General features: G+C 40.3%; 55 protein-coding genes (2 of these 55 cut by a window edge). 41 read left to right on the top strand and 14 right to left on the bottom strand.

Annotated features, from left to right (window positions below; genetic code table 11):
- The 7 genes from J5X91_RS06310 to J5X91_RS06340 all read left to right on the top strand — a co-directional run.
- A protein-coding gene (locus J5X91_RS06310) for a M20 family metallopeptidase (protein ID WP_208834263.1) crosses the window boundary here: on the top strand, window positions 1–668 show its 3' portion. Its footprint begins 634 nt before the window's first position; 668 of the gene's 1302 nt are visible here — the last part of the coding sequence; the start codon falls outside the window, past its left edge; its stop codon occupies window positions 666–668.
- 194 nt (window positions 669–862) lie between these two features.
- On the top strand, window positions 863–1864 hold the full coding sequence (locus tag J5X91_RS06315) for a fatty acid desaturase (protein WP_011329065.1): 1002 nt from the start codon (window positions 863–865) through the stop codon (window positions 1862–1864).
- 32 nt (window positions 1865–1896) lie between these two features.
- Window positions 1897–2691, top strand: coding sequence for a LuxR C-terminal-related transcriptional regulator (locus J5X91_RS06320; protein WP_011329064.1), 795 nt, complete (start codon window positions 1897–1899; stop codon window positions 2689–2691).
- A gap of 180 nt (window positions 2692–2871) precedes the next feature.
- Window positions 2872–4134: a tyrosine--tRNA ligase gene (gene tyrS / locus J5X91_RS06325; RefSeq protein WP_208834264.1), complete on the top strand. Its 1263-nt coding sequence runs from the start codon at window positions 2872–2874 to the stop codon at window positions 4132–4134.
- A gap of 107 nt (window positions 4135–4241) precedes the next feature.
- The gene (locus J5X91_RS06330; RefSeq protein ID WP_226898010.1) at window positions 4242–4442 is read left to right on the top strand and encodes a hypothetical protein; all 201 of its coding nucleotides are present in this window, start codon (window positions 4242–4244) and stop codon (window positions 4440–4442) included.
- A 132-nt stretch (window positions 4443–4574) separates the two neighbouring features.
- Window positions 4575–4988 (top strand): GFA family protein, encoded by a 414-nt coding sequence (locus tag J5X91_RS06335; RefSeq protein ID WP_011329061.1) that lies wholly within the window; start codon window positions 4575–4577, stop codon window positions 4986–4988.
- Between the two features lie 7 nt (window positions 4989–4995).
- A complete protein-coding gene (locus tag J5X91_RS06340; RefSeq protein ID WP_086993227.1) occupies window positions 4996–5433 on the top strand; it encodes a Rid family detoxifying hydrolase in 438 nt (145 codons plus the stop codon).
- 80 nt (window positions 5434–5513) lie between these two features.
- Here J5X91_RS06340 and J5X91_RS06345 read toward each other — a convergent pair whose 3' ends face one another.
- On the bottom strand, window positions 5514–6707 hold the full coding sequence (locus tag J5X91_RS06345) for an MFS transporter (RefSeq protein ID WP_011329059.1): 1194 nt from the start codon (window positions 6705–6707) through the stop codon (window positions 5514–5516).
- Between the two features lie 114 nt (window positions 6708–6821).
- On the opposite strand from J5X91_RS06345, the gene J5X91_RS06350 reads away from it, so the two are divergent.
- Entirely contained in the window at window positions 6822–7616 is a 795-nt protein-coding gene (locus tag J5X91_RS06350; RefSeq protein ID WP_011329058.1) for a helix-turn-helix transcriptional regulator, read from the top strand.
- Here the strand turns inward: J5X91_RS06350 and J5X91_RS06355 are convergent.
- Window positions 7604–9670, bottom strand: a complete 2067-nt coding sequence (locus J5X91_RS06355) for a TonB-dependent receptor (RefSeq protein WP_208834265.1) — start codon at window positions 9668–9670, stop codon at window positions 7604–7606. The two genes, J5X91_RS06350 and J5X91_RS06355, sit on opposite strands and share 13 nt — an antisense overlap.
- A gap of 73 nt (window positions 9671–9743) precedes the next feature.
- A complete protein-coding gene (locus J5X91_RS06360) occupies window positions 9744–10403 on the bottom strand; it encodes a YoaK family protein (RefSeq protein ID WP_011329056.1) in 660 nt (219 codons plus the stop codon).
- Window positions 10404–10584: 181 nt separating this feature from the next.
- Here J5X91_RS06360 and J5X91_RS06365 point away from each other — a divergent pair, with 181 nt between their 5' ends.
- The 3 genes from J5X91_RS06365 to J5X91_RS06375 all read left to right on the top strand — a co-directional run bounded on the left by J5X91_RS06365 (window position 10585) and on the right by J5X91_RS06375 (window position 12458).
- On the top strand, window positions 10585–10833 hold the full coding sequence (locus J5X91_RS06365; RefSeq protein WP_011329055.1) for a TIGR03643 family protein: 249 nt from the start codon (window positions 10585–10587) through the stop codon (window positions 10831–10833).
- Between the two features lie 79 nt (window positions 10834–10912).
- A complete protein-coding gene (locus J5X91_RS06370; protein WP_011329054.1) occupies window positions 10913–11362 on the top strand; it encodes a hypothetical protein in 450 nt (149 codons plus the stop codon).
- 19 nt (window positions 11363–11381) lie between these two features.
- A complete protein-coding gene (locus tag J5X91_RS06375) occupies window positions 11382–12458 on the top strand; it encodes an endonuclease/exonuclease/phosphatase family protein (protein ID WP_011329053.1) in 1077 nt (358 codons plus the stop codon).
- A 203-nt stretch (window positions 12459–12661) separates the two neighbouring features.
- Here J5X91_RS06375 and J5X91_RS06380 read toward each other — a convergent pair whose 3' ends face one another.
- On the bottom strand, window positions 12662–14041 hold the full coding sequence (locus tag J5X91_RS06380) for an NAD-dependent succinate-semialdehyde dehydrogenase (RefSeq protein ID WP_208834266.1): 1380 nt from the start codon (window positions 14039–14041) through the stop codon (window positions 12662–12664).
- A 272-nt stretch (window positions 14042–14313) separates the two neighbouring features.
- Between J5X91_RS06380 and J5X91_RS06385 the strand changes: the two genes are divergently transcribed.
- Complete coding sequence (locus tag J5X91_RS06385) at window positions 14314–14880, top strand: Crp/Fnr family transcriptional regulator (RefSeq protein WP_182678290.1); 567 nt, start codon at window positions 14314–14316, stop codon at window positions 14878–14880.
- Between the two features lie 48 nt (window positions 14881–14928).
- A complete protein-coding gene (locus tag J5X91_RS06390; protein ID WP_011329050.1) occupies window positions 14929–15426 on the top strand; it encodes a YgjV family protein in 498 nt (165 codons plus the stop codon).
- Between the two features lie 34 nt (window positions 15427–15460).
- Here J5X91_RS06390 and J5X91_RS06395 read toward each other — a convergent pair whose 3' ends face one another.
- On the bottom strand, window positions 15461–15973 hold the full coding sequence (locus J5X91_RS06395) for an NUDIX domain-containing protein (protein ID WP_208834267.1): 513 nt from the start codon (window positions 15971–15973) through the stop codon (window positions 15461–15463).
- A 229-nt stretch (window positions 15974–16202) separates the two neighbouring features.
- Here J5X91_RS06395 and J5X91_RS06400 point away from each other — a divergent pair, with 229 nt between their 5' ends.
- Genes J5X91_RS06400 through J5X91_RS06425 form a run of 6 tightly spaced genes read left to right on the top strand, consistent with a single transcriptional unit; the run spans window position 16203 to window position 22356 of the window.
- Window positions 16203–17543 carry a sigma-54 dependent transcriptional regulator gene (locus J5X91_RS06400; RefSeq protein WP_208834268.1) on the top strand — a complete coding sequence of 447 codons (1341 nt, stop codon included), beginning with the start codon at window positions 16203–16205 and terminating at the stop codon, window positions 17541–17543.
- A 15-nt stretch (window positions 17544–17558) separates the two neighbouring features.
- Window positions 17559–17765 carry a histidine kinase gene (locus J5X91_RS06405; RefSeq protein WP_182678284.1) on the top strand — a complete coding sequence of 69 codons (207 nt, stop codon included), beginning with the start codon at window positions 17559–17561 and terminating at the stop codon, window positions 17763–17765.
- Between the two features lie 26 nt (window positions 17766–17791).
- Window positions 17792–19276: a sensor histidine kinase gene (locus J5X91_RS06410; RefSeq protein ID WP_208834269.1), complete on the top strand. Its 1485-nt coding sequence runs from the start codon at window positions 17792–17794 to the stop codon at window positions 19274–19276.
- Window positions 19277–19738: a response regulator gene (locus J5X91_RS06415; protein ID WP_011329045.1), complete on the top strand. Its 462-nt coding sequence runs from the start codon at window positions 19277–19279 to the stop codon at window positions 19736–19738. It abuts the gene before it with no gap.
- Window positions 19739–19764: 26 nt separating this feature from the next.
- Complete coding sequence (locus tag J5X91_RS06420) at window positions 19765–21720, top strand: hybrid sensor histidine kinase/response regulator (protein WP_208834270.1); 1956 nt, start codon at window positions 19765–19767, stop codon at window positions 21718–21720.
- A gap of 21 nt (window positions 21721–21741) precedes the next feature.
- Window positions 21742–22356, top strand: a complete 615-nt coding sequence (locus tag J5X91_RS06425) for a fumarylacetoacetate hydrolase family protein (RefSeq protein WP_197108730.1) — start codon at window positions 21742–21744, stop codon at window positions 22354–22356.
- Between the two features lie 92 nt (window positions 22357–22448).
- On the opposite strand, the gene J5X91_RS06430 is transcribed toward J5X91_RS06425, so the two are convergent.
- Window positions 22449–23501, bottom strand: coding sequence for an aldo/keto reductase (locus tag J5X91_RS06430; RefSeq protein WP_086993206.1), 1053 nt, complete (start codon window positions 23499–23501; stop codon window positions 22449–22451).
- A gap of 21 nt (window positions 23502–23522) precedes the next feature.
- Complete coding sequence (locus tag J5X91_RS06435; RefSeq protein ID WP_058374014.1) at window positions 23523–23951, bottom strand: thioesterase family protein; 429 nt, start codon at window positions 23949–23951, stop codon at window positions 23523–23525.
- A 139-nt stretch (window positions 23952–24090) separates the two neighbouring features.
- On the opposite strand from J5X91_RS06435, the gene J5X91_RS06440 reads away from it, so the two are divergent.
- The 3 genes from J5X91_RS06440 to J5X91_RS06450 all read left to right on the top strand — a co-directional run bounded on the left by J5X91_RS06440 (window position 24091) and on the right by J5X91_RS06450 (window position 27054).
- Window positions 24091–24267, top strand: a complete 177-nt coding sequence (locus tag J5X91_RS06440) for a hypothetical protein (protein ID WP_011329040.1) — start codon at window positions 24091–24093, stop codon at window positions 24265–24267.
- Between the two features lie 73 nt (window positions 24268–24340).
- Window positions 24341–25396: a DNA polymerase IV gene (dinB, locus tag J5X91_RS06445; RefSeq protein ID WP_208834271.1), complete on the top strand. Its 1056-nt coding sequence runs from the start codon at window positions 24341–24343 to the stop codon at window positions 25394–25396.
- 122 nt (window positions 25397–25518) lie between these two features.
- Complete coding sequence (locus J5X91_RS06450; protein WP_208834272.1) at window positions 25519–27054, top strand: leucyl aminopeptidase family protein; 1536 nt, start codon at window positions 25519–25521, stop codon at window positions 27052–27054.
- A 52-nt stretch (window positions 27055–27106) separates the two neighbouring features.
- Here J5X91_RS06450 and J5X91_RS06455 read toward each other — a convergent pair whose 3' ends face one another.
- Both J5X91_RS06455 and J5X91_RS06460 read right to left on the bottom strand, forming a co-directional pair.
- Window positions 27107–28744: a methyl-accepting chemotaxis protein gene (locus tag J5X91_RS06455; protein ID WP_208834273.1), complete on the bottom strand. Its 1638-nt coding sequence runs from the start codon at window positions 28742–28744 to the stop codon at window positions 27107–27109.
- Between the two features lie 136 nt (window positions 28745–28880).
- Window positions 28881–31106, bottom strand: a complete 2226-nt coding sequence (locus J5X91_RS06460; RefSeq protein ID WP_089368684.1) for a S9 family peptidase — start codon at window positions 31104–31106, stop codon at window positions 28881–28883.
- Between the two features lie 111 nt (window positions 31107–31217).
- Between J5X91_RS06460 and J5X91_RS06465 the strand changes: the two genes are divergently transcribed.
- Together J5X91_RS06465 and J5X91_RS06470 are read left to right on the top strand one after the other, a co-directional pair.
- Complete coding sequence (locus J5X91_RS06465; protein WP_208834280.1) at window positions 31218–31616, top strand: HIT domain-containing protein; 399 nt, start codon at window positions 31218–31220, stop codon at window positions 31614–31616.
- 27 nt (window positions 31617–31643) lie between these two features.
- Complete coding sequence (locus tag J5X91_RS06470; protein WP_086993181.1) at window positions 31644–32177, top strand: sulfur transferase domain-containing protein; 534 nt, start codon at window positions 31644–31646, stop codon at window positions 32175–32177.
- A 141-nt stretch (window positions 32178–32318) separates the two neighbouring features.
- Here J5X91_RS06470 and J5X91_RS06475 read toward each other — a convergent pair whose 3' ends face one another.
- Window positions 32319–34013 carry a Zn-dependent hydrolase gene (locus J5X91_RS06475; protein ID WP_208834274.1) on the bottom strand — a complete coding sequence of 565 codons (1695 nt, stop codon included), beginning with the start codon at window positions 34011–34013 and terminating at the stop codon, window positions 32319–32321.
- A gap of 283 nt (window positions 34014–34296) precedes the next feature.
- On the opposite strand from J5X91_RS06475, the gene J5X91_RS06480 reads away from it, so the two are divergent.
- Window positions 34297–35136: an HDOD domain-containing protein gene (locus tag J5X91_RS06480; RefSeq protein WP_011329032.1), complete on the top strand. Its 840-nt coding sequence runs from the start codon at window positions 34297–34299 to the stop codon at window positions 35134–35136.
- Window positions 35137–35212: 76 nt separating this feature from the next.
- On the opposite strand, the gene rdgC is transcribed toward J5X91_RS06480, so the two are convergent.
- Complete coding sequence (rdgC, locus tag J5X91_RS06485; protein ID WP_011329031.1) at window positions 35213–36124, bottom strand: recombination-associated protein RdgC; 912 nt, start codon at window positions 36122–36124, stop codon at window positions 35213–35215.
- Between the two features lie 469 nt (window positions 36125–36593).
- Between rdgC and J5X91_RS06490 the strand changes: the two genes are divergently transcribed.
- The 14 genes from J5X91_RS06490 (at window position 36594) to J5X91_RS06555 (ending at window position 52537) form a co-directional block, all read left to right on the top strand.
- A complete protein-coding gene (locus J5X91_RS06490; protein WP_086993178.1) occupies window positions 36594–36962 on the top strand; it encodes a response regulator in 369 nt (122 codons plus the stop codon).
- A gap of 229 nt (window positions 36963–37191) precedes the next feature.
- Window positions 37192–39609 (top strand): bifunctional aspartate kinase/homoserine dehydrogenase I, encoded by a 2418-nt coding sequence (thrA, locus tag J5X91_RS06495; protein WP_011329029.1) that lies wholly within the window; start codon window positions 37192–37194, stop codon window positions 39607–39609.
- 9 nt (window positions 39610–39618) lie between these two features.
- Window positions 39619–40554 carry a homoserine kinase gene (gene thrB, locus J5X91_RS06500; RefSeq protein ID WP_011329028.1) on the top strand — a complete coding sequence of 312 codons (936 nt, stop codon included), beginning with the start codon at window positions 39619–39621 and terminating at the stop codon, window positions 40552–40554.
- A gap of 10 nt (window positions 40555–40564) precedes the next feature.
- On the top strand, window positions 40565–41848 hold the full coding sequence (gene thrC, locus J5X91_RS06505) for a threonine synthase (RefSeq protein ID WP_208834275.1): 1284 nt from the start codon (window positions 40565–40567) through the stop codon (window positions 41846–41848).
- 271 nt (window positions 41849–42119) lie between these two features.
- The gene (gene glyA / locus J5X91_RS06510; RefSeq protein ID WP_011329026.1) at window positions 42120–43376 is read left to right on the top strand and encodes a serine hydroxymethyltransferase; all 1257 of its coding nucleotides are present in this window, start codon (window positions 42120–42122) and stop codon (window positions 43374–43376) included.
- Window positions 43377–43480: 104 nt separating this feature from the next.
- Complete coding sequence (gene nrdR, locus J5X91_RS06515) at window positions 43481–43930, top strand: transcriptional regulator NrdR (RefSeq protein ID WP_011329025.1); 450 nt, start codon at window positions 43481–43483, stop codon at window positions 43928–43930.
- A 2-nt stretch (window positions 43931–43932) separates the two neighbouring features.
- Complete coding sequence (gene ribD / locus J5X91_RS06520; RefSeq protein WP_208834276.1) at window positions 43933–45081, top strand: bifunctional diaminohydroxyphosphoribosylaminopyrimidine deaminase/5-amino-6-(5-phosphoribosylamino)uracil reductase RibD; 1149 nt, start codon at window positions 43933–43935, stop codon at window positions 45079–45081.
- Window positions 45082–45085: 4 nt separating this feature from the next.
- Window positions 45086–45739, top strand: a complete 654-nt coding sequence (locus tag J5X91_RS06525; RefSeq protein WP_086993175.1) for a riboflavin synthase — start codon at window positions 45086–45088, stop codon at window positions 45737–45739.
- A gap of 28 nt (window positions 45740–45767) precedes the next feature.
- Window positions 45768–46880 carry a bifunctional 3,4-dihydroxy-2-butanone-4-phosphate synthase/GTP cyclohydrolase II gene (gene ribBA, locus J5X91_RS06530; protein WP_011329022.1) on the top strand — a complete coding sequence of 371 codons (1113 nt, stop codon included), beginning with the start codon at window positions 45768–45770 and terminating at the stop codon, window positions 46878–46880.
- 93 nt (window positions 46881–46973) lie between these two features.
- A complete protein-coding gene (ribE, locus tag J5X91_RS06535; protein ID WP_011329021.1) occupies window positions 46974–47438 on the top strand; it encodes a 6,7-dimethyl-8-ribityllumazine synthase in 465 nt (154 codons plus the stop codon).
- A 15-nt stretch (window positions 47439–47453) separates the two neighbouring features.
- Window positions 47454–47864 carry a transcription antitermination factor NusB gene (gene nusB, locus J5X91_RS06540; RefSeq protein WP_011329020.1) on the top strand — a complete coding sequence of 137 codons (411 nt, stop codon included), beginning with the start codon at window positions 47454–47456 and terminating at the stop codon, window positions 47862–47864.
- A gap of 94 nt (window positions 47865–47958) precedes the next feature.
- Complete coding sequence (gene thiL / locus J5X91_RS06545) at window positions 47959–48933, top strand: thiamine-phosphate kinase (protein ID WP_041454538.1); 975 nt, start codon at window positions 47959–47961, stop codon at window positions 48931–48933.
- Window positions 48930–49415, top strand: a complete 486-nt coding sequence (locus J5X91_RS06550; protein ID WP_011329018.1) for a phosphatidylglycerophosphatase A — start codon at window positions 48930–48932, stop codon at window positions 49413–49415. The genes thiL and J5X91_RS06550 overlap by 4 nt, the downstream gene beginning before the upstream one ends.
- Before the next feature lie 35 nt (window positions 49416–49450).
- Window positions 49451–52537, top strand: a complete 3087-nt coding sequence (locus J5X91_RS06555; protein ID WP_011329017.1) for a ligand-binding sensor domain-containing diguanylate cyclase — start codon at window positions 49451–49453, stop codon at window positions 52535–52537.
- A 70-nt stretch (window positions 52538–52607) separates the two neighbouring features.
- Here J5X91_RS06555 and dxs read toward each other — a convergent pair whose 3' ends face one another.
- From dxs to J5X91_RS06570, 3 genes are all read right to left on the bottom strand, one after another.
- On the bottom strand, window positions 52608–54470 hold the full coding sequence (dxs, locus tag J5X91_RS06560; protein ID WP_086993171.1) for a 1-deoxy-D-xylulose-5-phosphate synthase: 1863 nt from the start codon (window positions 54468–54470) through the stop codon (window positions 52608–52610).
- A gap of 112 nt (window positions 54471–54582) precedes the next feature.
- Entirely contained in the window at window positions 54583–55470 is an 888-nt protein-coding gene (gene ispA / locus J5X91_RS06565) for a (2E,6E)-farnesyl diphosphate synthase (RefSeq protein ID WP_011329015.1), read from the bottom strand.
- 2 nt (window positions 55471–55472) lie between these two features.
- Window positions 55473–55715 carry an exodeoxyribonuclease VII small subunit gene (locus tag J5X91_RS06570; protein WP_011329014.1) on the bottom strand — a complete coding sequence of 81 codons (243 nt, stop codon included), beginning with the start codon at window positions 55713–55715 and terminating at the stop codon, window positions 55473–55475.
- 268 nt (window positions 55716–55983) lie between these two features.
- On the opposite strand from J5X91_RS06570, the gene pomA reads away from it, so the two are divergent.
- Both pomA and J5X91_RS06580 read left to right on the top strand, forming a co-directional pair.
- Window positions 55984–56751, top strand: coding sequence for a flagellar motor protein PomA (pomA, locus tag J5X91_RS06575; protein WP_041454537.1), 768 nt, complete (start codon window positions 55984–55986; stop codon window positions 56749–56751).
- A gap of 2 nt (window positions 56752–56753) precedes the next feature.
- Window positions 56754–57671: the 5' portion of a flagellar motor protein MotB gene (locus J5X91_RS06580; RefSeq protein ID WP_011329012.1), read on the top strand. The gene runs 3 nt beyond the window's last position; 918 of the gene's 921 nt are visible here — the first part of the coding sequence; the start codon lies at window positions 56754–56756; the stop codon falls past the right edge of the window.

The following is a 57671-nucleotide window of genomic DNA, read 5'->3' on the forward strand; positions in this document are numbered from 1 at the left end:
GTAGTGGCCCAATTATGGCCAGTGCCGATCGCTTCGAAATAACGGTAAAAGGTAAGCAAACACATGGTTCATCGCCTTGGGGTGGGGTCGATCCTATTTCAGTTGCTGCACAAATTGTCTCAGGGGTTAATCATATTGTTAGTCGTCAAATAGATATAACTAAAGAGCCTGCCATTATCTCGTTTGGTAAAATAGCCGGCGGCGTACGTAACAATATTATTCCCGATAGTGTAGAAATGGTAGGCACTATTCGTAATTTTGATATGGATAACCGCCAACAAATTTTTGAAAAATTAACCACTACAGCTACGCATATTGCTAAAGCGTCGGGAGCCGAAGCACAGGTAAATATTTTTAAAGGTTACCCAGTAACGGTGAATAACCCAGAGCTTACCGCGCAAATGTTGCCAACACTTAAAAATATAGTAGGTAAAGATAACCTGTTTGATGTGCCAAAAGTAACCGGCGCAGAAGACTTTGCTTTTTATGCGCAGCAAGTACCGGGTTTATTTTTGTTTTTAGGCGGCACGCCAACAGGGCAAGATGTAAAAACAGCACCAACCAACCATTCGCCGTATTTTTATGTTGACGAGTCAACGCTTAAAGTGGGCACTAAAGCAATGAGCCAGCTGGCGATTGACTATTTAGCTGCACAGCAAAAAAACTAACATAAACTTAGCTCACGCTAGGATTAAATAAATTACGGGCGCTAATAGAAGAGGCGCCCGTGTTGTTTTTGCAGTAATTAGCGTGTAAAAGCATTAGCAACTAGTATCAAAGAGCATAAGAAAGTACTCTCAAAGGTGTTTTTTTTACCAGTTCGGGTATTATCCGCCCCAACATAATTGATCGGTTGTAATTTATGACTCATTTAAGTGCAAAAGAAAATATTCAAGCCATTGTTAAAGCTATTAAGGCTGAAGAGGCGAAGCTACGCGCTAAGCATCCATTATTAACGCATCAAAATACCTTGGGATTGGTTATTTTACTGTTATCTCTTGGGGCATTAGTTGGAGTTGGCTTTTTATATTATTTAGCCATTATTCCTGCGTGGTTATGTATTATTTTAGCTGCTATGGCTGCATCTATTTCGCATGAGTTAGAGCATGATTTAATTCATAAACAGTATTTTAGTAATCAGCCATTTATGCATAATTTTATGATGCTAACCGTGTGGTTAATGCGCCCTAATACTATCAGCCCTTGGTATCGTCGTAAGTTACATTTACACCATCATAAAACTTCAGGCACACAACAAGACCTAGAAGAGCGCTTAGTGGGTAACGGTATTAAAAATCCTTTGTTACGCGCGTTGGTTATTGTGGATGGCTTATTAGGCTTATTAATTAACGCCAAACGTTTTTCTAAAGAAATTAAAGGCTTTCACTTTTTTAAGATATTTAATGCCGGTTTTCCTATTACCACCGCTTACTTTATTGTTTTATACAGCGTAATTATATTTCATGGCGTTAATTTATTTACTGGGCTTGCACAAAGCTCGCCGGCTTGGTTATTAAGCACTATGTCGCTATTTGAGTTTTTAATGGTGGTGTTAATTGTGCCTAATATTGTGCGCTCGAGCTCGCTAAATTTTGTTACCTCGTGCATGCATTACTATGGCGGTGTAACCAATATGCTGGAGCAAACCCATGTGTTAACCAGTCGGGTATTTATGCCGTTTCACTTGTTTTGTTTTAACTTTGGTAAAACCCATAGTATTCATCACTTTGTGCCAAATCAGCCATTTTATTTACGCCAAATGCTAAGTAAAAAAGTGCTAAATGTAATGCGCGAACATGGCGTGCGTTTTAATGATTTTGCCAGTATTAAACAGGCAAATTTTTATAATGCTAACGCCAATTAAACTTTTAATTTAACTAAAACACCGTGGCAGTAATGATTGCAAAACCCACTGAAAATGAGCTAATTGCGCAATGTGTTGAAGCAATCAATTCAACTGGTTTTGCACAAAAAATAGTTAATTACATTGCTCATTTAGTGCAATTTGACTGCGCGGTGATTTTAGGCTGTAGAGCCCATAAACACCCCATTTATTTATACGACTCGATAGATACTCGACGCGAGTTATTGTTTCAGCGCTATTTAACCAATTCGTTTATTAACGATCCCTTTTATATTGAACTGTCAAAAAGTGGCCATGAAGGTGTGTATCGGTTAGTCGATATCAGTGCAAATAAAGATTTAGCAGCTTATACCCAATACCAGCAACAGTTTTATAACGAAACCGGTTGGGTAGATGAACTAAGTATAAGTGTGCGCACAGATGAGAGCCGCTGGATTGTTATTTATTTAGGCTTTTTAGAAAGCAAACAGCGCTTTAGCGCCGCACAAAAAAGCACCTTAATAGCTCATTTTAGCCTTATAAAAGCATTATGCCGCCAACATTGGGGCAATAACTTATTATTGCTTGGGCCTTTAACTACCACAGCTACAGGGCAATTAATTGAGCGTGGCTTAGCTACCTTTGCCAACGAGCAACTTACCACCCGCGAGCGACAAATAGCTATGCTATTAGTGCAAGGCTGCGACTCTAACGATATTGCTAAGCAATTAAATATCACCTTAGGTACAGTTAAAAACCACCGTAAACGTATTTACGCACAATTAAAAGTGTCTTCGTTGAGTGAGTTTTTTCAGCTGTTTTTAAACCACTTAATCACTAGCGAGTAAGATTAGTTAGCATAAATATTTGCCTTGCCTTAATACTACTTTCGCACCGTTAAACAGCGCTTCTACTTAAATTGATTAATATAAAGTACTTTCTATCCCTTTAGGGATATATGGTTGTGTAGCAGCTTTAATTAGTATTTTTACCCTAACTAATTAACACATGTGTGTGGGATAAATACAATGACAACACAATTACTGGAAGATATTACACATCGCGGCCTGGTTTCTCAGGTTAGTGATTTAGCGCAGCTTGAGCAGTTATTAGCAACCTCGCAAGTTGTGTATTGTGGTTTTGATCCTACCGCGGGCAGTTTACATATTGGCCACTTAGTACCTTTGCTAATGTTAAAGCGTTTTAGTGATGCCGGCCATAAAGCGGTGGCATTAATTGGTGGCGCAACCGGGTTAATTGGCGATCCAAGCTTTAAAGCCACCGAGCGCAGCTTAAACAGTAAAGAAACCGTACAAGGTTGGGTAGCAGATTTAAGCTCACAAGTAGAGAGCGTAATGAACCCGCATTTAAGCGAGCCAATTCAATTAAAAAATAATGCCGACTGGTTTAGCTGTATTGAAGTGTTGGATTTTTTTCGCGATGTAGGTAAGCACTTTTCAATTAATAATATGATCAACCGCGAGTCGGTAAAGCAACGTTTGCAACGCCCTGATCAAGGTTTATCGTTTACTGAATTTAGTTACACTTTATTGCAGTCGTACGACTTTGCTAAATTAAATAGCGAACTGGGTTGTAGTGTGCAAATTGGCGGCAACGATCAGTGGGGGAATATAGTAAGTGGGATTGATTTAACCCGCCGCTTAAATAAGCAAACTGTGTATGGATTAACTTTGCCACTTATTACTAAATCAGACGGTACTAAGTTTGGTAAAACGGAAGGCGGCGCAATTTGGCTTGATCCGAAAAAAACCTCACCGTATCGCTTTTACCAATTTTGGTTAAATTGTGACGATGCCGATGTATACAACTTTTTGCGTTTTTACACCTTTTTATCGGTAAAAGAAATTAAAGCCATTGAAGCGAATGACATTACCAGCCAACAAAAGCCTCAAGCGCAAGGTATTTTAGCCGAGCAATTAACCCGCTTTGTACATGGCGAACAAGGCTTAGCAAGCGCGCAGCGCATTACGCAATTATTGTTTAACGGCCAAGTACAAACACTCACCTTGGCAGAGCTTGAGCAATTAGAGCAAGATGGGCTCGCCGTACACGCTATTAGCGACGCGAAAATTAATATTGCTGAGTTACTGGTTAAAAGTGAACTGGCCAGCTCAAAGCGTACTGCACGTGAGTTAATAAACGCGAATGCGATTAAAATTAATGGCGAGGCCATTACAGATGAGCACGCACAGTTAGATTTTCCGCTGTTTGATCGTTTTTGGGTAATGCAGCGTGGTAAAAAGCAATTTAGGCTTATTAAGTTAGCTTAAAGTGTTACAGGCGTGTTGAATTGAACATCCTATGAAATAAAAAACGCACATAGCCTGTCTACTAATTAGGTTAATAGCCTTTTTGAGGTAGTACTATGTGTAGTTCAATGAAACGTAGCCGTGAGGTAAAAAAGTTACAGCTTAACTTTGAAGACGATCTTAGTAATGAGCAACGCTTGCGCTTTGCTGCTAAAGCAAATATAGCGCAAGCGCGCCGTGATGCGCTTAATAAAAACAGTGCTGATAAGCATATTGCTAAATCACGCTTTTTTAATTTATTTCGTTGGTTTAAACAGTATTTATCATAAATTTAGAGGCACTAAATAGTTGCTTTAGGCTGTGGTTTTTTATTGCTATGCAGGTACACTTTTAATATAAAACTCGTGTAATACCGAAGCACCCTTAAGGGTGGAGCTCGTTAAAAATAATGGATATATAAAATGAACATAACTGGAAGCTGTTACTGCGGCGACATAAAATACCAAGCGAAAACACAAAGTAACACGCTATTAGTGTGCCACTGTAGTGATTGCCAACGCATGTCGAGTGGGCCATTTAGAGCGGTAATAATGAGTGAGCCTAACGGCGTTACTTTTACGCAAGGTAAGCCTAAAGAATATATAAAAACGGCACAAAGTGGTAATAAACGTGCGCAAGGGTTTTGTGGTAATTGTGGCACCTCACTTTATGCTACCAACGAAGCGACAGAAAACCGTGTATATGGCCTTAGAATAGGGGCGGTTGATCAACGCGATGAGTTTACGCCAGTAGCGCAAATTTGGTGTCAGTCTAGCGTTAGTTGGTTGAACGATTTAGTGCAAGTGCCTGCATTTGCCACCACCCCAAAAAATTAGGTTTATAATGAAAAAAATAACATTAATTACCTTATTCACCAGTGTATTGAGCAGTGGTTTTGCTAATGCAAAAAACAGTGATATTGAGCACTTAAATGCGGCCTCAGCAAGTTTACCTTTTTCGCAAATTGTAAGGGTCGATAATACCTTGTATATGTCGGGTCAAATTGGGCTTACAAGCAGTGGTAAACTAGCACAAGGTGGTTTTGCAGCAGAGACTAAGCAAACGCTCGAAAATATAAAAAGCACCCTAGAGCAGCATAATTACAGTATGAAAAACATAGTAAAGTGTACGGTTATGCTAACCGACATAAATGACTTTAAAATGTTTAATAAAATATATGCTGAATACTTTACCCCGCCATATCCTGCGCGCAGTGCGTTTGCAGTAAAAGCGTTAGCACTAAATTCAGTTGTAGAGGTTGAATGTATTGGCGCTGTTTAAGCTAAATATATAAAAAGTACTAAACTATAATTAGTTATAAAAGTGGGCAAATGATTACACCGCCCACTTTTAATTAACGCTTACGCTTTGTTGCGCATAGTAATATTACGCCCGCCTAAATAACCAAACACCGCACATAGCGCGCTCGCACCTGCGCAAAACCATAAAGTAGATGCCCAGTTACCAAAATAACTATGCAGCGCACCTGCAATAATAGGCCCAGTAGCGGCAAGTAAATAACCAATACACTGCGCCATACCAGAAAGTGCCGCAGCTTGATGTGAGTCGTGAGTACGTAAACTAATAAACGACAAGCCCAATATAAAGCATGCACCCGAGCAAAACCCCATAGTGATTGACCACACAGACGCATAGTCTGGCATATACAACAGTCCAATCGACGACAGGCTTGCCAACACTCCTAAAACAAAGGTGAGTACGCGCTGATCTTTTAGTTTTGCTAATAAGGGAATTAAGATAATACCGGGTAAAGCCGAAGCTACCTGAAATGAGCCTTGCAGCGCACCCGCTTGTTGTGCGCTGTGGCCACTGTCTATTAAAATGCTTGGTAACCAGCCAATAATTATATAAGTAAATAACGAGTTACAGCCAAGTAGCAAAGTAATTTGCCACGCAAGGGCTTGGCGCCACACTTTAACGTCACCGGTGTTTTCAACCAGATCTTTAGTCGGTTTGGTGCGTAGCTTTAATTGCGGTAACCAAATAAATAAACTTATTAAAGTAATTAACGCGTAACTGGCTAAAGCAATTTGCCAGCCCATTTGTTTATATTCGGCAAGGGGAATAATTAACGCTGAGTAACTACCGCCAAAAATACCCATAGCAAGCACATACGCCGAGGTCATTACAGCCACTTTGTGTGCAAAGTCGCGCTTAATTAAACTCGGTAACAGCACATTACCTATCGCAATGCCGACCCCAATGACGGCGGTGCCTAAATAAAGTACCGGCACAGAATCTATCATGCGCGATGCTAAGCCTAAGCCAATTAAAATAAGGGCAATAAAAAGCGACACTTCTAAGCCTTGCCTTTTAGCTAAACTAGTGGCTAATGGGCTTGCTAAAGCAAATGCAATTAACGGTAAGGTGGTAAGCATACCGGCTTGTGATGCGCTTAAATTAAAACTAAGAATTATTTGGTCCAGCACGGGGGCTAAACCAGTCACTGGCGCACGTAAGTTACTGGCAATAAGTAAAATTCCCAGTACTAATAATGCGTAAGATAAGCGAGATTGAGATTGTTGAGTTAACAAGGTAAACGTCCTAGCAGGTTGGTTATTTAGCAAGAAGCAATAGAGACTAGTATAAAGGCTAAGTCATCACTATAATTTAGTAAAAGAGACATTAAATAACTAAAAACAGACAAAATGCAGCTTCCCCAAGATTGGAATGAAATAAAAAACTTTGAAATCATGCCGCAGCCGGTTATTGCTAAAATAGAATATGCCCAGCTTAGCCGTGAAATTCCGCTGCATACTCATCCAAAAGGGCAGTTAATTTTAGCCCTGCACGGTTATGTTACCTGTGAAGTGGCAACAAAAATGTGGATGGTGCCTACTCATAGCGCCATTTGGATCCCGGCAAATGTAGAGCACAGTAATAGAGCATCTGATAATGCGCATTTATGCCACTTATTTATTGATGCAAACTTACAAGGTATGCCAAGTACAGCCTGTACATTAACCATTAGCCCATTAATAAAAGAGTTAATGCTTAGTTTGGCAAGTAATCAGCAAAACTATAGCTTAACGGGTAAAACCGCACGGCTTGCACAGGTATTATTTGATCAGCTGGTGGATATGCCAATTCAACCTTTAGACTTTGTACTATCAAAAAACAGTGTTATTAAAAACATGAGCAATCAACTTATTAGCCAGCCTTATAGCCGTAAAACATTGCCACAATGGGCACAGCAATTTGCTTTAACTGAACGTACTTTAGCGCGGTTAATAAAAAAAGAAACCGGTATGACCTTTGGTAAATGGCGCACTCAATTGCATATTATAATTGCACTGCAGGCGTTATCTAATCAGCAAAGTGTGCAGCAGGTATCGGAGCTATTAGGTTATGAGTCGGTGAGTGCGTTTATTACTATGTTTAAAAAAGTAATGAAAAAATCGCCCATGCGTTACATGAGCGATCTGGATGTTTACCAGCTATAAGTTGCTGAGATCATGGCGTTACGTGGCCGCCCTGGAAAGTAGCGGTCGCCGGTAAAGCTAGTGTAATCGGCGCGCTCGGCATAAGCGGTATCGGTTAAGTTAATAATACGCGCTGCAAGCGCTAAGTTATTTGTTATTTGCCACTGTGCTCGTAAACTTAAAATGTCATGCCCGTCATAACTGTGTAAGTTTTCAGGATCGGTATAGTAACGACCAACATGATGCCATTGCAGTGCCACATTGGCGTTATTAAACGCCTGCCAGGTTAAATCTAAATTGGCAATTTTACGCGGGGCGGTATCAACATCATTATCTTTAATATTGATATTATTGAGTATTTGCTCATTAGTATAACTATGCTTGGCATAACTGGCGGCAAAGTTAACTGACCAAGTTGAGGTGAGAGCATGCTCAAGTTCAAGCTCAATCCCGCGGTGGCGCGAGCTGCCATTATTCACGGTGAAAAAGTCGCTGTCGCGGTAAATAGTATGGTGCTTACTCATAGCATAAACCGATAAATTATAACGACTATTTTGATAAACGCCTTTTAAGCCAAACTCAGCATTATTAGCTATTTCGGCACTTAAATTAGTGGTGTTTTGCTGGCGTTGTAACTGATATAACTCGGCGGCTTGTGGCGCTCGGTAGCCACGCGAAAAGTTAGCATAAAGCAGGTTATTAACAGTGTACTGATAGCTAACCCCAAGTTTTGGCGATAAGTTACTAAAATTATTTTTTGTACTTGCAGGGCGGCTATATCGGCAACCACCAAATCCGCACTCTGTACCGTCTTCTTTCGTGCGCCCCGCTAACATGTTGTTAGTGTAGTCGTATTGCATGTGCTCATAACGAGCGCCAAGAGTCACTAACCAATCGTTTAGTTGCAGATCAACACTGGCAAAAGGTGCATATAAAGTGGCATTTACGTCGTAATCGTAATGCTTACCTTGGGGTACTGTAGCAACTAAAAATGCCGAGCCTTGAGTTGACTTGTTTTGACTTTGTAAAAAGTCGGCGCGGGTGTATTCGCCATCTAGGCCAAAGTTAAGCTTAATATTATCCTCTAGCTGATGTTGATAAAGCGACTGCAGCCCCACACCGGTTTGACTGTTGTACTCTAGTGGCGTACCAGGTAAAAAATGCTTAAAAAAGTCCATACTTTGGTTACGAAAATACACCGTTGTTGAGAGTGTATCGTCATTTATTTGCCAAGTGGCGTTACTCCATACTCGTAACGAACGTGCTTTTCTAAACGCATCCGGATCAAAGTTTTGTTGTGCTATGCTCTCGTCTTTATAGCTTTTAAGGCCAGTAATAAAGCCTGCGGTTTGTTGATCTAAATGGGTATAAGTAAGCCCAGAAGTAAGCGCTAAATCGCTATTATTATACCGGTGACGTAAGTTTACCTTTTGTTGTTTTACGCTTTCATCATCGCGATAGCCGCTGTCGTCAGTAATGCTGGCGTTAATACCTAACCCACTGCTGCCCATATCGTGGCCAGCACGTAATTTATAGCGGTTATAGCCAAACGAGCCATAATCTAGTCCGATTAAGCCGCCATCTTGCGTTGTATCTGGGGTGATCACGTTAATAACCCCATGCACCGCATTTGAGCCATACAGGGCAGAACCAGGGCCTTTAAGTACCTCTATACGCTGCGCCATTTCGCTATGTGCTTCAAACAACTCGTTTATATTACAAAACCCAGCTGCTCTTAGTGCAATACCATCCTCAAGTGTGAGTAAACCACCACAGGCACCTGCGCCGGATAAAACAGGTGAGCGCAGCGCGGGTAAATATTCTTGGCCATTACCACGTTGTATATTTGCGCCAGCGACTCTTTGCATGGCTTCTTCAATATGCGTAGGAGCAATGGCATTTAATTGTGCTTCATTGAGCACGCTAATAATTACGGGTAACTGTGTACTAAGCGCCTCAACACGCGACGCAGTGGTTGTTATGCGCTCAATTGGCTGAGCATCATTTTGCTTGGCAATGGCTATAAGTGGTAGCTGAGAGAGTAACAGCAAAGGGGGTAAGTAATGGCGTTTCATATATTCCTACACATTGATTATATGGCAATAGTGCTATGGTAAGCGTTAGGCAAACGTATTGAAATAACTTGCGTTAAACGGTATTGCGTAAACGATAAAGCCGATAAGTAATTGATAAAATAAAGCACATAACAGCCGGTACTACTAAAGTTGCTACAGAAAACAATTCAAATAGCATAAACCCAATTACACCACCGCATAAAAAACCTAGGGTGATCAGTAAAAACACCATGAATTTTCGGCCATCTACAGCATCGCCTTTTAATGCGCGGCCCATCATTAAACCAAGGTCGGTAAAAATACCGGTTAAATGTGTAGTACGTACTACTGCGCCACTGTAATTGGTTGCCAGCGCATTTTGTAAACCACAAGCGGCAGATGCCAGCACTATGCCATAAACAAAGGAGCTATAAAGTAAGTAGGCACTGGCTAGTAGTAATAACCCTTCAATAAACAATAAAGTATCGTAATGTCGGCCTAACTTTAACGAACCACCGTTGAGTAAAAACCCCGACAACGCAGAGCCAAGCATAAAGCTAATTATGATACTAAACAGTAATAATGCCGCACTGCCATCACTCATTAATTTAATGCCAAATAAAGTAACAGAGCCCGACAAATGAGAAATAGCCTGATGTTCAAATCCTAATAAACCCACGGCGTTCACAATGCCGGCAATAAATGCCAGTGTAAATGCGCCATATTCAACCCAGCGTGGCAGCTTTGTAAACATAGTTAACTTCTCTATACTTGGTTATAGATATATTTAATATCATACACTTAAACTTTCTTCTTCTAAAATAATGATAAAAAATAACCGTAATTAAATATATCTCTATTTTATATGGCTTAAGTTAAATTGATCGTGCAATTTTAGTGCTTCGTATTAGTTATTTTTTAAAGAGAAAATAACTATGTTTAACGCCCAGCAGCAATCGCGCATTATAGAAATGGCATGGGAGGATAGAACCCCGTTTGAAGCAATAGAGCAACTTTATGGCTTAAACTATTCGCAGTTGGTGGTTTTTATGCGCCAAAATATTGCCAGCGGTAGCTTTAAAGTATGGCGAAAACGCCACGCTGGGCGCAAAACCAAACATTTAAAGCTGCGTGATCCCGCCATTATGCGCAGCCATTGTAAAACGCAATATAAGCAGCGTTAAGATTAATTTATACAGAGTTTCATATAATGTTCAGGCTAACTTGTTAATCTTGCGTTATTAACTAAAGCAGAGATTAACTATGTATAAAACCATTTATAGCGCATTAATTATTTTAATATTGAGCTCATTTAACGCACAAGCAAAGCACGACAAAGATGATTATTATGATAAGCACCATAATAAACATAGTAAATACGAGCATGGCTCAAACAAGCACTACAATAAAAAACACCATAATAAAAAACACTATTCAAATAAGCATGAGTGGAAAAAACACCATAAAAAATATGATCGCCACGATAACCACTTATCTAAAAAAGAAGCTAAAAAACTTATTCGTCAAGGGTGGACACCACCGGGTTGGCATAAAAGTTACCACAGAGGTGATATTTTAGAGCGTGATATTTATAAGCGTGCCAAAGTAATAGACAGATACCGAGATAAAGGTACTGTACGCATAGAGGTAGATCGTACTATTATTCATATGGTACACGACACACGCGAAATACTGTCTATTTTGAGTCGATAAGCAACCAACAGGAATTTAAATGTTTATTACGCTGGCAATAATAACAAGTTTTTTATTATTTATAACGCTATTACCTATGGCGTATAGCCAGCATTACCTGGTGCGTGGTTGCGACTTTATTCGCTTACAAGTGTTTTATATTGCAAGCTTTATAGCATGTGTTGCTGGGTACTTTGCATTTAATAACGCCACAGACTTTTTGTATATAGTTGCAGGCGCTGTATTAATTCTGTTTTTACAGGGAAAGTGGATATACCCATATACTTGGTTGGCAAAAAAAGAAGTGCAAAGCGCCTCAAAACACATTGCGCACAGTGTAAGAATTATGTCGGCAAATGTACTTATGTCGAACCATAACAGTGAGCAATTAATTAGCTTGGTTGATCAGCATCAACCCGACCTGCTTATTACCCTTGAAAGTGACAGCTGGTGGCAAAATAAGTTATCAGTACTTAAAAAAGACTATCCATATTACATAGAGTGCCCTAAAGACAACCGTTACGGCATGCACCTATACAGTAAATTTAAAATATTTGACGCACAAATATGCCAGCTAATAGAAGACGACATACCGTCAATTCATATTTTATTTGCAAGTGCACAAGGGGTTAAAATGCAAGCGCACTTTATTCACCCAGCGCCACCAAGCCCCACCGAAGAAGACTCATCGCGGCCGCGCGACTCAGAGCTAATTATGGTAGCAAAAGCACTTAAAAACCCAACACGGCCAACCATAGTTGCAGGCGACTTAAACGACGTAGCTTGGTCGCGCAGCACTCGTTTGTTTATGCAAATTAGTGGCTTATTAGACCCCCGTAAAGGCCGTGGCTTTTACAACACGTTTCATGCTAGTTACTTTTTTATGCGCTGGCCGCTGGATCATTTATTTCACAGCGAAGGGTTTAAAGTAAAGCGTATTAAACGATTAGCTAAATATGGTTCAGATCACTTCGCGCTATTAACCGAGCTAACCTTTGAAAATGCCGACCAACAATCGCTAGAAACTAAATCGGCGCAGCACAAGCAAGAAGAGATTCAACAACTCGCTATGAGCAAAGCAGATAAACGCAAAGTGCCAGTGTTTGAAAAGAGTTAAGCTTTCAGTAATTAATTTATAAAGAGCTAAGGCGCTGCGTTTTAGCACGTGATAAAAAAGATGAGTAAAAGTGCGATATAAAATCGTAATAACAAAAAGTTGATGTTAGATCAATTGAATACAAAAACACCGCGCTGCATTAGCGCGGTGTTTTATTTTACTTTCTAGTAACGAGTGTTTAGTACTCGTACTTTATAGTAAGTTTATGAGCTGTGGATCATGATGCTTTTAACGTTCACAAATTCGCGCATGCCAAAGCCGCCGTGCTCTCGACCGTAGCCACTTTCTTTAACCCCACCAAATGGTAAGTTTGGTTGCGCTAAACCGTAGCCGTTTATGTTGATCATGCCGGTGTCGAAGTGCTTTTTAGCCAGTTCAATGGCTTTTTTCAAGTCTTTTGAGAAAATACCACCACCTAAACCATAGCGAGACGAGTTAGCAATTTTCATTGCATCGTTGTTGTCTTTCGCTTTTATAAGCGAGGCAACAGGGCCAAATAATTCGTCATCGTATGCTGGCATACCTGGCGCTAAATTATCAAGTAGCGTAGGAGGGTAGTAAAAGCCGGTTTGCTCTGGTATTTCACCACCGGTGACTATGTTTGCTCCTGCTTTAACCGATTGCATTACTTGCTCGTGAATACCATCGCGTAAATCTTTACGTGCCATTGGGCCTAAATCAGTGCCGTCGGCCATTGGATCGCCCATTTTCATGGCTTCAAACTGCTGTTTTACTTGCGCTTTAAAGTCATCATACAGAGACTCAACCACTACAAAACGTTTTGCCGAAACACACGTTTCGCCGTTGTTGATCATACGTCCTGTTACACAGGTTTTTACGGCAAGCTCTAAATCGGCGTCATCAAGTACTAAAAATGCGTCGTTACTACCAAGCTCTAGTACGGTTTTTTTAACGTATTTACCCGCTTGCTCGGCCACTTTTTTACCTGTGCTATCGCTACCGGTAAAGGTAACGCCGCTAATCGCTTTATGCGCTATGAGTGCGCTGGCTGTTTTGCCATCAATAAGTAGGTTACTAAAGCAGTGCTCAGGAAATCCGGCTTGTTTAAACAAGGTTTCAATTTTTTCGGCCATACCAAATACATTACTGGCATGCTTTAACACTGTGGTGTTACCGGCCATAATATTAGCGGCGCTGTAACGAATTACCTGGTAAAGCGGAAAGTTCCAAGGCTGAATGCCAAGTAGTACACCCGTAGGCTGATAGCTAACAATTGCGCGACCGCCGTCCATGTCACGTTCTTCATCAGCAAGAATTTTAGGGCCGTGCTCGGCACTGTAACGACAAATGCCTGCGCACAGTTCAACTTCTTGCAAACCTTGGGCGTATACTTTACCCATTTCTTCGGTCATAAGCTTGGCTATGGCATCTTTTTGCTCTTCGAATAATGAAGCTAATTTGTTTAAGTGTTTTGCACGTTCGGTCACTGACACTAAGCGCCACTGTAAATAGGTTTGATGAGATTTTTCGATTACCTGCTCAGCTTGCTGTTGCGACAGCAGCGTATAGGTATTAATGATTTGCTCAGTTGTTGGATTGATCGTATTAACTGTGTTGCTCATTGTAATCTCCTCTATGTTTGTCTGTACTGAGAAGTGCAAAGGTAATGCCAGTTAAGGTTCTATTCGAGTTTATTTATAAGTTTATGTTATTAATAAATTTAATGTTTTTTATAATATGAATTTAATATTTTTATAGTTTATTTATCTGTTATATTTTGTAAACAATGCAAGTAGCTGCAAAATTTACAAGAAAATTAAAGTAATTTACGTGTTTTTAGGCTTAGCTTGCAAGTTAGAGCCAGTAAACCCTCATCAAAAAATGGTTAATATAAATGAATGAAATTTCAATCTTGCCGCTAGGCGATAGCTATCAAGAACTTGCTGCAAATTTAAAACTGCAACTTGCAGCGCAATACCCAATTAAGCATATAGCGCGCGATACCGTATTGTTACAACAAGGGCAAAAGCAGCGTTATGGCTATTTAATTCTTGATGGGGTGTTAGGTGCAATACATGATGATGCACAGGGCGGGCAAAGGTGTAAGGAGTTTTACTTTAAAGATGAGTTTGCGCTACTTTATGGAAACTGGCTAACGAATACCGAAGCGTTTTATCAACTAAAAGTAATTAATAGGGTAAGCGTTATTAGCGTCCCATTGAATATATTTAATCAACCCGAATGGCAAATAATTAAGCAACAACTTATTGCGCAGCAGCTTATATTTAAAGAGGCCAAAGAAGCATTTTTATTGCTTAATACACCCGAGCAACGCTACCGTTATTTATTAGCCGAAAAGCCCCATTGGTTGGCGCAGCTAAGTTTAACTCAAGTGGCTATGTATATTGGTATTTCGGCAATTTCTTTATCAAGAATTCGTAAACGACTTAACTTAAGTTAAGAGTAATAACGTTAAAGCTAGTTAGACTTGCTGTTTTAAGGAGTCACTATGTTTTTAATTGCTCAGTCGTTAGTTGCTATAGCAACATTACTTGACCTTGCTTCGTTTCAGTTTAAGTCGCGTTCGTTAATTTTAACCTGCTTATTTATGTCGGTATTGCTGACTGCAGTGCACTTTTTTATGTTGGGGCACAATAGTGCAGGCTGCTTAATGTTAATTGCTGCCTTTAGGTATTTTTACTGCATTTATGCACGTAAAACGTGGGCAATGTATGCTTTTATGTTGCTGTGTTGCGTGGCTGTTTATTTTACTTGGCAAGATTGGTTTAGCGCACTGGCACTTATTGCGACATTAATTCAAACGTTTGCATCGTTTCAAAAGCACGACTTACATATGCGTTTATGTATGGTTGTAGGTACTTTATTTTGGATAAGCCATAACGTTTTTGCAGGCTCTCCGGTCGCTATTGTTATGGAAAGCTTATTTTTAAGCAGTAATTTAGTTGGCTTGTATCGTTTTTATAGCACAAAAAAAATACCTTGTTGAGCTTTACTCAGGTGTAAGTAAAGCTAATTACAGGCTATAACTGTTTAGCTATTTCTTTGAGTAAATAGGTTTCGCGAATAATCGACAGCCCCTGCTTATCGCTGGTGGCAAGTGTTCGCTCGTTATGGGCAATTGCTTCATTTATATCTACCCACTTGGCAACCATACCATTTTGTTGCTCGTAGTGTTCAAGCTGCGCTTGGCCTAACTTTTGGTCAATATTACATACATAGCAATAAGACTTTATATGAATAATGTCAAAGTCGTCTTTGTACCAAGGGCGGTACTCTTCATATAGGCCGAACTCTTTTTTTATTACTATATTTTGTGCGCCGGTTTCCTCTTGTAGCTCACGTATTAACCCTTGCTCTATACTTTCGTGCTCATCAACACCGCCACCAGGTAAACTAAAATCATCGTATCTCTTTGTATACATTAATAAAATATGCTGTTTATGCATGGCAATAGCGCGGGCGGTAATACGTGTAAATTGGCTGCCTTGTTCAATATTAATACTTGGGTGAATGAGGGTTTTTAATGGGCGCATTGGCTCTCCTGTAATAAAGTTAAATTATATCAGTTATTTATTTTAGGTTTTTATTAAATAGTATATAAAGTGAGTGTTTTTTAAGTTTAAGTACATCAAGTATGCTTACACTGTTCACTGATGAAAATGTAACTAAATAATATAAGCTCTGTAATTTAAGCTACAAATAGCGCGCCTTTCTTTTAGTGCTAAGGCCAAGTAGAATAATAAAAAAGCATAGGGATTAATCATGTTAAATATACTATTAGTGGACGATGACGTTGAGTTTAGTGACGTGGTTTGTCATATAGTCGAATTCCTCGGCCATAACATAAGTACAGCAACTAGTTTAAAAGAAGCCCATCAGTGGCTAGAAAACAATAGTTTTGATCACATACTGCTCGACTTTATGCTCCCCGACGGTAGCGGCTTGCACCTACTTGATCATTTAAAAATGATAGGCCATTCACCTAAAATAACTCTAATATCTGGGCATCCTTCGGTAAAGGGAATTTTAGCCGATATGTGCGAGCCAAATGTTGCGCATTTATTAAAGCCATTACAGCGTGAAGATCTTGAGCGGGTATTAAATGGCCCGAAAAAAACAATTAAAAAAACAAAATCATCAGCTATAACCCGCCATTTTGGTACGCTAATAGGTGAGTCTACAGCAATGCATAAGCTGTACACCATGATAGAGCGAGTATCTAAAACCCACGCCAACGTAATGCTTATGGGCGAAAGTGGGGCGGGTAAAGAAGTGGTTGCTCAGGCCATTCATAATGCCAGCGAATGTGAAGGACCGCTGGTGGCAAGTAACTGTGGTGGTTTTTCAAAAGAGTTAATTAGTAGTGAGCTGTTTGGCCATGAAAAAGGCGCATTTACCGGTGCTATTGCACGTAAAGAAGGCGTGTTTGAACAAGCAAATGACGGCACGTTATTTTTAGACGAAGTAACCGAAATGCCAATTGGTATGCAACCTAACTTACTGCGCGTGCTAGAAACAAAAAAAGTAACACGTGTTGGCGGAAACCGCGAAATACCTACAAATTGCCGAGTTATTTCAGCTACTAACCGCTCACTTACCGATTTAGCGCAAAATAATATTATTCGTGAAGATATTTACTTTAGATTGGCAGTGTTTCCTATTGATATACCGGCACTGCGCGATCGTAAAGAAGACATTCCACTATTAGCAAATGCCTTTTTAGAGCAATTAAATGATGAAAATGGCACCGCATTTAATTGGAATAACGAACAGTTAAAAGAGCTACAAAGCTATGACTGGCCTGGTAACGTGCGCGAGCTACGCCATGCAATACATCGTGCCTTTATTATGAGCGAACCACAAACCAGTGATATTACCTTACCCGATAATTTAGAGTCGCCATTTTCAAAAGTGAATAGCCAAGTTAACGACAAGCAAGTATCGGCAGGACAAACCATTGAAGAAGTAGAAAAAGAACTTATTCATGCCACGCTCGATAAGGTACAAGGTAATAAAACACTGGCTGCACAAATGCTGGGTATTAGTACTAAAACACTTTATAACCGCCTTAATGCTTATGGTGGCATTGGCGAATATAAATAAAATTTGAGGAAAACAATGAGCAATGACAGTAAAAAACCTCTGAATGAGTTAGTACACGATGCGAGAGCGCCACTTAATCGAATTTCGATGAATGCGGAGCTGATAAAGCTGGTGCTAGAAAACGATATGCCCAAAGAGAAAGCACTCGATGCGCTAAATAAAATTATTGCTAACTGTCAGCAGTGCAGCGAAAGCTTACAAACAATTACAGACTCGCAATAATTTATCTCTTTGAATTAGGATGCTAAATGAGTACGCAAAAAGAACCAAGTAAAGCTAATGTCATTTGGGCAACATTTATTGTTGTGGTGTTATCTATTATTATTGGTAATGCATTTTTGGCAGTAAATACCATACGAGGATTAAGCCAAACGCAAAATAGTTTAGACAATACCAGTATGCTCACTAGCGCTATCGAAAAGTTACATTTGTCAGTTGTGCAGGCCGAGTCGGGTCAGCGAGGTTATTTACTTACAGAAAAAAGTGATTATTTAGTTCCTTATTATGATGCACTTGAGCAGCTTGAGTCACAAACTGAGCATGTAAAATCATTAAGTTCAGAAATTAATGGCCAGGCAGAGCGTATTGCACTGTTATTGTCGTTAGTGGATCAAAAGGAAATTGAATTAAAAAAGACCGTTAACTTAGCGCAAAATAATAAAGAGCGCAGTGCGCTGTATTTAGTAAACACAGATAAAGGACGAGAGCTGTATAAAAAAATTCGCTTAGCGGTAAACGAAATTCAAGATCGAGAAATGCTGTTTAAAGTTAGCCATTTTTCTAAGTTAGCAAAAATAAAAAATGAAGCTAAAATTACCTTTGTTATTACCGCAGTCACTAGCGGTTTGCTAATTATAGGCATGTTTGTACTTACACGGTTAAATTTAAGAAATGCTGCGCAGTATCGTGCAGAGCTTGAAAAACAAAACGAAACGCTAGCTAACAAAGTGACAGAGCGAACTCAAGAGCTAACGCTTTATTCAGATGAGTTGAGCCGCAGTAACCGCGAGCTAGAAGAGTTTGCCTTTGTAGCAAGCCATGACTTGCAAGAGCCACTGCGTAAAATTCAAGCATTTAGTGATCGTCTCGAAACTATGTTTAAAGATGAGCTAGGTGAAAAAGGCATGGATTATATAGCGCGCATGAAAAATGCAGCGCAGCGCATGTCTAATTTAATTAATGATTTATTAGAGTTTTCGCGTATTACCACCCGTGGCAAAAACTTTGTTGATACCGATTTAAATAATGTATTAAATGATATTTTAAGTGATTTAGAAATTGCAATTAAAGAGTCTAATGCACAGGTTAATGTGGGCGATATGCCAATAATTCAGGCCGACCCAAGCCAGATGCAACAGTTATTTTTAAACTTAATTTCAAACGCAGTTAAATTTAGGCATCCAGAACAACAACCAGTTATTAATATTGAACACATAAAAACGAGTGAGTTTAGTGAAGGGCATAATACCGAAGTTTGTTGGCAAATAATTACCGTTAAAGACAACGGTATTGGTTTTTCGCCAGATTATGCAGATAAAATATTTGTTCCATTTCAGCGTTTACATGGTCGCTCGCAATATAAAGGCACCGGCATAGGTTTATCTGTTTGTCGGCGTATAGTAGAGCGCCATGGCGGTACTATAACAGCACAAAGTAACATGGGTGAGGGTGCAAGCTTCATAATAAAACTACCTGTGGAAAGCGAGCTTTTCACATTGCAAGGAGAGGCTTAAATGCCACTTACTAAAGTAAAACCAATCACTATTTTAATGGCCGATGATGATGAAGATGATCGTTTATTAACTCAAGATGCCCTCACCGAAAGCCGTGTACTTAACGAGTTACATTTTGTTGAAGATGGTGTGGAGCTATTAGAGTACTTGGAGCGAAAAGGTAAATTTGAGCAAAAAGATACATCACCCAGACCAGGTTTAATTTTATTAGACTTAAATATGCCACGTATGGATGGCCGCGAGGCATTGCAAGCTATTAAAGCAAACCCATGCTTAAAGGGTATACCTGTTGTTATTTTAACTACCTCAAAGCAAGAAGAAGATATGGTTAAAGGCTACGACTTAGGTGCTGCGTCGTATATAACTAAGCCAGTTACCTTTGATGGTTTAGTTGAACTAATGAAAGCACTCGGTAAGTACTGGGTTGAGTTTGTAGAGTTACCAAATACTTATAATGATTAAAAACAGCCACTAAAACGGGAGATTGCATGTCTATTAAGGCAACCAAGCTGCTACTTGTTGAAGATGATGAAGATGATTATATTCTTACTAGCGATTATCTTGAGCAGCTCAGTTCCCATACATTTGAGATTGAGTGGGTTAGCGACCCTAAACAAGCAGTTAAAGTACTTAGTGAGAATAAGCATGACATTTGTCTGCTAGATTATCGCTTAGGTGCCTCAGATGGCTTAAGTGTATTAAAACAAGCAATAAAAAACGGCTTTAGTGGCCCAATAATTATGTTAACAGGGCAATCTAATGAAGCGTTAGATTCGGCTGCACTTGATGCCGGCGCTGTAGACTATTTAGTTAAAAGTGAAATGACCACTAGCCGCTTTGCGCGCGCAATACGTTATGCTTTAGCCCGTCGCGATGTTGAAGATGAGCGACTTGAACGATTAAAAGCCGAAGCCGAAAACCGCTCAAAAGATCGCTTTTTAGCACACTTAAGCCACGAACTACGTACCCCGCTGTCGTCGGTTTTAGGTTACACCGAACTATTAATGCAAAGCGACTTTAGTAAACAAGCCGAAAACGAGCTAGGTGTAATTTATCGCAATGGTAAACACTTATTAAGCTTACTTAATGACGTCCTCGATTTATCAAAAATAGCGGCCGATAAGCTTGAACTTAATTGCAGTGATGTAAATCTTGATAGCTTAATGGCTGACGTATTTACTTTAATGCGAGTGTCGGCGCTTGATAAGGGCTTGTCATTACGCTTTGAATCGCTGCAGCCCTTGCCTTTAATCGTTAATATTGACGCAACTCGCCTTCGACAAATACTTATAAACATTATCAACAATGCAATTAAATTTACCGAGCAAGGCGAAATAACTCTTTGTGCTTGGACTGAGTTTGTTAGCGACCGTGAAATGCTATTTTTTAGTATTGAAGACTCGGGCATGGGCATTGCCCCCGAAAAACAAGCGCTTATATTTAAACCGTTTGAACAAATAGCCGATGTTGAGTCGCGTGCAGTGGGCGGTGCAGGTTTAGGACTTGCTATTTGTACTGAGTTACTTAACAGAATGCAGGGCTCAATAGCCTTAGATTCAGCAATAGGCAAAGGCTCTAAATTTTTTATTTCGCTCTATCCGGGCAATATTAAAAATGTAGAGCGTAGCTTATTAAGGCTTGACTTAACCCCTAATATGCAGCAAAAAAATGCACCATGTAAAGTTAATGGTAGGGTATTAGTGGTTGATGATTTACGTGATTTACGCGTTTTAGTTGGCCACATGATCACTTCTGCAGGAGCAAAAGTAGATTACGCTGAGCACGGTAAGCAAGCGCTTGAAAAAGTACGTAATGCCCAGCAACAAGGAATAGACTACGACGCTATTTTTATGGATATACATATGCCAATTATGGGCGGAAAAGAAGCCACCATAGAGCTTAGAAAAATTGGCTTTGAAGGCGCAATTATTGCCTTAACGGCAGCAACTATGAAAGGCATTCATAATGAGTTATCGGCATTAGGGTTTAATAATGTGATAGCAAAACCAGTCGATTCCAACTTACTGTATCAGTGCTTACAAGATACGCTTAGTAAAAATAATAAAACAGCAGATGTATTAATTCCCCCCGAAGTTACCCATAGTAATACCCGCTTTTTATTAGTAGAAGACGACGCCGATGCGGCGCAAATAACGCAACTTTTACTAGAAAGCTTAGGGGTTGAAACACAAATAGCAAGCAGTTATGAGCATTGTTTAGCCATACTTAAAGCAGACGCTAACTACGATAAAGTACTGCTAGATATGAACCTGCCCGACGGCAGTGGTTTAGATTTAGCAAACCATATAAAACAACATTATCCAAAATTAAAGCGCGTTATTGTTAGTGGTATGGAACCTGATCCAGTAAAAATTAAACAGCTTGAAATTGAGCAAGTGCTGCTTAAACCAATTAATTTAGCTTTGCTCGAAACACTTATTTAACCAACAATATAGAGTTGATTTATGCAGTTAGTAACATTGGGTTGTGAGCAAGTATTACCCTCAAAAGTGGTGTGTGTAGGGCGTAATTACACCGCACACATTGCAGAGTTAAATAATGAACTGCCAGAGCAAATGGTGTTATTTAATAAGCCTAATAGTGCAATTGGTACTAAGTTGCTAGCTAAGCATAATAAGGATGCTTTACATTACGAAACCGAGCTTTGCTTTGTGGTAAAAAATAGTCGTTTAGTTGGCGTTGGCTTAGGGCTTGATTTAACCAAACGCGAAGTGCAGGCTAAGTTAAAAAACAAAGGCTTGCCGTGGGAGCGAGCAAAAGCGTTTGACGGCTCTGTGCTATTAACGCCGTTTGTTGAGCTTAACGAAGAGATGCAACATTTTAGCTTTGAGCTCAAAATAAACGATCAACTAATACAACAAGGCAATAGCGATTTTATGTTACATAAACCAGCGCAAATTTTAGCTGAAATTAGTGACTTTATGTACTTAGAAGATGGCGACGTGATAATGACCGGCACACCTGCAGGGGTTGGTGAAGTAACGGCGGGCAGTATATTTAGTGTCACGCTGTACGCCAATGAGCAACGTATATTAGCGCATAAATGGCAGGCCGAGTAATAATGCAAAGTTAAAAGTGCACCTATGGAGTAGGTGCACTTAGCTTGCGGTTTTTACTTTTAACTTGGTCTTTTTAATTAATGCGCATTAGCTTAATAAGGCATAGGGTATTGTCTAAAAATACGATTAATAGCGCCGAGAATTTCATCGCTTAAAGTAAGGTTAAACGCGCCTATATCTTCTTTTAATTGCGCCATAGACGTGGCACCAATAATAGTAGAAGTTACGCCATCCACTTTATTACACCAAGCTAGGGCAAGTTCTGCTGGGGTTAAATTATGGGCGTGAGCAAGTTCTACGTATTGCTTTATTGCTTGTTGTGCGTTTGGCGTATCGCGGAAAATACCGTTACGTTGCATAAAGGTCCAACGCGTTCCTTCAGGGCGTGCGCCGTTTAAATATTTACCGGTTAATGAACCCGCAGCTAATGGTGACCAAGGTAAATAAGCAATATCTTCGTGTACACATTGTTCTATTAAGTAAGGCCAATCTTTGGCGTGTACTAGGCTAAATTCGTTTTGAATCGACACCATGCGCGGTAAATTATGCTCTTTAGCTAAGTTTAAAAACTGGTTAACACCCCAAGGTGTATCGTCTGAAAGGCCACAGTGTTTTATTTTTCCGGCTTTTACGCAGTCGTTTAAACCTTCTAATATATCGAGCATATCGGCAGTTTGTTGCTGCGTATCTACCTCGGTAAATTTAAGCATTCCTGGCCATTGTTTGGCAAAATGTGGCGTGGCGCGGTTGGGCCAGTGTAGTTGGTATAAATCAATGTAATCGGTTTGCAAACGTTTAAGCGAATCATCAACCGCGGCAATGACTGTTTGGCGGGTAATATTGCTACCTTCACGTATCCACTCTAAACCGTTTCCGGCAATTTTAGTGGCAAGTACTATGTCGCTACGTTTATCTTGATTGCGCGCTAACCAGTTGCCAATAATTTGCTCTGTTTTGCCGTAGGTGTCGGGAGATGGCGGCACAGCGTACATTTCGGCGGTATCAATAAAGTTAACACCTTGCTCAAGCGCATAAGCTATTTGCTGATCTGCATCGCTTTGCGTGTTTTGTAACCCCCACGTCATACTACCTAAGCAGACCCTTGAGACGTTTACACCACTGCTACCTAGTGGGTTGTATTGCATATAAGCTCCTTATTTACTGGCTTAGTTTTGGGTATATTGCTGTATAGCAGATAAAAGCGGCTCAGTGATTGGCGACTTTTTACCAGTTTGAAAGTCAAACATTACGACTTGCGAAGTGCCTGTTGTGGTTATGGCATTTTGCGCGTGGCTAAACACGTTGTAGTTCATCATAAAGCGATCTGATTTAATATCGCTGATAGTGACACCTACAGTAAGGGTATCGGGAAAAGTAACAGGGCGTTTATAGCGAATGGTGTTTTCGCTGATCACAGGGCCAATGCCTTTGCTACTAATGGTTTCAAAAAGGTTTATTTTATTTAAAAAATCGATGCGAGCTATTTCAAAATAGCGTAAATAAACAACATTATTTACGTGTTGCAGAGCATCCATATCTCCCCATGCCACTGTAATATCAGTATGAATAGGATGTTGATCTTTAAACGTTTGCATACATTTACGCCCTTTAATTTAAAGTGTTTAGATTATCAATATGGGGTTATTACCTCAAGGTAATTAACCTAGGGTATTTTATGTTTGGTTTAATTAAATAAAAGCTTTATTGTTATATAACACAGCTAGGGAGATATGTATGAAAAGTGTCGTTAATTGGCTTTTAGTCTGTTTAGTTTTTATAGCTGCATTTATTTGCTACGCGATGGGTAATGCATCGGGTGTAATTGCTTTAACAGTTGTGGGCTTTGCGTTGGAAACAGGGTTTTGGCTGTACTCTTTTAAAAAGCGTAAAAATAATAAACGCTGTTTTTAATAGGGTGCAAGCTTGCTAATTATAGGTGATTCTATAATAATGGCTGTATAAATAAACAGTTGTTATAGTGGTAATGAAAAAGTTTATTCATATAGATATGGACTGCTTTTATGCGGCGGTCGAAATGCGCGACAACCCTAAACTTGCCAATGTACCACTAGCAATTGGTGGTAATAGTCGCCGTGGCGTACTCTCTACTGCAAATTACATTGCTCGGGAATATGGCGTGCGCTCGGCTATGTCTAACTATCATGCTAAGCAGTTATGCCCCGACTTAGTTATAGTGCCTGGGCGTATGGCTGTTTATAAAGACGTGTCGACGCAAATACGTGCCGTGTTTAGTCGCTATACAGATTTAATTGAACCCCTCTCTCTTGACGAAGCCTATTTAGATGTAACCTATAGTGAGCAGTGTAAAGGCAGCGCTACACTTATTGCGCAGCAAATTCGTGCTGATATTTATAATGCCACAGGGCTTACTGCCTCGGCTGGTATTGCGCCAATTAAATTTATTGCCAAAATAGCCAGTGACGAAAACAAACCCAATGGTCAGTTTGTCGTATTGCCCGATCAGGTTGATGCCTTTTTAGCACAGCTACCGCTGGGTAAAATTCCGGGGGTAGGTAAGGTCACGCTCGAAAAGCTTAACTTAAAAGGTTTGTATACAGGCCAAGATGTACGCGAAAAAGGCGTAAATTGGATGCAGCAACATGTAGGTAATTTTGGCGTGTCGTTATATCAAAAGTGCGCTGGTGAACACATAGGCCGGGTGTCTACTGAGCGCGTACGTAAATCGCTAAGCGTTGAGCATACTTATGAGTACAATAAAAATAGTTTACAAGAATGCCTAGAACAACTTCCTTCACTGCTTGAGGAGTTAACCACTCGACTAAACAAGCAGCAGCTGCAAAATCAGGTAAATAAACTCAGTGTTAAAGTGAAATTTGCTAATTTTGTAGTGACCTCAGCCGATCAGGCGCATCAGCAATTAAATAGCGATATTTTTAGCGAACTATTAGCTAAAGCGTATCAACGCGGCTTACAGCAACCAGTGCGTTTGTTAGGTATTGGGGTAGGAATAAAGAATCAGCCGCAACACAATTTGCAGCTGAGCATACTCGATATGTAAACCCTGTAGTGACAAGTTGCCAGCGCATGTTAACTTAAGCTGGGAGCTTATCGCAGCTTGCTGGTCTTCAATATTCAAATCAACGATAATAGAGGCTTATGTTTTTAACAGGACCTTTATTTATGGCATACCCTAAAGCAGTAGTGGCTCAGCCAATGAGCGCTAGCCTTGAATGCAACGCGCATGACGCACTCATTATAATTAGTGATGACTTTTCTCAATTAGCTAACAATCCATTACGCGACGCTATTGCAGCGCAAGCAAAAGTAGATTCACGTATCGGTAAGCAAGTAACTTTATTAGTTATTAATAATAAACGTGTAGTACTGGCGCCTACTGGGCCATTAAATAGAGACTACGACGATGTACGCCGTTATTTTGATGCTGCAAAATTAGCAATAAATGAAGCTAAAGCATCGGGCAGTGTTAACCCTGCTATTTACTTGCCTAATATAAATGCCGACAGCCGTTATCAGCATGCGCTAGAAGTTGCTTACTTAGGAACTTGCCAAGCATTGTGGCAGCCATTAGAAGCGCGCGAATATCATGGCGAGGCTATTGAGCCAATTACGCAAATTGGTTTGGTTGATGCCACAGAGCAAACAATTAAAGCAGTGAATGCACTTGCAGCTGGACAATACGCAGCGCGTGATTTATGTGGCACTGAGCCTGAGCGCATGGCGCCGCCACGTTTTGCAGATTACTGTGTTGATCTATTTAAAGGCAGTAATGTTGTCGTTGATGTTATTGATGACCTTGCAGTTATAGATAAAAACTACCCTATGCTTAGCACAGTAGCTCGTGCATCGTACGCTGTTGAGCATCATCACCCGCGTGTAGTTAAATTAGAATATGTACCAGAGGGCGAGGTAACTCGTACACTGATGTTTGTAGGTAAAGGCTTAGTATACGATACCGGCGGCGCTGATTTAAAAGTGGGCGGCCATATGGCGGGCATGAGCCGCGATAAGGGCGGTGCAGCTTCTGTGGCCGGCTTTATGAAAGCAGTAGCCGACTACCAACCTAAGGGCGTTAAGGTAATTGCTTACTTAGCGGTAGTGCGTAACTCAATTGGCTCTGATTGTTTTGTACCAGATGAAATTATTACTAGCCGCGAAGGTGTGCGTGTACGCATAGGTAATACAGACGCAGAAGGGCGCTTAGCAATGGGCGACCTATTAAGTGAAATGAAAGATTTAGCTAAAAACCAAATTAACCCAACGCTATTTACTGTGGCCACTTTAACCGGCCATGCAGCTCGCGCTATGGGCCCTTATGGTGCTTACGTTGAAAATGGCCCAGCACGTAGTGCTAATATTTCGCGAAAGCTTGCTGATAACGGCGACTTATGGGCCGATGGCGCAGAAGTATCGCGCGCTCGTCGTGAAGATTATGACTTTATCAAACCGCGTACTTTAGCGGACGATGTACTTTCTAGTAATAACGCGGCGTCGGCTGTTACGGCACGAGGACATCAGTTCCCTATGGCGTTTTTAGCAATTGTTGGTGGCTTAGACAAGCATGGTAACGACTCAGCTCAGCCACTACCTTATGTACATATGGACATAGCGGGTAGCGCAGTAGAGGGCGGCGATTGGCAGCATGGCAAGCCAACGGCAGCCTCGGTAAGTAGTTTATTTGCTAGTTACTGTTTGTAATTACCATAAAGTAGTAATTAACAACGCCCTGTAAATACAGGGCTTTTAATTTTTAATCTAATTTAAAACGAGTTACTACACTTGAGAGTTGTGAGCTACTTTGTTTTAACTGCTCGCTGGCACCGGTTAATTGCTTGGTATTATCGAGTGACTCTTTAGTTGAATTAGCTAGATCGTTAATACGCAAGTTCACTTCATCTGCAGCTAAAGTTTGCTGCTCAGTAGCACGCGCTATTTGACTGTTCATTTCGGTGATCACACTAACTAAGCGTTCAATTTCATTTAATGATGTGTTTGCTGATGATGCCTGCTCAACCGTTGATGCTGAAAGAGCTTGGCTCGACTTCACCGCCTCTACCGCTGCTTTTGCACCGTTTTGCAGCTTAGTGATCATAGCTTGAATTTCGTCGGTACTTTTACCAGTACGACTTGCTAAAGTACGCACTTCGTCTGCCACAACGGCAAACCCACGGCCGTGTTCACCTGCACGGGCGGCCTCAATCGCAGCATTAAGGGCAAGTAAATTAGTTTGCTCTGAAATACTTCTAATTACTTCAAGTACCGATCCTATATTATTACTTTCGCTGGCTAAATCGGCGGTAACTCGGCTCACGGTTTCTATATTACTGGAGAGTGTTTCAATCGCCGTTATTGTATTGGCAACGACATTTTTACCTGATGATGCATTACTAGCTGCATCGTTTGCAGCTTGCTCGGCGGCTTCAGCATTGCGACTCACATCATGAATTTGATGGGTCATTTTCTCCATTGCTGCAGCTACCTGAGTGCTACTGTCGTTTTGTAATTCAATAAATGATTGGCTTGTTTTACTTGCTTCGTCAACGGTATGCGCATGTTGATTAACATCGTGCGCGCTTTGCGATACATGCGTTAACGATTCGTGCATTTTCAATATAAACGCGTTGAATGAATGAGAAAGCTCAGATATTTCGTCATTTCCGGTTTCATCTAAGCTGCGGGTTAAATCGCCTTCGCCTTGGGAAATATCTTTCATCATGTCGGCAGCTAAGCGTGTTGGAGTAATAATACTTTTACCAATAAAGTAGCTTAATATAATCAGTGCAATAATCATTACCACGGCATTTATAATTATTAAATTACGTTGCTCAGCAAATGCACCATCAATACTGTCGAGGTACACGCCCGAACCTATAACCCATTGCCATTGGTTAAAGCCCTTCACAAACGCTATTTTATCAACTGGTTTGTCTTTACCTGGTTTAGGCCATTTATAAGGTACAAACCCTGAACCTGCTTGTTGAGTCACTTTTACCATTTCTACAAATAATGCTGTGCCATCGGGGTCTTTGTTATTAGTTAAATCTGTACCATTTAAGTCTGGCTTAAATGGATGCATTATCATTTTTGGGTGGTAGTCATTTATCCAAAAATAGTTGGTATTATCGTACCTAAGGGCACTAATTGTAGCTAAAGCTTGCGACTGCGCTTGTTGTTGGGTGAGGGTATTACTTTGCTCAAGATTATAAAAGTGATCAATAACGCTATAGGCGGTTTCTACTAGGTTTTGAGTTTTAAGATATTGCTCATTTTTAAGCGCTTGATACTGATTACTTAAGCTCGAAATACTTAATATAACCAGTCCCAATACAACGATACCAACTAACAGTGCAAAACGCTGAAAAATAGTAAAACGACGAAGGTTGAGCATATGTTTATTCCTTAATGGGTACAGCACTGCTGTGCTTTTATTAAGTTTATTTATATAACTAAACTTAGCACTTATTAAGGCAAAAAAAAGGCTGATTTATAATCAGCCTTTAGTCTATTTATTCAACATTTAGTTGTTATTTAACATCAAAATGACGATTAAAGAAGTTAGTAATGGTTTGGTGTAGGTGCGTTTGCACTGTTTTACCGCGTAGGCTGTGTTTAGAACCTGGGTAGGTCATCATTTCAAACGGTTTATTGGTATCTTGTAATTGTTTAAATAGTTTAGTGGCGTGAGTAAACAATACATTGTCGTCGGCCATGCCGTGGTAAATCATTAATGGACCTTTTAAGCCGTCAATATACGGAAATACCGCACTGTTTTCATAGCCTTTAGCATTAGTGGCCGGGTGGCCTAAATAACGCTCAGTATAATGAGTGTCGTAAAGTGCCCAGTCGGTTACTGGCGCGCCAGAAACACCGGCGTTAAAGTAATCGCCAGCTTTAAACATGGTCATTAGTGCCATGTAACCGCCATAACTGTGGCCGTAAATACCAATACGTTGTGGGTCTACATAATCAAGCGTACGTAAAAATTCCACGCCTTTAATTTGATCAGCAACTTCTACTTCACCTAAATTTTTATAAATAGCATCTTCAAACTTTTTGCCACGGTTGTATGAGCCGCGGTTATCAAGTTGAAAAATCACATAGCCTTGTTGCGCCATATATTGAAAATATAGGTTTTTACTACGCCAGCTATTAGTTACTCGCTGTGCATGTGGGCCACCGTATACGTTTACAATAACAGGGTGTTTTTTAGCGTCACTTATATTGCTTGGTTTAAATAACCTATAATGCATTACTTGGCCGTCTTCGGCTTTAAGTGTGCCGTATTCAGGCGTCGCTAAATCACTTAAGTAAGGCGTAAGCGGGTGCGTGTTATCTAGCTTGTTTTCTTCAAGCCAAGTAATAAACTCGCCATTTATTTTACGCAGAGCTGCAGCGTTTGGCTGATTAACCGCCGAGCTATTATCAATAAAGGTTTTGTTGTCTTTGGCAAGTACTACATCGTGATATTGGCCTTGCTCGGTAATGCGTTTAATATCGCCTTTTTTAAATAACGAGGCACTGTATAAGTGGCTTTCGAGTGGGGTGTCTTTTCTGCCTGAAAAGTAAACGAGGCCTTTTTTCTCATCTATGCCTTTTAAGCTATCGACCGCCCATTCGCCGTTAGTAATTTGACGTACTAATTGGCCATTGGTGCGATAAAGGTATAAATGTTTAAAACCATCACGCTCAGACGCCCATACAAAATGCTTTTTGTCTTTTAAAAACTCAAGGTCAAAGTGTAAGTTTATCCAGGTATCGCTACTTTCGGTGAGCGCTACTTTTTGGCTTTTAGTTTTGCTGTTATAAAAGCGCAGCTCTAACGTTTGCTGTGAGCGGTTTTGCCATTGATACGAGAGCGTATTACTATCTTTTAACCATTTTGCTCGGGCAAGGTAAATATCTTCATCTTTGCCTAAATCAACCCAATCCACTTGCTGATTGTTTAAGGTAACTACGCCAAGCTGTATTTTAACGTTATTAGTGCCAGTAAATGGGTAACGTTGATTGAATAGTTTTACTTCGTCGGCGTAAATTTCGTTGCGTAGCGCTTCTTTTACTGGGCTTTCGTCAACGCGAGTAAAGGCAATTTTAGACTCGTCGTCGGCCCACCAATAGCCGGTCATACGGCTCATTTCTTCTTGTGCAACAAATTCGGCCATGCCATTTTTAATGATGCCGCCGCCATCGTTACTTAGTTGAATTTCTTTACCAGAATCGAGCGCTAAAGCGTACAGGTTTTGCTCGCGAATAAAAGATACAAAATTACCTTTTGGCGAAAAGCGAGCATCGGTTTCAAATGCCTCGGTATTGGTGAGTTTTTTACTTTTATTTGCTGCTAGTTCGTAGTAATACAAATCGCCGTTAAGTGGGAACAATAACGCTTTACCATCTTTAGACCACTTATATTCAAGAATACCTTGGCCAAAAATACGCTGGCGCTCGCGGCGTGCTTTCTCTTCGTCAGAGAGGTTCTCTGGGCCCGAGAATAACTTAGCCGAATCGACCAGCATACGGTTGGTGTTATCTTTTAAGTTATATTCCCATAAGTCGTAGCGGTTATAGTCGTCACTTTTGCCTTGTAAATAAGTAACGCGATTGCCATCGGGCGAAAACTTTAATTGCACAGGAGATTTACCCGATAAACTCGGGTCGTCAAAAATACGCTCTAGCGAGAGTGGTTTTGCTTGTACGCTAACAGCACTTGCTAGCAGAGGGATGGCCAGTGAAAGGTGTTTTATTTTTTTTAGCACAGGGTTGCCTTCGCTTTAATAAATATTGCTTAGAATGGTAAAGCCAAGCGTGTGCAACTGCAACTAAATGCTATAAAGTGGTAATTATTAAAGACAAAGTAGGACACTATGATGACCCACCCCGCATTTGAACTAGCCCCAGAGCTTAAGCGCGATTGTATAGAGCTTGCCGATTGGCCGCTGTGTAAAGTATTACTATTGAACGATAGCCAGTACCCCTGGTTTATTTTGGTGCCAAAAAAAGCCGGTTTAAAAGAGATAATTGATTTAAGCGAGGATGAGCAAGTTACTTATTTGCGCGAGTCGGCAAAATTGAGTCATTTATTAATGCGGGTATTTAATCCCGATAAATTAAACGTGGCGGCGCTTGGTAATATGGTGCCGCAATTACATATTCATCATATTGCGCGCTTTACTAGCGATGCCGCTTGGCCTGCGCCAGTATGGGGTAAACACCCGGCAGTGCCATATGAAGACGAGAAAATAGCAAAAATAAAAGCCCACTTTTAATTCTAAAACCTTATAGAGAGAGCCAAGATGAGACATATTAAGTTGTTTGCCAATGCATTATTTATCACTGCGCTATTAACTACAGGCGCAGCGTTTGCAACAGAGCAGTCTATTAATATTACAGCAGTTAAAACTAGCGATGTGCGTAATTTAGTTATTCACGAAAATCAAACGTTGTCTGCGGCACAACCAACGAGCGAGCAGCTTAAACAACTCGCTAATGCTGGAGTAAAGCACGTAATTAATTTACGTGGCGAAAACGAGCAAGACTGGGATGAAGCCCAGTTGGTGGCTTCGTTAGGGATGCAGTATCACGCATTGCCAATTGCTGGCGCGCAAGATGTTAGCGTTGAAAACGCACAAAAGCTGGCTAAAATAATGGCAGAACTAAACGGCGAACCTGTGCTGTTACATTGTGCTAGTAGCAATAGAGTAGGGGCTTTAATGGCTATTTCTGCTCATGCAGAGGGGCTTGATATTGAATCGGCCCTAGCAAAGGGAAAGCATTGGGGAATGAGTAGTTTAGAGCCTGTAGTGCGCAGCGTTATTACTGCTAAGTAATTATTACTAAATAATTAGCGTTTAGCTTAAATAACGACACCGAGCACTTTTAACTCAATAAAAAAGCGTTACAGTTTTGAGCTGTAACGCTTTTTTAGTTTTTATTTACTAGGCTATTTTAGGTAGTAAACAGGCTATAAACTATTTAAGGCCCAACACTGCTTTGCCTTGTTTAAAAGTAACATCAACCGGAATATTAGCTTGGCTTAGCTTTTCTAAATCCTCTGCTAGCTCTGCTTTAATATTACCGTGCGTAGCAATAAGCTGATCTACTTTTTGATAATCGCCATCACCTTGAATGGTTAAAATTAAGCGCGATAATTTAGCCATAGCATGGCTCATTTTTTCCATATTTACACGGTATAAACCGGCTTCATTTTTAGAAAAAGCACCTTCTTGAGCAAAAAAGTTAAAGCGGATCATATTCGCTTTACCATGAGCACTAGATGCACCAAAACGTACTGAGCGGAATATACCAGCCATAAAGGTGGTGTAGTAATCCTCTAGTGTACCTTCAGTAATTTCGCCTTTTTTAAGTAGTTGCTCAATCATGTATAAACCTAAAATATCGGCTTTACCTTCCTCTAGCGCACTGGCGTGTTCTTGTAATGATTGGCGCACAGTTCCCTTACCAGTAAGGGTATTTTTAATGCCTAAGCCATGAGCTACTTCATGGAACATGGTATTAGCAAAAAATGCATCAAAGGTAATATGCTTACGTTGCTCAGGCACAATAAGTTGCTCTGCAATTGGTACTAAAATTTTGTCAAACTTAGCGCGCATAGCATTTTTAAGTTGTAAACGGCGCGTGCCTTTTTCAAGCTGTACTTGCTCGTCGTTTGGTAAGTTTATTGCAATGGTTTTACTGCCCGCATTTGAGTGCCCTGCATAGTAAACAACGTCGTAGGCATTTAGGTCGGCGTCTGATCCCGGAACTTCTTGTTTGTATTTATCATCAACCGGTAAGCCTTTTTGTAGCTCAGGTAAAAAGGCAGCAAATTTAGCCAGGCGTTCGCTCCATGCTAAATCTTTAATTAATACATAAGACTCATAAGCAGCACGGTAACCAAACAATTGGTCTTCATAAGTTTCAATTGGACCAATAACCACATCTACTGGGTTATTTTTCATATCCATCCACGCAAAATCAGACGCTTGAAAGTCATCGTTTAGTAGCGCGTCTGCACGAAGGTTTAAGTAGTTAGCAAACTCTTTATCGTCTGCTAGTTTACTTGCTTCACGTAGCAAGTTAGCAGCCTCTAAAAGCTCGGTTGCGTACTCTTTAGAGTATGGCACGCTGTAAAGGTTACCTTGCTCATCACGTTTAATAATAGAGTAAAGCCCATTTTTATCTGCAAGATCAGCTTTATTTAACTCTTCTTTAGTTATATCTGCAGGGTAAAACTGTGCACCAGTTGCTTTTTCTTTATAGCTTGATAAAAACACTTTATCGCCGTTTAAACGATCCCATGGACCGTAGTTTATGTCGGCAAATTTACGCACTTTGTCATCAGCTAGTTTAGCTAAAAATGACTCTTTATTTTCACCAAACGCTTGCTGCCAAAATAAATCATCCATAATTATTGAAGCATCTATAAGCTTTGCCACCATAGCTTTTTGGTTATCACTTAAATGTGATAAATCAGTTTGTAAGCTAAAGTCAGTGTAAATGTCTAAACGTTGTTTATCGGTATTTATAAGTGTTGGACCTACAGGCTTTACTTGCTCTGTTTTAACAGTCGTTTTATTACTAGAAGAAGGAGCTTGCTCTGAACAAGCACTAAGAAAAACGATGCCGGAGAGCATAATTGCTTGGCTAATTTTATTTAAATTCATTATTTTGCCTATTTAAAAGTAAGATTTATTATTTGTATGCAGTTCGCTAAGGCGCTTACTATCTTAAAAATACTGCCTTATAGTGACTGCATTAAAGCAAAACACCGTGGTAAATAGCAAGTTTTAGGCGTTAGAGGTGTAATTAACTGATGTTAAATAGTAAATAAAAAATAAATTTATGTAGTTTTGTTAGCTTTAACTATAAGTTAAGTAATACTAAAGCATATAATAACAACAATATAAGGCTTGTTTTAGCTTATAAATAACTAATCATAGGGATGTTATGTCTACTGAAAATGCATTGTTAACAATTTTGATTGATAGAATAAATAACGACACTTTGGTGCTGCCTACTTTACCTGAAGTAGCAATTAAAGTGCGCCAAGCTGCTGATAATAATGACGTAAACTTGATGCAAATGGCCGATGTGATTGCACATGATCCAGCACTAACAGCCCGTATGATTAAAGTAGCTAACAGTGCAATTATGGGGCGCTCAGTTAAGGTATCTAACTTACATCAAGCAGTTACTCGCATAGGCTTACGACAAATTAAAAATATTGCAACGGCTATGGCAATGGAGCAATTGTTTGTATCTAACAACGAGCTAATTAAAGGTTACATGGGCAAAGCGTGGCAAAAAACGTTAATAGTAGCGAGTCACTCAATTGCATTAATGGAATTTTACTTAAAGAATAATAAGCAAAACTCTTTAAATAGAGATTCGATTACCTTGGCATCATTAATTTATAATATTGGTGTATTACCCATTTTAACCGAAGCCGAACGCCATCCTGAGGTATTTGCTAATCCTAGCTTTTTAGCCCATGCAATTCAAAAGCTCAGTGGTAAAATTGGTGGCTCTATAATGAAAGCGTGGGAGTTTCCTGATGAATTTGTTGATGTGGCGCAAAACTGGGCTGATGCCAGTCATCGCCCTGAGCAGGTAAGCTATATTGATTTTATTAGGATTGGTGCAATTTTAGAGGGCACGCTACAAGTGTCAGATAAGTCGGCCGCGCTACAGGTTTATATTAACAAAGGAATTATTCCTTCTATGCAGCTTTTCACCAGCGATGAGTATCACGCTATGGTTGACGATATAAAAGAGATGTTTTGCTAATAGCAATTAAGTAGTGAGTGTAAAAAAGCACGATTAAATCGTGCTTTTTTTGGCTTAACTTAGCAAGGGTTAGCGCTTAAGCTAAGTCGTCTATATCGCCTAAGCCTTGAGTTAGCTCTTCAAGTAGCTGTTTAATTTCTTCTGAAGCTAAAATAAAGTCAGCATCGAGTTTTACTGCCATGTCTTCTTTTGGAATATCAGCATTTTCTTCTTTTAAGGTATCGCTGTAGCTTAAACGCTTAATAGAACCGTCGTTTTGCAGCATAAACTTAACGCGTTCTTGCCAATCAAGTGCAAGCTTAGTAACACGTTTACCGGTTTCAAGGTGCGATTTAACTTCGTCGCACGATAGGTCGTGGCCTTTAAGCTTAACTTGCGCGCCACTATCATCTGCTTCTTCTAACTCTGCATCTGAGCCTATTGCAAAGCCTTCAGGCGTGCTGAAGTTAGTTAACCAGTCGGTTAAAAATACATCTAGGTCGTAATTGGCAAATGCAGGTACTACAGGCAGTGTGCCTAACGATTTACGCAAAAGTGCGAGTAACTCTTCGGCTTTGTTAAAACTGCCGCTATTAACCACAACCCAGCCGTTTTCTTGGTCAATAAATGCAAACTGTAAGCTCGACTTTTTAAATGCTTGTGGTAGCAGTGTATGTAAAATGTTTTCTTTTAATTCGTCTTTTTCTTTCTTTTTAACTGGGCGATTTTCTTCAGCTTCAATTAAATCGACTTTTTCTGCAACTAGCTCATTTATAACCGATGCAGGTAATACTTTTTCTTCGCGCTTAGCGCAAACTAAAATACTTTTTTGTGAAAAATGCGATAAAGTTTCGCCGTGTTTCCCAAACGCTTTTGTCCAGCCAAATGTAGCCAGCTCTTGGCCCGTACATGGACGAAATAAGTCTTGCTCTAATGCTTTGTCAAAATCTTCTTGTGTATACGAAACATCTTGTTTAAAGCGATAACATATAAGGTTACTAAACCACATAGGAATACAGATCCATTTGAAAAATTTGCACAATCATAGCAATAAAATCAGTATCTCGAAATGGCTGATTTTATTGTGGCATATTTAAAAAATAGCAAGTTGTTTTAAGGAGCGCAGTCATAATTGAGTATGTGTAATCTTGCTTGCTGTCGCTGCGCACTTGTTGCGCAATAAGTTGCTACACTTTTATACAGGCCGTTTAAAACTAAGCGCATATGTATTTAGCGTTTAGCTTTTTGCATTACACTATAGTTTAATGTTGGGTTTGATAATCGCAGGCTAGGCCAAATATAAATAACTCTTGGTTGAATAAATTTCAATTTTGAAAAATTAACACGCCCTAGTGTATTTTACATTAATTCAGTTATAGTGAAGCTCGATATTTTTGAAGTTTTTCGGCTTTAAGTTTGGCTGAACGAGAGGTTGTTTTTATGCTGGCTTTAATGCATCGCCTTAGTAACTGGTTTTCATGATGAACTTTTCTATTTTAGTTTGTGACGATTCAGCAGTAGCCCGCAAACAAGTGATACGTTGCTTAAATGACTGTATAACCGCCGATATACGCCAAGCGATAAATGGAGTAGATGCGTTAGCGTTATTGAAAGAACAACATTTTGATTTAGTTTGCCTCGATTTAACTATGCCGATACTCGATGGTGTGCAGGTGTTGGAGCATATTAAAGCAGAAAAAATGGAGTGTTTTGTATTAGTCATTTCGGCAGATATTCAACAGCAAATGCAGCAGCGCGTAGCACAATTAGGTGTTATAGGGTTTATCGAAAAGCCAGTTGGCAAAATAATACTTAATAATATTTTGCATAAATTTGGCATTTACTAGAAGTTAAGATGAAAAAAAAGACTGTTTTATCTTCTTAATGAGGGTTGACAGTATAGCCTGTGTTAAGGCAGTCTTAAGCTATGAAAACATTTAGTCTTGCAGCGACCATTATTATTACAACCATCATCCTAACTGGATAGTGGCATAGGTCGGTGCAACAAATTTAAAGGCCTGTGTTCACTTAGAACCCAGGCCTTTTTTCGTTTTATGGAATGAGGAAACATAAAAAATGCGCGTTTTAAAATTTGGCGGATCATCGCTTGCCGACTTTGCTTGTTTAGAGATGGTTGCCGTGCTGGCAAAAGCACAATTAAAAGATGAAATGTTATTAGTGCTTTCAGCCCCCGGTGGCATGACAGATTCATTAGTTGCATTAGCCTCAGCGGCTGAGCAGGGTGAAGACTTTAGTCACTTGTGGCAAGCACTGGTAAATCGATGTGACGAGTTAAAAAAAGCAGTAGAGCAAGGCTATGGTGAAATTGAAAACTGGCCAAATTTTACCGAGCTTAAAAATAAACTTGATGGTGTATCACTGATTAAATGCTGCCCTGAGCAAGTACGTGCTTTTATTATTAGCTTTGGTGAGCGCGTTAGTGTGTCGTTAATGCAATGCTTACTCGGTGATTTAAATGCGCAGTACCTTGAAGCGACCAATTGCATAGTATCAACCGGTGGTTACATAGATGCAGAGGCAGACTTAGTTGCCAGTAAAGTGCGCTTTCAAGCCGTATTAAAAGAACAACCAGCAACGATTTATATTATGCCCGGTTTTACTGCCAGTAATGAGCAAGGCGAACTAACCACTTTGGGCCGAAATGGCTCAGATTATTCTGCGGCAATTGCGGCAGCTTGTTTAGAAGCCGATGTTTGCCAAATTTGGACTGATGTAGATGGTGTTTACAGTGCTGATCCGCGTTATATAAAAACCGCCACTAAAGTTGATTTTTTATCTTATAAAGAAGCGATGGAGCTTTCTTACTTTGGTGCAAAAGTATTACACCCTAAAACAATTTTACCCTGCGCTAAAGCGGGTGTACCGTGCGAAATTAAAAACACGCGTAACCCCAATGCACAAGGCTCACTTATTAGTAACGAGAGCGTTTCATCTGAGCCAGTAAAAGCACTATCAAGTTTACAAGATTTAGCAATGCTTACCGTGTCGGGCCCGGGCATGAAAGGTAAAGTAGGGATGGCATCTAAAGTATTTAATGCCCTTGCCCTTGATAATGTGTCGATTGTTTTAATTACCCAGTCATCGTGTGAGTTCAGTATTAGTTTTTGTGTTCATGAGGTCGATTTAGCGCTGGCACTTGAAGCGCTGCAAACCGCATTTAAATTAGAGTCTCAAGCAGGTTTAATTGAACCAATACAAGTAAAGCGTAACTTAGCTATTGTTACTTTGGTGGGCGATAATATGCGTGCGCACAAAGGTTTAGCGGCTAAGTTTTTTGCATCACTTGCTCAAGCACAAGTAAATATTGTAGCTATAGCCCAAGACTCTACCGAAAGTTCTATTTCGGCCGTGATCGATGGTGAACGTTGTAATGGCGCTGTAAAGGTTTGTCATGAGAATTTCTTTACCCATATTCCATCAATTGACGTGTTTTTATTAGGGTGTGGTTTAGTAGGTCAAGAGCTTATTGAGCAATTAGAGCGTCAACAAGCTTGGCTTGAAAAACGCAATATTAAACTTAAGCTTTATGGGGTTGCCAACTCTCGCCAGCTACACTTAGACAGTGAAGGTATTGCCTTTGATGACTGGCAGCAAAAGCTTGGCGCATCAGAGCAGGCTTTTGATTTAAAACTAGTTGAACAATTTGTACAGCAAAATCATTTAATAAACCCAGTATTAGTTGATTGTACTTCGTCAGATGCGTTATCGGCGCAATACGTAGACTTTTTAAATGCCGGTTTCCATGTCGTAGCCGCAAATAAAAAGGCCAATACAAGCTCGTATGCTTACTATCAAGACTTAATTGCAGCAACGCAAAAAAATGGCCGTAAGTTTTTATACGAAACCAATGTAGGAGCCGGTTTACCGGTACTTGATAACTTAAAATCGTTATTTGGTGCAGGAGACGAGTTACTAGAATTTAGCGGTATTTTATCAGGCTCGCTATCGTACATGTTTGGTGCGCTGCAAGATGGCTTGTCACTGTCTGAGGCAACAATTAAAGCCAAAGAAAGTGGCTTTACTGAACCTGATCCGCGTGATGACTTATCGGGGACAGACGTAGCACGAAAACTATTAATTATTGCCCGCGAATCTGGCATGCCACTAGAGCTAAGCGACATTGAAGTAGAGTCGGTATTACCGCACGGTTTTGCACAAGGCGATGATGTAAATACGTTTATGGAAAAGCTCCCTAGCCTAAACGCAGGTTTTAACGACCGAATAGCAAGTGCTGCCGCAGAGGGTAAAGTACTGCGTTACGTAGGCACAATTAAGCAAGGTCACTGTAAGGTAGGTATAGAAGCCGTTGATGCAAAGCATGCACTTTACGATATTCGTGATGGCGAAAACGCATTAGCAATTTTAAGTCAGTATTATCAGCCACGCCCATTTGTTATACGAGGCTATGGCGCAGGCTCGGCAGTAACAGCCGCTGGTGTATTTGCTGATATTTTAAAAACGTTATCGCGCTAGGAGCAAACAATGATTGAAGTATATGCTCCCGCATCTATTGGTAATTTTGCCGTTGGTTTTGACGCATTAGGCGCAGCTCTTGCACCTATTGACGGCAGTTTATTAGGCGATGTAGCCGTTGTTAGTGCCGCATCGAGCGATGAGTTTATTTGCTCTGGCGAATACGCGCATAAGCTACCAAGTGATGCCAGTGAAAACTTAGCGTATCAATGTTTAGTGCATTTTAGAGCGCATGTAGCGCCTAATATGCCAAGTGTAAAGTTGGAGCTGAAAAAGAACTTGCCCATAGGTTCAGGGTTAGGATCAAGTGCGTGTTCGGTGGTAGCAACCTTTGCTGCCCTAGATAAATTTGCCGGAACCAAGCTTAGCCAAGTTGAACTTATTGAGTTAATGGCCGACTTTGAGGCAGTTGTTAGTGGTGGTCGTCATTACGATAACATCACGCCATGTTATTTAGGTGGCCTGCAGCTAACTGGCGATTTAATTCCTAATAAATCAATTGCTTTACCAGTTGATGAAAACTGGTATTACGTTGCTGCGTTTCCTGGTTTTTCACTTAATACAGCAAAAGCACGCTCAGTTTTACCAAAAGAGTTGAGCATGCACGCAGGTGTAGAATTTGCGCAGCGTTTATCTGCCTTTAGTAGTTTATTGTTAATGCATCGCTTTGATGATGCATTAAGTATTATGCAAGACCATATAGCCGAGCCATACCGTGCGCCACTTATAACAGGTTTTAGTGAAGCAAAAGCGAGTTTGCCAGCGCTAGGCGCCGAAATTGTTAGTATTTCTGGTGCAGGGCCAACATTATTTACTGTGTGTAAAACATTAAAAGCTGCACAGCAGTGCGCGCAGTGGCTTGAAAGTAACTACATAAACGAGCAAGGTTTTTGCCATATTTGTAAATTAGATAACGACGGCACACGTCAATTAACAGTTTTATAGGATAGTAGTTATGCAATTACATAATTTAAAAGATAGTTCGCAACAAGTGTCGTTTGTTGAGGCAGTAAAAACGGGTTTAGGGCGTAATCAAGGGGTATTTTTTCCCGAGTCGTTAACACCACTAACGGATGTTGATGCACTACTTGATATGGATTTTGTAACCCGTAGTAGTAAAATACTCTCGCATTTAATTGGCGATGAATTACCAGCAGATACCGTTGCACATATGGTTAAAAATGCATTTAACTTTCCGGTTAAGCTGGTGGAAGTGGCAGAGAACACTTATTGCTTAGAATTGTTTCATGGGCCTACCTTAGCGTTTAAAGATTTTGGTGCGCGCTTTATGGCAGAGTGTTTAGCGCAGTTTAATCAAGGCGATAAAGTGACTATTTTAACTGCAACGTCGGGCGATACTGGCGCGGCGGTTGCACATGCGTTTTATAATAAGCCTAATATCGACGTGGTAATTTTATACCCTAAAGGCAAAATTTCACTGGCGCAGCAAAAGCTCTTTACTACATTGGGTGGCAACATTCATTGTTATGCGGTTGAAGGCAGCTTTGATGATTGCCAAGAGTTAGTTAAAAATGCCTTTTTAGATGAAGAAGTTAAATCTACACTGGGGCTTAACTCTGCTAACTCTATTAATATTAGTCGCTTAGTGGCACAAGTTTGTTATTACTTTGAGGCAATTGCACAATTACCAAAAGCAAAACGGGCTACTGCGCATATTTCGGTTCCAAGTGGTAACTTTGGTAATGTGTGCGCGGCAATGATAGGTGCTGTTATTGGTTTGCCTGTTGGCAAACTTAGTGCAACTACTAATCAAAACGATACAGTACCGCGCTTTATGCTGGATAAAAACTGGACGCCAAACGCGACACTTGAATCACTTTCAAATGCAATGGATGTAAGCAAGCCAAATAACTGGCCACGAGTGCAATCTATGCTCGACAACAATTGGTTTAGCTACGATAATTTTTATTCAACTAGCGTAAACGAGCAAGATACGCAAACAGTGATGAAAAATATTCAACAAACAGGTTATGTTGCTGAGCCGCATACCGCTATTGCATACCAAGGACTTGTTGAAAATCGCGCTCCTGGCGCTGCCGGAATCTTTTTAGCAACGGCTCATCCAGCTAAATTTAAAGACAGTGTTGAAGGTATTTTAAACATTGAACTAGCTATGCCAAAGCCACTTGCAGATGCATTAGCCAAGGCATGTTTAGCTAATGATATAAATGCTGATTATGATGCCTTACGTACTGAAATACTTAAAAAATTAAGTTAAAAGTAAGATCTAATTAAAGCGGCCTTGGTCGCTTTTTTTATAGGTATATTTTAGTGTGGGTGTTAATACTTTCATTAGCTATGTAAATATAATAATTAATATATATTTTAATTTATTATGTAATGATTAAAAAATATCATCTTAAAAAGCCTGTGAAATAAATTCAATCCCTGTTTAAATATCCTCAACTTAAGAGCGTAGGCAAATAGTCGTTTTAAGCGTACAATAAAGCCTCTAAAAAATACCATACACCTTGCCCCAGGAGACCCCAATGTTAGAACGTAGCATGAATATTTCAGATTTTGACCCAGAGTTATTTGACGCAATTGCAAAAGAAACTGCGCGCCAAGAAGATCACATTGAATTAATCGCTTCTGAAAACTACTGTAGCCCACGCGTACTAGAAGCACAGGGTTCACAGTTAACTAATAAATACGCAGAAGGTTATCCGGGCAAACGTTACTATGGCGGTTGTGAGCATGTAGACGTTGTTGAGCAATTAGCGATTGACCGTGCTAACGAACTATTTGGTTCTGACTATGCAAACGTACAACCACATGCTGGTTCGCAAGCAAATGCGGCCGTTTTTTTAGCATTGTTAAACGCCGGTGATACCGTACTAGGTATGAGCTTAGCTCATGGCGGCCATTTAACGCATGGTTCACACGTAAACTTTTCAGGTAAGCTTTATAATGCAATTCAGTATGGCCTAGATGAAACTACAGGCGAAATTGATTACGCACAGGTTGAAGCGCTAGCGCTTGAGCACAAACCAAAAATGATTATTGGTGGCTTCTCAGCATACTCAGGTATTGTTGATTGGGCTAAATTACGTGAAATTGCTGATAAAATTGGCGCTTACTTTTTTGTAGATATGGCGCACGTTGCTGGTTTAATTGCGGCGGGTATTTACCCAAGCCCAGTTCCTCACGCACATGTTGTTACTACAACTACACATAAAACCTTAGCAGGCCCTCGTGGTGGTTTAATTATTTCGGCATGTGGCGACGAAGCTATTTACAAAAAGCTTAACAGTGCTGTTTTCCCTGGTGGCCAAGGCGGTCCTTTATGTCATGTTATTGCTGCTAAAGCTGTGGCATTTAAAGAAGCTCTACAACCAGAATTTAAAGTATATCAAACACAAGTTGTTAAAAATGCACAAGCTATGGTTGCTGTTATGCAGGAACGTGGCTACAAAATTGTATCTGACAAAACTGAAAACCACTTATTCTTACTTGATTTAATCAATAAAGATATTACCGGTAAAGATGCTGATGCTGCTTTGGGTAACGCTCATATTACAGTTAACAAAAACTCAGTGCCTAACGATCCACGTTCACCGTTTGTAACATCTGGCCTACGTATTGGTTCACCTGCAATCACTCGTCGTGGTTTTAAAGAAGCAGAATCTAAAGAGCTTGCTGGCTGGATCTGTGACGTACTAGATAACATCAATGATGAATCAGTACAGGCGCAAGTAAGAGAAAAAGTAAAAGCAATTTGTGCAAAACTACCTGTTTACGCTTAATAAAAGTAAAACAGTAATTTAGATCACAATCGCTTAGTTTTTTGCTAAGATAAAGGCCGCTTTAAAGCGGCCTTTTTTGTTTTTTAAAACGGAAGTACCTAGCTATGCATTGCCCATTTTGTACCGCAAAAGATACCAAAGTTATTGACTCTCGCCTGGTTGGCGGTGGTCACCAAGTGCGTCGTCGTCGTGAATGCAATGACTGCCATGAGCGTTTTACTACGTTTGAGGGCGCAGAACTGGTTATGCCACGGGTAATAAAACAAGATGGCAGCCGCGAACCCTTTAACGAAGATAAATTGTTAAATGGTTTAAACCGCGCACTGGAAAAACGCCCCGTAAGTACCGAACAAGTAGAAGAAGTAGTTAATATAATAAAGTCGCAATTACGCGCAACCGGCGAGCGAGAGGTTTCGAGCCATTTAGTGGGAGAGTGCATTATGGAAGCGCTTAAAAAGCTCGATAAAGTAGCTTATGTGCGCTTTGCCTCGGTGTATCGCTCGTTTGAAGATATTCGCGAATTTGGCGAAGAAATTGCCCGTTTAGGGGAGTAAGTATGCAAAGCGACTGTGTTTTTAACCAATATGACGAAATGTATATGGCACGTGCTATAGAACTGGCTAAAAAAGGCCGGTTTACTACCACGCCTAATCCAAACGTAGGTTGTGTATTAGTTAAAAACAATGAAATAGTAGGCGAGGGATTTCATCAGCTTGCCGGACAAGGGCATGCAGAAGTAAATGCACTTGCTATGGCTGGCAGTAAAGCAAAAGGCGCAACTGCTTATGTTACGCTTGAGCCATGTAGCCATTATGGTCGTACACCACCGTGCGCAGAAGGTTTAAAAGCCGCCGGTGTGGTAAAAGTAATTGCCGCTATGGTCGATAGCAATCCACAAGTGGCTGGTAAGGGGCTGAAAATACTCAGCGACGCTGGTATTGAGGTTGCGTATGGGTTACTTGAAGCACAGGCTAGGGCGCTTAATTTAGGCTTTTTTAAACGCATGGAGCATGGCCTGCCCTATGTAACGTGTAAAATGGCCGCCAGTATTGATGGTAAAACGGCGCTTAATAATGGCCAAAGTAAGTGGATAACAGGCGCAGCAGCACGCCAAGACGTACAGTTATATCGTGCACAAAGTTGCGCTATTTTAACCGGTGCCGACACAGTATTAGTAGATGACGCTAAATTAAATGTGCGTAAAAATGAATTACCGCAGGCATTACCTACACAGTTACCGCTTCGCCAACCTGTGCGTGTTATTATTGACTCGCAAAATCGTTTAACCCCAAATCTTGCTTTATTTGCTATTGAAAGTGAAATAATAATTTTTACTACCAAGGTTGATAAATCGCAACATTGGCCGCATTTTGTAAAGCATATAGTAGTAACTGCTATTAATTCAAAAGTTGATTTAACCGCGGTTTTAAAAAAGCTCGCAAAGCTGCAATTTAATACTGTGTGGCTAGAGGCTGGAGCAACCCTTGCGGGTAAAATGGTTGAACTGGATTTAATAGATGAATTTATTTTTTATCTAGCGCCTAAATTAATTGGGTGTGATGGCAAGAGTTTAGTTAATTTTCCTGAGTTGATCAGTATGCAAAATACGATTGATTTAACTTTTAATGAGTGTACGCGTATAGGTGATGATTTACGTATTAGCGCAGTAAAAAGCTCATTAAAACCACTTGAAACAAAAGAGTAATGCTATGTTTACTGGGATAATAGAAGCCACAGGCAAAATTGCTTTATTACAAAAAAAACAAGGCGATTTAGCTATTCGTGTACAAAGCCCTGACCTTGATATGAGTGATGTTAAGTTAGGAGATAGTATTGCCACTAATGGTGTGTGTTTAACTGTTGTTGATAAACATGCCGATGGTTTTAGTGCCGACTTATCGAATGAAACGATAGATTTAACTGGTTTTGCTCATTACACATTAGGGCAAACAGTTAATCTTGAAAAAGCCATGCAACCGGTTTCGCGTTTAGGTGGGCATTTAGTGTCTGGCCATGTTGATGGCATTGCTACAATTACCGCCATTACGCCAAATGCACGTGCTACAGAATATTGGCTAACCACAGATGAAAACCTAATGAAATACATACCGTATAAAGGTTCTGTATGTATTGATGGTATTAGCCTAACAGTGAACGCAGTAGAAGGTAATAAATTTAAATTAACGATTGTGCCCCATACTAGCGAGCAAACTACGATAGCTAATTTTAAAGTGGGCACCCAAGTTAATTTGGAAGTCGACCAAATTGCGCGTTATTTAGAGCGGCTTATAAAAGGCGCAGAGCAGCCTACGGGCGCTGATATTTCAATGAGCTTACTCGCAAAAGCGGGCTTTATTAAGTAACGCAACTAACAACTAATAAGAGTGAATTATGAACTTACACAGCGCAGAAGAAATTATCGCAGACATTAAAGCCGGTAAAATGGTTATTTTAATGGACGATGAAGACAGGGAAAATGAAGGCGATTTAATTATTGCCGCCGAGCATATTAGTGCAGAAGCTATTAACTTTATGGCCACGCATGGCCGTGGTTTAATTTGTTTAACTATGACGCAACAGCGATGCGAGCAACTTGATTTACCGCTTATGGTAAAAAATAACGGTGCTGCGTTTTCAACTAATTTTACAATGTCGATAGAAGCTTCAAAAGGCGTTACTACAGGTATTTCGGCAGCAGATAGAGCACGTACAGTACAGGCCGCTATAGCTAAAGGCGCAGTGCCTAGCGATATAGTACAGCCTGGGCATATTTTTCCTATAATGGCACAACCTGGCGGTGTTTTAACGCGTGCAGGGCACACTGAAGCAGGCTGCGACTTAGCCCGTTTAGCAGGGCTTGAGCCTTCATCGGTTATTGTTGAAATACTCAATGCAGATGGCACTATGGCGCGCCGTCCTGACTTAGAAGTGTTTTCTAAACAGCACGATATTAAAATTGGCACCATAGCTGATTTAATTGAATACCGTAACTTAAACGAAACCACAATAGAGCAAGTGGCAAAGTGTAAGTTACCTACCGAGCACGGTGAGTTTGATTTAGTAACCTACAAAGACACCATTGACGGACAGCTACATTACGCATTAGTAAAAGGCGAAATAAAACAACAAGCGCCAACCGTAGTGCGAGTGCATTTACAAAGCACCTTTAACGATATTTTACTCTCAGATAGAAACTCTGAGCGTAGCTGGGGCGTGTCTGACGCAATGGCTTATATAGCTAAGCACAATGGTGTATTAGTTATTTTAGGCAAACAAGAAAGTACCGCAGAGCTTGAGGCAACCGTAAAGGCGTTTGCAGCCGAAGATTCGGGTGAAGATGTAACACCGAATAAATTTACAGGTACGTCTCGTACTGTAGGCGTGGGTTCACAAATTTTAGCCGATTTAGGCATTAAACAAATGCGCTTAATGAGTCGCCCTAAAAAGTATCATGCACTTTCAGGGTTTCATTTAGAAGTTGTTGACTACATAGAGCCGCAGTAATTAGACGCTAGGCTATTATTTTATTTTTATGGTATGATGCGCTGCAATTTTTGCGCAATCGAAATCGCTCAAACTTATTTTTAAGGTTATCAAATGAAAATTATTGAAGGTAGTAAGTACGCTCCGGGCAAAAAATTTGCCATTGTCATTTCTCGCTTTAATGACTTTATTGGTAGTAGCTTATTAGCAGGCGCTATTGATGAATTAAAACGCACAGGTGGTGTATCGGATGACGATATTACCGTAGTTTATGTACCTGGCGCGGTTGAATTACCTTTAGCAGCGAAACGTATTGCGGCAAAAAAACAGTATGATGCAATCATCGCATTAGGCGTAGTGATCAGAGGTGGTACTCCACACTTTGACCTAGTTGCTGGCGAATCAAACAAAGGTCTTGCGCAAGTATCACTTGAGTATGATATACCGGTTGCATTTGGCGTATTAACCACAGAAAGCATTGAGCAAGCAATTGAGCGTGCTGGCACCAAAATGGGCAATAAAGGCGGCGAAGCTGCTTTAGGCGCGCTTGAAATGGTTAATGTGTTAGATAAAATTTAAGTTTAAGGAATTTTTGTGAAACCAGCAGCAAGACGTAAAGCACGTATATTAGCACTTCAGGCCATTTATTCTTGGCAATTAAGTGGCAATGCAATTGCCGATATCGAACAACAAATGTTGATCGAAAACGACGTGACTAAAATTGATGTTGAATATTTTAAAGATTTAGCCAGTGGCGTTGCGGTAAATTATAAGCAACTAGACGAGGCTGTATCACCGCATTTAACCCGTCCATTCGATGAGTTAGATATGGTTGAACGCGCAATATTACGTTTAAGCAGCTATGAGCTAAAATTTCGTGAAGATGTTCCATACAAAGTGGCTATCAACGAAAGCATTGAATTAGCTAAAATGTTTGGCGCTGAAGATAGCCATAAATTTGTAAACGGTGTACTTGATAAAGCAGTTAAGCATTTACGTAAGTAATATTTAGTCAGGTTTTTGATAATTATTTTATCAAAACTGGCTGGTATAAATTACCGTTAAAAAGGAGAGCCGGCATAGGTCGGCTTTTTTGTGTATGAAGGAATTTGAATTAATTAATCGTTATTTTAAAGGCCGTGGTATTACTCGCCGCGATGTTAATTTAGGGATTGGAGATGACTGCGCATTAGTTACTGTGCCGCAAAATTGTCAGCTTGCTATAACAACCGATACACTCGTTGCTGGTGTGCATTTTTTTGATGACATTGAACCTCGCGCACTCGGGCACAGAGCATTGGCTGTAAATTTAAGTGATTTAGCGGCAATGGGGGCAGAGCCTACATGGGTTTCTATCGCTTTAACACTTCCGAGTATTGATCAGCAATGGATTGAAGAATTGACTGACGGCATGCATGAAATTGCCGAATATTTTAATGTACAAATAATTGGTGGCGACACGACTCAAGGACCTTTGAGTATTACTATTTGTGCAAAAGGTACAGTACCCGAAGGCACTGCATTATGCCGAAATGGCGCAAAAGTAGGTGACTGGATTTTTGTAACTGGGCCGTTAGGAGATGCGGGGCTTGCAATAGAGTCTCGCAAGCAAGGCTTAACGATTGAACCTGAGCATCTAAAACATATTAAAAAGCGCCTTAACTTCCCTACACCTAGAGTGGCTGCAGGGCAGGTATTACGTGGGCTTGCGTCTTCTGCTATTGATATTTCAGATGGTTTACTAGCCGATTTAGGCCATATACTAAATATGTCGCAGGTTAGCGCAACGGTTAATATTGAAAGCATACCCACCTCGGATGCAATGAAAGCTAGCCTTGATTTTGAACAACAATTACCGTTTATACTAAATTACGGCGACGACTATGAACTGCTTTATACTGTGCCTGATAGCAATAAAAGTATGCTTGATGTAAAACTGCGTCAATATGGCGTAGAGGCAATTTGTATTGGCCAAATAAAAAGTGGCGAAGGGCAAATTGACCTGTTACATAAAGGCGAAAAATTTACTTTTAAGCACCAAGGTTTTGAGCACTTTTCTAAGGATTTAAGTTGAACAACAAGCGTTTATTTAACCTAAAGCGTCCACATCAGTTTTTTGGTTTAGGTTTTGGTACTGGGCTTGCACCTATAGCCCCAGGCACATTTGGTACTTTGGCCGCTTTACCTTTTATTTTTATAACCATGCACTACCCGTTGTGGTTACAAATAGTATTTGCTGTAGTGATCAGTGTTTTTGGTATTTGGGCTTGTGGCAAAACCGCTGATGATTTAGGGGTACACGATCACCCCGCGATTGTATGGGATGAAGTGGCAGGCTATTACATCACTATGATTGGTGCCGCACTGAGCTGGCAAACATTATTGGTTGGTTTTTTACTGTTTCGTTTTTTTGATATAGTCAAACCAGGCCCTATCCGTGTGCTCGACAAGCGTGCCCATGGTGGATTTGGAATTATGATTGATGACGTACTTGCAGGTATATTTTCACTTATTTGTTTGCAAGCGCTGATAAAAGTAGGTTTACTACCCTTTTAGTTTATTATTTGATTGTTTAGCTAGGTGGCAGCAATATGATGCGATTTTTACTAGTTTTTGTACTACTAACCTGTGCTATGCCAAGTTGGGCCTCAATTACTGATTACGTAGTTAAACAATGGAATATTAAAGATGGACTCCCCTCGCAATCACTCAAAAGTGTTGTGCAAGACCAGCAAGGTTATATGTGGCTGGGAACTCAATTTGGTTTAAGTCGTTTTGACGGCAATACTTTTACCAACTACAACACGCAAAATAGTCTTTTTTTACCAAGTAATGGTATTAATAAATTACTAATAGATGGCCAAGGCTTTTTGTGGATCGGTACCAAAAATGGGTTAGTGGTTATTGACCCTGCAACACTTAGTGCACAAGAGTTTAATATTAAAGGCCCGGTTAGAGATATTTTAGAGGACTCTAAAGGCGGTATTTGGATAGCCGCTAATGGCCTGTATTATGTTGATCGTAGTTTGGTTGATTTACGCGATCAAACTAATGAGCCATCACCCATAGTTAATCCCACTGTTATTACTCAAATAGTTGGCTCTGTGAGCAAAATGGCGCTCGCACCTGAAGGTATTTGGTTAGTAAACGACAGACATTTACTGCGCCTGACAAAAAGCGCTGCCGACTTTTCTAAATTACGCTTAGAGCTTACTGCCAAAGTGTCATTACCCGACAGCTTAGCGCAAACCATAGTGCACGATCTCTCTTTTTTAAATGGTAATTTATATTTAGCCTCTGAGTTGGGTGCTTATTTTTTAGATTTAGATGACGAACTACGTTCTTTCCCACTGCCTAATGTGAATAACTCTGCAGTTTATAAATTTATGAGCGATACCAATGGTGGCTTATGGGTATCTACTTATGGGCGTTTATTATTTCGTGGCAAGTCAGGTGATTGGCAATGGGTTGAGCCAAGTCAGTTAGATCAAAGTATTTGGTTTGCTGACATGTTTCGCGATGATCAAAATAATGTTTGGCTAGCCAGTTTTAGTGAAGGTTTATGGCTGGCACACGAAGGTCGCATTGAGCGTCACTCGGCAATTTCTAAAATGACTGAAACGGTAATGGCGATTAGTAAATCACCCGATGACAAACTGTGGATAGCTAACAGAAGCGGTGTTGGTTACTTTGATACCAATAAAAACTTTATTAATATAATAAACAGTAGCAAGTATGGGCATGCCTCGGTGCATGATTTACAGTTTGATGGCGATCGGCTTTATATTGCTACTGGGCGTGGGTTATTCTTTTATGAAGACGACACACTTTACAGCTTTCCTGGGCGCGCATTAAACGACAACCCGGTATTTGCGATTAGCTCAGCTACCCGAGGCGGATTTTGGATTGGTACTGGCCGAGGTTTGTATCGACTCAATTATAGTGGTTTAAGGCCCTTTGCTTATAATGCATTTTTAGGCAGTAAGTTTATTACTTTTGTATTAGATGCACCAAACTTTGGCATTATCGGTACTAGTAAAGGCGCGTATTACTTTACTGACCGAGGAATAGAAAAAATAGGCGACCAAACTACCCTAGAAAGCGCTTATGTAACCAGTATTTTGCATATAGATGGAGTTGGAATATTAGTTGGCTCGTTAAACGATGGTTTGTTTTATCGTAGTGGACAAGGACAATGGCAGCAATTAGATGCGGCAAATGGCTTACCCTATGGTTCTATTTTTAGCTTAAAGTACGATGAAAAATTAAAAAGAATATGGGTAAGCACCATGAAAGGTGTTTATCGGATGCCGGTAGATCAATTTAAAACGCAGATCCAAAGCTTAAAAGTTGAAGAGGTTATTTCCTCGTTCGATCGCCAACTCGATGGTAAAGCCAGCCAATGTTGTAATGGCTTAGGGCATGACGCGGTTGTTGATATGGATAACTCCATTTGGTATCCCAGTTTACAAGGTGTAGTTGAAATACCTAAAAGCGTTGAGCTGTTTGGTTTACGTGGTTTAAAACCTAAAATAGAAACATTAACTACACCATTACGTAGTTTAACCACAGCTGCATTAGGTAATAAACCGCGATTAAAAATAGACGAGCGCGATGTTACTTTAAAATACACAGCTATAGATTATTACGCGCCAAATAGTATTGAGTTTAGATATAAATTAAATGGTTTAGATACTGACTGGCGATACGCTAATACTCGCCGCGAAGCTATTTATACAAACCTTCCAGCCGGTGCATTTTTGTTTCAGTTAGAAACAAAACGCCAAGGCGAGGATTGGAACATAGCCCAATCTGTTGATTACGCTTTTGTAGTACCTGAGCGTTTTGATGAAACAATTTACTTTAGATTACTGATCACAAGTGGTTTCGTTTTATTGTTTTATTTAGTGTTTTGGGTATTTAGAGCGCAAGAGCGCCGTAAACAAGAAGTGTTAGAAGGGTTGATCACTGATCGTACCTTAGAGCTTCGCCAAGCAAACGATAAGCTTAATAAGGTTAACTCACAGCTTAAGCTGGTGAGCCATTCAGATGAGCTTACAGGGTTACGTAGCCGCCGCTTTTTGTTCGACCAACTACCTAAAGATATTGAACATTTTCAGCGTAACTCACAGTCACTGCAAGCGCAGGGCAAGTCGCTAGTATTATTAATTATAAACTTAGATAATTTTAGCCGTATTAACGATGCGTATGGGCCAATTGCCGGAGATAGTTGTTTGCAGCAAATGGCGGTATTACTTAATTCGCGTACTCAGGGCTCAGATTATGTGGCACGTTGGAGCGGCGATGAATTTTTACTTTTATTACGTGACTTTAAATGTAACTTAATTGACAGCTATGTGTCGGATCTTTGCCAAGGAATTGCCGAACATGGATTTCAATTGCCAAATGGTAAAAGCACTCATATTTCGGCCTCAATTGGTTGGTCGTTTTATCCGCTACCATTATTAGGTGGCCAAGTTATTAGCTGGGAAACCTCGATTAATTTAGCTGATATTGCACTGCATCAAGTTAAAAAACGCGGTGGCGATGGGGTCGCTAATATTACCTTTGATGAGCAGTTAGATGCGTTTGAGTTTGAGCAAAACCCTAATGTTGAACAGCAAATAGGCTTGCTACAAGCCAATGGTTTAGCTGATATTAAAGTATGGATGCGATAAGTAACTAATATTTAGATATTAAAAAAGGAGCCTAGGCTCCTTTTTTAATATGCTTTAAATGAGTAGGGGGTTAATTAATAAACGCTTTGATAGCAGTTAATATTCCTTGCTCGCCTAAGCCCATTTCGTCGTGCATTTCGTCTTGTGTACCGTGCTTAATAAATTCATCAGGGATACCCAAGTTAAGAATGCTAACCTGTGCTTTTTGCGTTGCTAAATACTCATTAACCGCAGAGCCAGCACCGCCAGAAATTGCATTGTCTTCAAGCGTTACTATTACATCGTGGCTGTTTATTAACTCATTGAGTAACGCAGTATCAAGTGGTTTAATAAAGCGCATATTAACTAAAGTCGCATTGAGTTCATCAGCTGCTAGTTGCGCGTTTTCAAGTAATGTACCAAATGACAATATAGCCACTTTAGCACCTTGCTTAACAACATCGGCTTTACCAATTTCAAGTAATTGCATATTAGTTGCAATTTCTGCCGTACCAGCACTACCACGCGGATAACGCACAGCAACAGGACAATTTGCTTGATAACCAGTATATAACATGTGGCGACACTCATTTGTATCGCTTGGCGCCATAATGACCATATTTGGAATGCAGCGCATAAAGCTTAAATCGTACGCACCTTGATGTGTTTCGCCGTCTGCGCCAACAATACCAGCACGGTCAATAGCGAATAACACAGGTAAGTTTTGCAGCGCTACATCGTGAATTAGCTGATCGTACGCACGTTGTAAAAAGCTTGAGTAAATTGCGACAACGGGTTTTAAGCCTTCACAAGCAAAACCAGCAGCGAGGGTTACAGCGTGCTGCTCGGCAATCGCAACATCAAAATACTGATCAGGATGCTCTTTTGAAAAACGCACCATGCCAGAGCCTTCGCGCATAGCCGGTGTTATCGCCATAAGCTTGCTGTCTTGCTTTGCTATGTCGCATAACCAGTCGCCAAATACATTAGAAAATGTAGCCGCACCGGGTTTTGATTTAGGTAAACTTGATGTATTAGGATCAAACTTAGGTACACCGTGATAGCCAATAGGGTCGGCTTCAGCGGGTTTATACCCTTTGCCTTTTTGGGTTTTTATATGCAGTAATTGCGGGCCTTTTAAGTTACGCATATTACGCAGCGTATCTACTAACATGTTTACATCATGGCCATCAATTGGGCCAATATAATTTAGGCCTAATTCTTCAAAGAAGGTACCAGGGATCATCATCCCTTTAATGTGCTCTTCCATTTTACTGGCAAGTTGCTTAACTGGTGGCACACCCGAGAGTAGTTTTTTACTACCTTCGCGAATGTTAGTATAAAAGCTACCCGATAAAATACGGGCAAAGTGATTTGTTAACGCGCCAACGTTTTCAGAAATCGACATTTCGTTGTCATTTAAAATGATCAACATATCTGATTTTACATCACCTAAGTGGTTCATGGCTTCAAAAGCCATGCCTGCTGTAATAGCACCATCGCCTATAACGGCAACCGTTTTGCGTCCTTTACCTTCTTTTTGCGCAGCAATAGACATGCCCAACGCAGCTGAAATAGAGGTACTAGAATGGCCCACACTAAACGTATCGTATTGGCTTTCTTCGCGAAATGGGAAAGGGTGCAAGCCATCTTTTTTACGAATGGTGTGCATTAAATCACGACGCCCGGTGAGTATTTTGTGTGGGTAAGCTTGATGGCCTACATCCCATACAAGGCGATCATCTGGGGTGTTATACACATAATGTAGTGCCACAGTGAGCTCTACGGTACCTAAACCAGACGCTAAATGCCCGCTACTTTGCGATACCGAGTTGAGTAAGTAGTCACGCAACTCATGGCTAAATGCAGGAAGCTTATCTTGTGCTAAGTCTCGCAAGTGGGCTGGTTCGTTAACCAAATTAAGTAATGGATACTTGCTGCTATCAAGTGTCATGGTTTTATATATGTCCTTCGCTAACATCAACTAACTGTGCAAACGCGTTGTTTGAGTTATTTGATGTTCAGTAATAATTTTAGTGCTAAGTTGCAATACGTTTAAGCCGTGTTTAGTGGTCACGTTCAATTAAATAGTTAGCTAGTGACGCTAAAGCACTGGTATCGGCGTCTATATTTGCTAACGCTGCATGGGCTTGTTGTATTAAGTTTTGCGCTTTTTCTTTAGCGCCTAGCATACCTAATAAAGCGGGATATGTCGCTTTATTCGCAGCGATATCTGACCCTTGAGGCTTACCTAAAGTAACGGTATCGCCTTCTACGTCTAAAATATCGTCATGTACTTGAAATGCAAGCCCTATGGCATAGCCAAAAGTGGCTAAATTTTCTAACGTGTTTTGACTAACATTGTTCGAGCACAAAGCCCCCAGTGTAATTGCACAGCTTATTAGCGCACCGGTTTTTAACTTATGAATACGCTCAAGTTCAGCCACGGTTATTACTTTATCAGTAGCTGCAATATCAAGCCCTTGGCCTGCCACCATACCTTGTAACCCAGAGGCATGTGCCAGTTCAGCAATCATTTTAACTTGAGCTTGAGCACTACAGTTAAAATTATGCTTGGCTATTAACTCAAATGCTAAAGCTTGCAGTGCATCACCGGCTAAAATTGCGTGTGCTTCACCGTACACTATATGACAGGTTGGGCGTCCGCGACGTAATTCATCATCATCCATAGCTGGTAAGTCATCGTGAACTAACGAGTAGCTATGAATACATTCTATAGCTGCAGCAAGTACGTCTAAATCTTGTTTATCTGCGCCGAGCATTTTACCCGTTGCGTAAACCAAAAAAGGACGCAATCTTTTGCCGCCATTCATTAAACTATAATGGGTGGCGGCTTTTATGGTCTCGTCAGTATTAAGCGATTGGTCAAAATAAAGGTTAAGAGTATTGGCTACATCAGTTTGAGCATGTGTAATAAGTTCTTTAATAGTCACGGCTATTCCATATCATTATCAAAGTCGGTTAATACAGACTTCTCATCTTTGCCCATTAAAATAGCCACCTTTTGCTCAGCTTGTTGCAACTTACTAGACGATGCGCCTGCTAAAGCAATGCCACGCTCAAACTGTTTTAATGACTGCTCAAGCGATAAATCACCTTGTTCCATTTCACTAACGATTGTTGTTAATTCTTCTAGTGCTTGCTCGAAACTTAAGTTTTCAGGTTTTTTAGTCGCCATCTTTATTTCAACTTACATAATAAATTTAGAAGTCAATTTTAGGGGGAATGCTAAACTAGGTCAAAGGATGAAATGGTTTTTTCGTTAATAAACGTTTTATGTTTTAAAAAATTGATAATTAGATAGATAACACAAGTTGATCTAGAATAGTGCTTAATCCAGCTTTTTATGTTTATCTATAAAAAATGGCTTAAGCAATTCAGTATCTTGCCGATAAACAATTAATAACAAACGTTTGCATATAAAAGCAAAAACCTTTGGAGGGAATGTGGATTTAGCAACCATTATTGGGATCCTTGGCGCAATTGGCTTAATTGTCATGTCCATGTTTATGAGTAGTAGCGGTGAAATGGCTATGTTTTACAACACGCCCTCTGTTGTAATCGTATTTGGCGGTTCATTATTTATCGTTTTATCAAACTTTACTATGTCACAGTTTTTTGGCATAGGTAAGGTGGTTACCAAAGCGTTTATGTTTAAGCTTGAGTCGCCAGAAGAGTTAATCGAAAAAGCAGTTGAACTTGCAGATTCAGCACGTAAAGGCGGGTTTTTAGCACTTGAAGAGGCAGAAATACCGAATCCATTTATGCGCAAAGGCGTTGACATGCTAGTAGATGGCCACGACGCAGACGTAGTGCGGGCCACACTGCAAAAAGATATTTCATTAACTACAGCACGGCATGAGTCGGGTGCTACTTTATTTAAATCTTTGGGTGATATAGCCCCAGCAATGGGAATGATAGGCACCTTAATAGGCTTAGTTGCGATGTTATCTAATATGGATGATCCTAAAGCAATTGGTCCGGCTATGGCGGTGGCATTGTTAACCACATTATACGGCGCATTTTTAGCTAACGTAGTTGCTATTCCTATTCAAACAAAATTGGAGCTGCGTAAAGACGAAGAGGCAATGAATCAACGTTTAATTTTAGATGCGGTTTTAGGTATTCAAGATGGTCAAAATCCAAAAGTAATAGAAGGTATTTTGAAAAACTATCTTGCAGAATCAAAACGTAAAGTAAACACTGAGGATTAACTATGTCTGATCAAGAGTGCAAGTGCCCACCCCCAGGTTTACCTGCGTGGATGGGGACATTCGCAGATTTAATGTCGCTATTAATGTGCTTTTTTGTGCTCTTGCTTGCGTTTTCTGAAATGGATGTACTTAAATTTAAACAAATTGCCGGTTCGATGAAATTTGCATTTGGTGTACAAAATAAAATAGAAGTTAAAGATATTCCCAAAGGCACATCAGTTATTGCTATGGAGTTTACTCCGGGCAAGCCAGAGCCTACCCCAATTGAAACAATTCAACAGCAAACGGTAGAAATGACCCAGCAAATGTTAGAGTTTCAGGCAGGTGATGAAAGCTCAGCAGGCGGAAGGCAAGAGCAGCGGGGCGATAAACGTGGTGGCGAGTCGCGTAGTACTTCCAAAGAGCAAGCATCGGAGCAAGCAATTTCAGCGGCCGATCAACAGCAAACAAACGACTTAGTTAAAAAAATCGCTCAGCAATTAGAAAAACAAATAATTGATGGTGCCATAGAGCTTGAATCATTAGGGCAGCAAATAATTATTCGTATTCGTGAAAATGGCTCTTTCCCTTCGGGTAGCGCATTTTTACAACCTAAGTTTAAACCCATTATTCAAGAAATTGGCGTGCTATTAAAAGATGTGCCTGGAGAAATTACCGTGTCTGGGCATACTGACGATTTTCAGGTTTCAAACGAGTTATATATTAATAACTGGGATCTTTCATCTAAGCGTGCAGTTGCAGTAGCCAGTGAGCTGCAAAAAGTAGTTGGATTTGATAAAAATAGAATGATGGTAGTAGGGCGTGCTGAAACCCGGCCGTTAGTGCCAAATGACAGCAATGAAGATCGCCGTCGTAATCGTCGCGTTGAAATATCTATTTTACAAGGAAAGGCCAAAGAGTCTGATCCTATCGATGTAAGG

Source organism: Pseudoalteromonas sp. K222D (assembly GCF_017653575.1).
Classification (GTDB): Bacteria; Pseudomonadota; Gammaproteobacteria; order Enterobacterales; family Alteromonadaceae; genus Pseudoalteromonas; species Pseudoalteromonas nigrifaciens.

Excerpts from the sequence above, each read along its gene's own strand:
- J5X91_RS06480 (WP_011329032.1), top strand. The coding sequence starts at position 34,297 with ATGTCTACTGAAAATGCATTGTTAACAATTTTGATTGATAGAATAAAT.
- J5X91_RS06320 (WP_011329064.1), top strand. The coding sequence starts at position 1,897 with ATGATTGCAAAACCCACTGAAAATGAGCTAATTGCGCAATGTGTTGAA.
- J5X91_RS06570 (WP_011329014.1), bottom strand. The coding sequence starts at position 55,715 with ATGGCGACTAAAAAACCTGAAAACTTAAGTTTCGAGCAAGCACTAGAA.
- rdgC (WP_011329031.1), bottom strand. The coding sequence starts at position 36,124 with ATGTGGTTTAGTAACCTTATATGTTATCGCTTTAAACAAGATGTTTCG.
- J5X91_RS06335 (WP_011329061.1), top strand. The coding sequence starts at position 4,575 with ATGAACATAACTGGAAGCTGTTACTGCGGCGACATAAAATACCAAGCG.
- J5X91_RS06465 (WP_208834280.1), top strand. The coding sequence starts at position 31,218 with ATGACCCACCCCGCATTTGAACTAGCCCCAGAGCTTAAGCGCGATTGT.
- J5X91_RS06355 (WP_208834265.1), bottom strand. The coding sequence starts at position 9,670 with ATGAAACGCCATTACTTACCCCCTTTGCTGTTACTCTCTCAGCTACCA.
- J5X91_RS06330 (WP_226898010.1), top strand. The coding sequence starts at position 4,242 with ATGAAACGTAGCCGTGAGGTAAAAAAGTTACAGCTTAACTTTGAAGAC.
- J5X91_RS06555 (WP_011329017.1), top strand. The coding sequence starts at position 49,451 with ATGATGCGATTTTTACTAGTTTTTGTACTACTAACCTGTGCTATGCCA.
- J5X91_RS06435 (WP_058374014.1), bottom strand. The coding sequence starts at position 23,951 with ATGCAAACGTTTAAAGATCAACATCCTATTCATACTGATATTACAGTG.
- dinB (WP_208834271.1), top strand. The coding sequence starts at position 24,341 with ATGAAAAAGTTTATTCATATAGATATGGACTGCTTTTATGCGGCGGTC.
- J5X91_RS06350 (WP_011329058.1), top strand. The coding sequence starts at position 6,822 with ATGCAGCTTCCCCAAGATTGGAATGAAATAAAAAACTTTGAAATCATG.
- J5X91_RS06375 (WP_011329053.1), top strand. The coding sequence starts at position 11,382 with ATGTTTATTACGCTGGCAATAATAACAAGTTTTTTATTATTTATAACG.
- J5X91_RS06340 (WP_086993227.1), top strand. The coding sequence starts at position 4,996 with ATGAAAAAAATAACATTAATTACCTTATTCACCAGTGTATTGAGCAGT.
- J5X91_RS06475 (WP_208834274.1), bottom strand. The coding sequence starts at position 34,013 with ATGAATTTAAATAAAATTAGCCAAGCAATTATGCTCTCCGGCATCGTT.
- J5X91_RS06425 (WP_197108730.1), top strand. The coding sequence starts at position 21,742 with ATGCAGTTAGTAACATTGGGTTGTGAGCAAGTATTACCCTCAAAAGTG.
- J5X91_RS06450 (WP_208834272.1), top strand. The coding sequence starts at position 25,519 with ATGGCATACCCTAAAGCAGTAGTGGCTCAGCCAATGAGCGCTAGCCTT.
- J5X91_RS06400 (WP_208834268.1), top strand. The coding sequence starts at position 16,203 with ATGTTAAATATACTATTAGTGGACGATGACGTTGAGTTTAGTGACGTG.
- J5X91_RS06415 (WP_011329045.1), top strand. The coding sequence starts at position 19,277 with ATGCCACTTACTAAAGTAAAACCAATCACTATTTTAATGGCCGATGAT.
- J5X91_RS06390 (WP_011329050.1), top strand. The coding sequence starts at position 14,929 with ATGTTTTTAATTGCTCAGTCGTTAGTTGCTATAGCAACATTACTTGAC.
- J5X91_RS06405 (WP_182678284.1), top strand. The coding sequence starts at position 17,559 with ATGAGCAATGACAGTAAAAAACCTCTGAATGAGTTAGTACACGATGCG.
- J5X91_RS06430 (WP_086993206.1), bottom strand. The coding sequence starts at position 23,501 with ATGCAATACAACCCACTAGGTAGCAGTGGTGTAAACGTCTCAAGGGTC.
- glyA (WP_011329026.1), top strand. The coding sequence starts at position 42,120 with ATGTTAGAACGTAGCATGAATATTTCAGATTTTGACCCAGAGTTATTT.
- J5X91_RS06455 (WP_208834273.1), bottom strand. The coding sequence starts at position 28,744 with ATGCTCAACCTTCGTCGTTTTACTATTTTTCAGCGTTTTGCACTGTTA.
- thrA (WP_011329029.1), top strand. The coding sequence starts at position 37,192 with ATGCGCGTTTTAAAATTTGGCGGATCATCGCTTGCCGACTTTGCTTGT.
- thiL (WP_041454538.1), top strand. The coding sequence starts at position 47,959 with ATGAAGGAATTTGAATTAATTAATCGTTATTTTAAAGGCCGTGGTATT.
- ribE (WP_011329021.1), top strand. The coding sequence starts at position 46,974 with ATGAAAATTATTGAAGGTAGTAAGTACGCTCCGGGCAAAAAATTTGCC.
- J5X91_RS06360 (WP_011329056.1), bottom strand. The coding sequence starts at position 10,403 with ATGTTTACAAAGCTGCCACGCTGGGTTGAATATGGCGCATTTACACTG.
- J5X91_RS06410 (WP_208834269.1), top strand. The coding sequence starts at position 17,792 with ATGAGTACGCAAAAAGAACCAAGTAAAGCTAATGTCATTTGGGCAACA.
- J5X91_RS06365 (WP_011329055.1), top strand. The coding sequence starts at position 10,585 with ATGTTTAACGCCCAGCAGCAATCGCGCATTATAGAAATGGCATGGGAG.
- J5X91_RS06525 (WP_086993175.1), top strand. The coding sequence starts at position 45,086 with ATGTTTACTGGGATAATAGAAGCCACAGGCAAAATTGCTTTATTACAA.
- J5X91_RS06470 (WP_086993181.1), top strand. The coding sequence starts at position 31,644 with ATGAGACATATTAAGTTGTTTGCCAATGCATTATTTATCACTGCGCTA.
- J5X91_RS06420 (WP_208834270.1), top strand. The coding sequence starts at position 19,765 with ATGTCTATTAAGGCAACCAAGCTGCTACTTGTTGAAGATGATGAAGAT.
- ribD (WP_208834276.1), top strand. The coding sequence starts at position 43,933 with ATGCAAAGCGACTGTGTTTTTAACCAATATGACGAAATGTATATGGCA.
- dxs (WP_086993171.1), bottom strand. The coding sequence starts at position 54,470 with ATGACACTTGATAGCAGCAAGTATCCATTACTTAATTTGGTTAACGAA.
- J5X91_RS06380 (WP_208834266.1), bottom strand. The coding sequence starts at position 14,041 with ATGAGCAACACAGTTAATACGATCAATCCAACAACTGAGCAAATCATT.
- J5X91_RS06395 (WP_208834267.1), bottom strand. The coding sequence starts at position 15,973 with ATGCGCCCATTAAAAACCCTCATTCACCCAAGTATTAATATTGAACAA.
- thrB (WP_011329028.1), top strand. The coding sequence starts at position 39,619 with ATGATTGAAGTATATGCTCCCGCATCTATTGGTAATTTTGCCGTTGGT.
- tyrS (WP_208834264.1), top strand. The coding sequence starts at position 2,872 with ATGACAACACAATTACTGGAAGATATTACACATCGCGGCCTGGTTTCT.
- J5X91_RS06490 (WP_086993178.1), top strand. The coding sequence starts at position 36,594 with ATGATGAACTTTTCTATTTTAGTTTGTGACGATTCAGCAGTAGCCCGC.
- nrdR (WP_011329025.1), top strand. The coding sequence starts at position 43,481 with ATGCATTGCCCATTTTGTACCGCAAAAGATACCAAAGTTATTGACTCT.
- J5X91_RS06385 (WP_182678290.1), top strand. The coding sequence starts at position 14,314 with ATGAATGAAATTTCAATCTTGCCGCTAGGCGATAGCTATCAAGAACTT.
- ribBA (WP_011329022.1), top strand. The coding sequence starts at position 45,768 with ATGAACTTACACAGCGCAGAAGAAATTATCGCAGACATTAAAGCCGGT.
- thrC (WP_208834275.1), top strand. The coding sequence starts at position 40,565 with ATGCAATTACATAATTTAAAAGATAGTTCGCAACAAGTGTCGTTTGTT.
- J5X91_RS06440 (WP_011329040.1), top strand. The coding sequence starts at position 24,091 with ATGAAAAGTGTCGTTAATTGGCTTTTAGTCTGTTTAGTTTTTATAGCT.
- J5X91_RS06315 (WP_011329065.1), top strand. The coding sequence starts at position 863 with ATGACTCATTTAAGTGCAAAAGAAAATATTCAAGCCATTGTTAAAGCT.
- J5X91_RS06370 (WP_011329054.1), top strand. The coding sequence starts at position 10,913 with ATGTATAAAACCATTTATAGCGCATTAATTATTTTAATATTGAGCTCA.